Origin of the sequence: Aromatoleum evansii, assembly GCF_012910805.1 — a bacterium.
Taxonomy (GTDB): Bacteria; Pseudomonadota; Gammaproteobacteria; order Burkholderiales; family Rhodocyclaceae; genus Aromatoleum; species Aromatoleum evansii.
This window is the reverse complement of the sequence record NZ_WTVK01000001.1, coordinates 168,307-215,611: the sequence shown is the minus strand read 5'-3', so window position 1 is coordinate 215,611 and position 47,305 is coordinate 168,307. Positions and strand designations below refer to the sequence as shown.

The 47,305-nt window shown below is 63.6% G+C and carries 44 protein-coding genes and 1 tRNA gene (1 of these 45 cut by a window edge); 7 read left to right on the top strand and 38 right to left on the bottom strand.

Translation table 11 applies throughout. From position 1 onward, the window contains the following. The 4 genes from GO615_RS01090 to GO615_RS01075 form a co-directional block, all read left to right on the top strand. A partial coding sequence (locus tag GO615_RS01090; protein WP_169125182.1) for an O-acetylhomoserine aminocarboxypropyltransferase occupies window positions 1-1,268 on the top strand: 1,268 nt, incomplete at its 5' end. A gap of 3 nt (window positions 1,269-1,271) precedes the next feature. Continuing rightward, a complete protein-coding gene (locus tag GO615_RS01085; RefSeq protein ID WP_169125181.1) occupies window positions 1,272-2,081 on the top strand; it encodes an alpha/beta fold hydrolase in 810 nt (269 codons plus the stop codon). Between the two features lie 58 nt (window positions 2,082-2,139). Further along, window positions 2,140-2,952 (top strand): DUF2189 domain-containing protein, encoded by an 813-nt coding sequence (locus tag GO615_RS01080; protein WP_169125180.1) that lies wholly within the window; start codon window positions 2,140-2,142, stop codon window positions 2,950-2,952. A 23-nt stretch (window positions 2,953-2,975) separates the two neighbouring features. Beyond that, window positions 2,976-3,845, top strand: coding sequence for an HDOD domain-containing protein (locus GO615_RS01075; protein ID WP_169125179.1), 870 nt, complete (start codon window positions 2,976-2,978; stop codon window positions 3,843-3,845). Here the strand turns inward: GO615_RS01075 and GO615_RS01070 are convergent. The 5 genes from GO615_RS01070 to GO615_RS01050 are packed head-to-tail and all read right to left on the bottom strand — an operon-like array spanning window position 3,794 to window position 8,831. Further along, window positions 3,794-4,318 (bottom strand): hydrogenase maturation protease, encoded by a 525-nt coding sequence (locus GO615_RS01070; RefSeq protein ID WP_169125178.1) that lies wholly within the window; start codon window positions 4,316-4,318, stop codon window positions 3,794-3,796. The genes GO615_RS01075 and GO615_RS01070 overlap by 52 nt on opposite strands. Then, window positions 4,311-5,771 (bottom strand): Ni/Fe hydrogenase subunit alpha, encoded by a 1,461-nt coding sequence (locus tag GO615_RS01065; protein WP_169125177.1) that lies wholly within the window; start codon window positions 5,769-5,771, stop codon window positions 4,311-4,313. The genes GO615_RS01070 and GO615_RS01065 overlap by 8 nt, the downstream gene beginning before the upstream one ends. An 8-nt stretch (window positions 5,772-5,779) precedes the next feature. Beyond that, on the bottom strand, window positions 5,780-6,334 hold the full coding sequence (locus GO615_RS01060; RefSeq protein ID WP_169125176.1) for an NADH-quinone oxidoreductase subunit B family protein: 555 nt from the start codon (window positions 6,332-6,334) through the stop codon (window positions 5,780-5,782). Continuing rightward, the gene (locus GO615_RS01055; RefSeq protein WP_169125175.1) at window positions 6,331-7,035 is read right to left on the bottom strand and encodes a 2Fe-2S iron-sulfur cluster-binding protein; all 705 of its coding nucleotides are present in this window, start codon (window positions 7,033-7,035) and stop codon (window positions 6,331-6,333) included. The genes GO615_RS01060 and GO615_RS01055 overlap by 4 nt, the downstream gene beginning before the upstream one ends. A 2-nt stretch (window positions 7,036-7,037) precedes the next feature. Then, window positions 7,038-8,831: an NAD(P)H-dependent oxidoreductase subunit E gene (locus GO615_RS01050; RefSeq protein WP_169125174.1), complete on the bottom strand. Its 1,794-nt coding sequence runs from the start codon at window positions 8,829-8,831 to the stop codon at window positions 7,038-7,040. Window positions 8,832-9,175: 344 nt separating this feature from the next. Between GO615_RS01050 and GO615_RS01045 the strand changes: the two genes are divergently transcribed. Beyond that, the gene (locus GO615_RS01045) at window positions 9,176-12,043 is read left to right on the top strand and encodes an adenosylcobalamin-dependent ribonucleoside-diphosphate reductase (RefSeq protein ID WP_169125173.1); all 2,868 of its coding nucleotides are present in this window, start codon (window positions 9,176-9,178) and stop codon (window positions 12,041-12,043) included. Between the two features lie 162 nt (window positions 12,044-12,205). Here the strand turns inward: GO615_RS01045 and GO615_RS01040 are convergent, their stop codons facing one another. The 26 genes from GO615_RS01040 to GO615_RS00915 form a co-directional block, all read right to left on the bottom strand. Then, window positions 12,206-12,790 (bottom strand): NUDIX domain-containing protein, encoded by a 585-nt coding sequence (locus tag GO615_RS01040; RefSeq protein WP_211166888.1) that lies wholly within the window; start codon window positions 12,788-12,790, stop codon window positions 12,206-12,208. Further along, window positions 12,768-14,336, bottom strand: coding sequence for an NADH-quinone oxidoreductase subunit NuoN (nuoN, locus tag GO615_RS01035; RefSeq protein WP_169125172.1), 1,569 nt, complete (start codon window positions 14,334-14,336; stop codon window positions 12,768-12,770). Before nuoN ends, GO615_RS01040 begins: the two co-directional genes overlap by 23 nt. Before the next feature lie 37 nt (window positions 14,337-14,373). After that, on the bottom strand, window positions 14,374-15,855 hold the full coding sequence (locus GO615_RS01030; protein ID WP_169125171.1) for an NADH-quinone oxidoreductase subunit M: 1,482 nt from the start codon (window positions 15,853-15,855) through the stop codon (window positions 14,374-14,376). Window positions 15,856-15,924: 69 nt separating this feature from the next. Further along, entirely contained in the window at window positions 15,925-17,946 is a 2,022-nt protein-coding gene (gene nuoL, locus GO615_RS01025; protein WP_169125170.1) for an NADH-quinone oxidoreductase subunit L, read from the bottom strand. Between the two features lie 12 nt (window positions 17,947-17,958). Continuing rightward, complete coding sequence (gene nuoK, locus GO615_RS01020; protein WP_018992227.1) at window positions 17,959-18,264, bottom strand: NADH-quinone oxidoreductase subunit NuoK; 306 nt, start codon at window positions 18,262-18,264, stop codon at window positions 17,959-17,961. A 46-nt stretch (window positions 18,265-18,310) separates the two neighbouring features. Continuing rightward, window positions 18,311-18,913 carry an NADH-quinone oxidoreductase subunit J gene (locus GO615_RS01015; RefSeq protein ID WP_169125169.1) on the bottom strand — a complete coding sequence of 201 codons (603 nt, stop codon included), beginning with the start codon at window positions 18,911-18,913 and terminating at the stop codon, window positions 18,311-18,313. A 30-nt stretch (window positions 18,914-18,943) separates the two neighbouring features. After that, window positions 18,944-19,429, bottom strand: coding sequence for an NADH-quinone oxidoreductase subunit NuoI (gene nuoI / locus GO615_RS01010; RefSeq protein WP_169125168.1), 486 nt, complete (start codon window positions 19,427-19,429; stop codon window positions 18,944-18,946). Window positions 19,430-19,439: 10 nt separating this feature from the next. Continuing rightward, on the bottom strand, window positions 19,440-20,489 hold the full coding sequence (gene nuoH, locus GO615_RS01005; protein WP_169125167.1) for an NADH-quinone oxidoreductase subunit NuoH: 1,050 nt from the start codon (window positions 20,487-20,489) through the stop codon (window positions 19,440-19,442). Next, window positions 20,489-22,828, bottom strand: coding sequence for an NADH-quinone oxidoreductase subunit NuoG (gene nuoG / locus GO615_RS01000; RefSeq protein ID WP_169125166.1), 2,340 nt, complete (start codon window positions 22,826-22,828; stop codon window positions 20,489-20,491). Before nuoG ends, nuoH begins: the two co-directional genes overlap by 1 nt. Then, window positions 22,828-24,141, bottom strand: a complete 1,314-nt coding sequence (gene nuoF, locus GO615_RS00995) for an NADH-quinone oxidoreductase subunit NuoF (protein WP_211166887.1) — start codon at window positions 24,139-24,141, stop codon at window positions 22,828-22,830. Before nuoF ends, nuoG begins: the two co-directional genes overlap by 1 nt. Then, window positions 24,138-24,617 carry an NADH-quinone oxidoreductase subunit NuoE gene (gene nuoE, locus GO615_RS00990; protein WP_169125165.1) on the bottom strand — a complete coding sequence of 160 codons (480 nt, stop codon included), beginning with the start codon at window positions 24,615-24,617 and terminating at the stop codon, window positions 24,138-24,140. Before nuoE ends, nuoF begins: the two co-directional genes overlap by 4 nt. A gap of 49 nt (window positions 24,618-24,666) precedes the next feature. After that, on the bottom strand, window positions 24,667-25,920 hold the full coding sequence (locus GO615_RS00985) for an NADH-quinone oxidoreductase subunit D (RefSeq protein ID WP_169125164.1): 1,254 nt from the start codon (window positions 25,918-25,920) through the stop codon (window positions 24,667-24,669). After that, a complete protein-coding gene (locus tag GO615_RS00980) occupies window positions 25,913-26,518 on the bottom strand; it encodes an NADH-quinone oxidoreductase subunit C (protein WP_169125163.1) in 606 nt (201 codons plus the stop codon). Before GO615_RS00980 ends, GO615_RS00985 begins: the two co-directional genes overlap by 8 nt. A 14-nt stretch (window positions 26,519-26,532) precedes the next feature. Beyond that, window positions 26,533-27,009, bottom strand: coding sequence for a NuoB/complex I 20 kDa subunit family protein (locus GO615_RS00975; protein ID WP_018992218.1), 477 nt, complete (start codon window positions 27,007-27,009; stop codon window positions 26,533-26,535). A gap of 3 nt (window positions 27,010-27,012) precedes the next feature. Then, on the bottom strand, window positions 27,013-27,387 hold the full coding sequence (ndhC, locus tag GO615_RS00970; protein ID WP_050416614.1) for an NADH-quinone oxidoreductase subunit A: 375 nt from the start codon (window positions 27,385-27,387) through the stop codon (window positions 27,013-27,015). A gap of 89 nt (window positions 27,388-27,476) precedes the next feature. Next, window positions 27,477-27,561, bottom strand: a tRNA-Leu gene (locus GO615_RS00965). A gap of 62 nt (window positions 27,562-27,623) precedes the next feature. Next, the gene (gene secG / locus GO615_RS00960; protein WP_169125162.1) at window positions 27,624-27,983 is read right to left on the bottom strand and encodes a preprotein translocase subunit SecG; all 360 of its coding nucleotides are present in this window, start codon (window positions 27,981-27,983) and stop codon (window positions 27,624-27,626) included. Between the two features lie 21 nt (window positions 27,984-28,004). Beyond that, window positions 28,005-28,763 carry a triose-phosphate isomerase gene (gene tpiA, locus GO615_RS00955; protein ID WP_169125161.1) on the bottom strand — a complete coding sequence of 253 codons (759 nt, stop codon included), beginning with the start codon at window positions 28,761-28,763 and terminating at the stop codon, window positions 28,005-28,007. A 196-nt stretch (window positions 28,764-28,959) separates the two neighbouring features. After that, a complete protein-coding gene (gene pstB, locus GO615_RS00950) occupies window positions 28,960-29,745 on the bottom strand; it encodes a phosphate ABC transporter ATP-binding protein PstB (protein ID WP_169125199.1) in 786 nt (261 codons plus the stop codon). Window positions 29,746-29,843: 98 nt separating this feature from the next. Next, window positions 29,844-30,767 carry a phosphate ABC transporter permease PstA gene (gene pstA / locus GO615_RS00945; RefSeq protein ID WP_169125160.1) on the bottom strand — a complete coding sequence of 308 codons (924 nt, stop codon included), beginning with the start codon at window positions 30,765-30,767 and terminating at the stop codon, window positions 29,844-29,846. A gap of 10 nt (window positions 30,768-30,777) precedes the next feature. Next, window positions 30,778-31,737 (bottom strand): phosphate ABC transporter permease subunit PstC, encoded by a 960-nt coding sequence (gene pstC, locus GO615_RS00940; protein WP_169125159.1) that lies wholly within the window; start codon window positions 31,735-31,737, stop codon window positions 30,778-30,780. A 66-nt stretch (window positions 31,738-31,803) separates the two neighbouring features. Then, window positions 31,804-32,796 (bottom strand): PstS family phosphate ABC transporter substrate-binding protein, encoded by a 993-nt coding sequence (locus tag GO615_RS00935; protein ID WP_169125198.1) that lies wholly within the window; start codon window positions 32,794-32,796, stop codon window positions 31,804-31,806. A 158-nt stretch (window positions 32,797-32,954) separates the two neighbouring features. After that, window positions 32,955-34,316 (bottom strand): phosphoglucosamine mutase, encoded by a 1,362-nt coding sequence (glmM, locus tag GO615_RS00930; protein ID WP_169125158.1) that lies wholly within the window; start codon window positions 34,314-34,316, stop codon window positions 32,955-32,957. Window positions 34,317-34,371: 55 nt separating this feature from the next. Further along, window positions 34,372-35,205, bottom strand: coding sequence for a dihydropteroate synthase (gene folP, locus GO615_RS00925; protein WP_169125157.1), 834 nt, complete (start codon window positions 35,203-35,205; stop codon window positions 34,372-34,374). Between the two features lie 71 nt (window positions 35,206-35,276). Continuing rightward, entirely contained in the window at window positions 35,277-37,172 is a 1,896-nt protein-coding gene (gene ftsH / locus GO615_RS00920) for an ATP-dependent zinc metalloprotease FtsH (protein ID WP_169125156.1), read from the bottom strand. 121 nt (window positions 37,173-37,293) lie between these two features. Then, entirely contained in the window at window positions 37,294-37,917 is a 624-nt protein-coding gene (locus GO615_RS00915) for an RlmE family RNA methyltransferase (RefSeq protein WP_169125155.1), read from the bottom strand. A 39-nt stretch (window positions 37,918-37,956) separates the two neighbouring features. On the opposite strand from GO615_RS00915, the gene GO615_RS00910 reads away from it, so the two are divergent. Further along, the gene (locus tag GO615_RS00910; protein ID WP_169125154.1) at window positions 37,957-38,424 is read left to right on the top strand and encodes a YhbY family RNA-binding protein; all 468 of its coding nucleotides are present in this window, start codon (window positions 37,957-37,959) and stop codon (window positions 38,422-38,424) included. An 81-nt stretch (window positions 38,425-38,505) separates the two neighbouring features. Here the strand turns inward: GO615_RS00910 and greA are convergent, their stop codons facing one another. The 5 genes from greA to GO615_RS00885 all read right to left on the bottom strand — a co-directional run bounded on the left by greA (window position 38,506) and on the right by GO615_RS00885 (window position 44,831). Continuing rightward, a complete protein-coding gene (greA, locus tag GO615_RS00905; protein WP_169125153.1) occupies window positions 38,506-38,982 on the bottom strand; it encodes a transcription elongation factor GreA in 477 nt (158 codons plus the stop codon). Continuing rightward, window positions 38,979-42,206: a carbamoyl-phosphate synthase large subunit gene (gene carB / locus GO615_RS00900; RefSeq protein WP_169125152.1), complete on the bottom strand. Its 3,228-nt coding sequence runs from the start codon at window positions 42,204-42,206 to the stop codon at window positions 38,979-38,981. The genes greA and carB overlap by 4 nt, the downstream gene beginning before the upstream one ends. A 54-nt stretch (window positions 42,207-42,260) precedes the next feature. Beyond that, a complete protein-coding gene (gene carA / locus GO615_RS00895; RefSeq protein WP_169125151.1) occupies window positions 42,261-43,403 on the bottom strand; it encodes a glutamine-hydrolyzing carbamoyl-phosphate synthase small subunit in 1,143 nt (380 codons plus the stop codon). A gap of 169 nt (window positions 43,404-43,572) precedes the next feature. Beyond that, complete coding sequence (dapB, locus tag GO615_RS00890; protein ID WP_169125150.1) at window positions 43,573-44,379, bottom strand: 4-hydroxy-tetrahydrodipicolinate reductase; 807 nt, start codon at window positions 44,377-44,379, stop codon at window positions 43,573-43,575. Window positions 44,380-44,414: 35 nt separating this feature from the next. Then, the gene (locus GO615_RS00885) at window positions 44,415-44,831 is read right to left on the bottom strand and encodes an outer membrane protein assembly factor BamE (protein WP_169125149.1); all 417 of its coding nucleotides are present in this window, start codon (window positions 44,829-44,831) and stop codon (window positions 44,415-44,417) included. 120 nt (window positions 44,832-44,951) lie between these two features. On the opposite strand from GO615_RS00885, the gene fur reads away from it, so the two are divergent. Continuing rightward, a complete protein-coding gene (gene fur, locus GO615_RS00880) occupies window positions 44,952-45,383 on the top strand; it encodes a ferric iron uptake transcriptional regulator (protein WP_169125148.1) in 432 nt (143 codons plus the stop codon). A gap of 31 nt (window positions 45,384-45,414) precedes the next feature. Here the strand turns inward: fur and recN are convergent, their stop codons facing one another. Together recN and GO615_RS00870 are read right to left on the bottom strand one after the other, a co-directional pair. After that, window positions 45,415-47,079, bottom strand: a complete 1,665-nt coding sequence (recN, locus tag GO615_RS00875; RefSeq protein ID WP_169125147.1) for a DNA repair protein RecN — start codon at window positions 47,077-47,079, stop codon at window positions 45,415-45,417. Between the two features lie 36 nt (window positions 47,080-47,115). Further along, window positions 47,116-47,305, bottom strand: the 3' end of a protein-coding gene (locus GO615_RS00870) for an NAD kinase (RefSeq protein WP_169125146.1). The gene runs 695 nt beyond the window's last position; the window shows 190 of its 885 coding nt (coding positions 696-885); its start codon lies beyond the right edge, outside the window — the gene reads right to left on this strand; the stop codon is at window positions 47,116-47,118.

Below are 47,305 nucleotides of genomic sequence, written 5' to 3'. Positions count from 1 at the left end.
GGGAAGACGTAGCTGGTGGTGAAGTAGATGGGGGCGGCGCCCGCGCCGCCCCCATCTACTTCACCACCAGCTACGTCTTCCCGGACACCGACCACGCCGCCGCGCTGTTCAACCTCGAACGCCCCGGCCACGTCTATACGCGCATATCCAACCCGACCAACGCGATGCTGGAAGAACGCATCGCCGCCCTCGAAGGCGGGGTCGGAGCGATCGCCGTCGCGAGCGGACAGGCCGCACTGCATCTGGCGATCACCACCCTGATGGGCGCCGGCGGCCACATCGTGGCCTCGCACGCGCTGTACGGCGGCTCGCACAACCTGCTCGCCTACACCCTGCCGCGCTTCGGCATCACCACCACCTTCGTCGATCCGCACGACCCGGACGCCTGGCGCGCCGCCGTCCGCCCCGAGACGCGCCTGTTCTTCGGCGAATCGCTCGGCAACCCCGGCCTGGACGTGCTCGACATCCCCGCGGTCGCCGACATCGCGCACGCCCATCGCGTCCCCCTGCTGGTCGACGCGACCCTCGTCACCCCCTGCCTGCAGCGCCCGCTGGCGCTCGGCGCCGACCTCGTGCTGCACTCGGCAACCAAATTCCTCGGCGGCCACGGCGTCGCGGTCGGCGGCCTGCTCGTGGATGGCGGGCGCTTCGACTGGGAAGCCTCCGGCCTCTTCCCCACGCTCACCGACCCCTACGACGGCTTCCACGGCATGGATTTCGCAGAGGAATCCCCCGTCGCCGCCTTCCTGCTGCGCGCACGGCGTGAAGGCCTGCGCGACTTCGGCGCCTGCCTGTCGCCGATGAACGCCTTCCAGATCCTGCAAGGCATGGAGACCCTGCCGCTGCGCATGCGTGCCCACGTCGCCAACGCGCGCCGGGTTGCGGAGCACCTCGCAGCCCATACGCTCGTCGCACAGGTCGCCTGGCCCGGCCTTGCCAGCCATCGCGACCACGCGCTTGCCGCCCGCCTGCTACCCGACGGTGCGGGCTCGGTGCTGTCCTTCGAGCTCAAGGGCGGCCGCGCCGCCGGCCGCGCCTTCATCGAAGGCCTGCGAGTGTTCTCGCATCTGGCCAACGTCGGCGACGCCAAGTCCCTGGTCATCCACCCCGCGAGCACCACCCACTTCCGCATGTCCGCGCAGGATCTCGCCGCGGCGGGCATCGGAGAAGGCACCGTGCGCCTGTCGGTCGGGCTCGAGAGCGCCGACGACCTCATCGAAGACCTCGACCGCGGCCTCTACGCCGCCGGCCGCGTCGTGCAGGGCTAAACCATGGAACTCAGCATCAACGACACGCCCGTCTACCTCTACACCGGCGGCCGCCCCTTCGACCGGCAACAGCCCGTCGTCGTCCTCATCCACGGCGCCGGACACGACCACAGCGTGTGGAACTTCCAGGCCCGCCAGCTCGCGCACCACGGCTTTGCCGTGCTTGCACCGGATCTCCCCGCCCACGGCCGCTCGCAGGGCAGCCCGCTGCCCACCATCGAGGCCCTTGCGGACTGGGTCGAGTCCCTGCTCGACGCAGCGGGTGTCGTCCACGCCGCCCTCGCCGGCCACAGCATGGGTTCGCTCGTCGCCCTCCAGGCCGCCGCGCAGGCTCCCGAACGCATCCGGAAGCTCATCCTCATCGGCAGCGTCGCCCCGATGCCCGTCGCCCCCCCGCTCCTCGAAGCCGCTGCGAACGCACGCGCTGTCGCGCACGGGATGATCAACCAGTGGTCCTACACCCCCGCCTCGCAACTCGGCGCGAGCCCCATTCCCGGCGTCTCCCTCACCGGTCTCAACCAGCGCCTCATGGAACGCCAGCGCGAAGGCGTGCTCGCCAACGACCTCGCCGCCTGCAATGCCTACCAGGGCGGCCTTGAGGCCGCATCGCGCATCGCCGTGCCATGCGCGATGCTGTGCGGCGAACGCGACCAGATGACGCCCCGCAAAGCCGTCAAACCCCTGCAGGAAGCGCTCGCCAAGGTTCCCGGCGGCGCGCGTATGATAGTGATCAAAGGCGCCGGTCATGCGATGATGGCCGAAGCGCCCGATGCGGTCGGCGATGCCATGCGAGGCTTCCTCACCAGCGCATAACACAACAACAAGGAAGCCCCGTTCGCCGTCGCACGACAAGCCCCAACAGGAGAGAACCATGTCGCTGCAGAACGATACGGGTACGACAGCTGAAGAACCTGTCTTTCCGACCGTCCGCGAAGTCGATGCGGGCGCCCCCCTGCGCTGGATCGCGCGCGGCGTGAGCGACCTGCGCGCATGTCCGATTCCCAGCCTGTTCTACGGCTTCTGCTTTGCGGCGATGGGCCTGCTCGTCACGATGGTGTTCGAGCACGCCTACCAATACACCGCCGCGATGACCTCCGGATTCCTCCTGCTTGGCCCCTTCCTCGCCATGGGCCTGTACGAGATCAGCCGCCAGCACGAACAAGGGCTGGCCTGCGCCCTGCGGCCGACACTCACCGTCTGGCGGCGCAACGCCGGCAACATCGGCATCTTCGCGGTCGTCCTCGGAGTGGTGTTCCTCGTCTGGGCGCGTGCATCGCTGGTCATCTTCGCCCTCTTCTACACCAACGAGCTGCCCAACCTCAGCGGCTTTCTCAGCCAGCTGCTGGCGCTCGAGAACCTCGAGTTCCTGCTGGTGTATTTCAGCGTCGGCCTGCTCTTCGCCTGCATCGTGTTCGCTGCCAGCGTGATCTCCGTCCCCCTCATGCTCGACCGCAACCAGGACGCCATCTCCTCGATGCTCGCGAGCATCGGCGCCCTCGCCCGCAACCCCGGCGCGATGATCGTATGGGCCTTGCTCATAGTCACAATGACTATAATCGGCTTCCTCAGCTTCCATCTCGGACTGGTCGTATTGATGCCCATCGTCGGTCATGCCAGCTGGCACGCCTACCGCGACCTCGTCGCTCCCACGGGCGACGGCCCGCCACCGGCGGCTGCACATTGAACACGCCTCATCGGAACATCGTCATGCACTCCGCCCAGGAACTCGTCGCCAATGTCACCACGCTCGCCACGCTGCCGAGCGTCTATCTGCGCATCCGCGATGAACTCGATGCCCCAACCGGATCGGCCGCGAGCGTCGCCCACGCCATCAGCGCCGACCCTGCAATCGCCTCCAGCCTGCTGCGCCTTGCGAACAGCGCCTTCTACGGCTACGGAGGAAGGATCGAAACCATCTCCCGCGCCGTCACCGTTCTCGGCATCCAGCAGGTGCACGACCTCGTGCTGGCCATCTCCGTGAGCGGCGCGTTTTCCCTCTTCGCGCCGCGCCACCTCGACATGCCGCGCTTCTGGCGCGGCGGCGTCATGCGCGGACTCGCCGCACGCGAGATCGGCCGCAGCCAGGGCATGATCGGAGTCGAACGCTTGTTCGTCATCGGCCTGCTATCCGATATCGGTCACCTGGTGATGTACCAGACGATCCCCGAGCTCGCGCATGAAGCACGCAGCATCGCAGCCGCCAGCCGTGAACCGCTGCACCTGGCCGAACGCCGCATCGTCGGTTGTGACCACGCCGAGGTCGGCGCTGCACTGATGGCACACTGGCGTCTGCCGACGAGTTTCGTGGACATCATCGGCGCGCAGACCGTGCCGCGCCTCGGCGGGGACTACGTCTATGAAGCTGCGATGGTGCACGTGGCCGCGCGCATTGCCGAGGCGGACCAGGAGAACGAATCGAGCACCGCAGCCGCCGAGCGCATCGACCCCGCGATCTGGGCCCTGCTCGAAATGGAACCCGCCAACCTGCGCCGCATCCGCGAAAGCGCCGAACTCGACCTGGCGGGCTACACCGCGCTCTTCTTCCCGAACCTCGGCAACGAGCGCGCGCGCGCCTGAACCAGCGCACGCCAGTGCTCCGGCCGCGGCAACGCGAACAACGTCCGGGCAAACGCAAGAGCCTCCCCGAGCGCCTCCTCGGCCGGTGCGGACAAACCCTCCCCCAACTCGAAGCGGACGGCGCGCAGCCCCAGGACGAAGGCCGGGGGAGGCGCCGCCGCCTCGATGCGGCGGAACACGTCCAGCACCGCCGCAGGCGACAGCGCATGGGAAAAACTCGACACCGGCGCCCTGCCGTCCGCCTCCGAAAACGCGAAAGGCGCCTCCAGGCCGCAGGCCGCATCGATGAACAGCGCCAGGTTCGCGCCGCACAGCTCCAACGCATGCTCCACCTGGAGCTGAAACTCGCACACGACCCGCACACCAGCCGGCAATTCGCCCTCCAGCCGCCGCAATAACAGCGGCGCGGCCGCATCGTCCCCGCGCGACTCGTTGCCAATGACGAAGATCACCAGCCGGCCGGAATCAGTCACGCACCACCCGATCCACGACCTCGCCGCCAGCATCGGCGAGTTCAAGCACCAGCGGCATCTTGCCCAGTGCGTGCGTCGCACACGACAGGCAGGGATCGTAAGCCCGGATCGCGACCTCGATATGATTGAGCAGTCCCTCGGTCAGCTTACGCCCATCCAGATAGCGACGCGCCACTTCCCGCACCGCGGTGTTCATCGCCTGATTGTTGTGCGTCGTCGACACGATCAGGTTGCACATCGTCACGAGGTCGTCGTCCCCCACCTGATAATGGTGGATCAGCGTGCCGCGCGGCGCCTCGATGATCCCGACCCCCTCGTTGCCGCGCTCCCCGTCCGCCAGCAGAGCCCCTTCCAGGAGGTCGCCATCGCCGAGCAGATCGCGGATCACTTCAGCCGCATGCAGCAGCTCGATCATCCGCGCCCAGTGATAGGCCAGCGTCGCCCTGACCGGCTCCCCCCGCCCGTGATCGATGAACTCGCGGCGCTCGGCCTCGGCCAGCGGCGTCGGGATGAAGTCGCAGTTCTGCACCCGTGCGAGCGGCCCCACCTGGTACCACCCCTCGTCCGGCCCCAGCTGCTGCAGGTAAGGGAACTTCATGTAGCTCCAGGGCTTGACCTGCTCCCGGATGAGGCTGCGATAGGACTGATCCGGCACCTTGTCGACCAGGATCCTGCCGTCCGCATCGCGAAAGCGCAATGCGCCGTGATACAGGTCCATCGCCCCGTCGGCCCGCACCAGGCTCATCACGTTGGCGCGGAAGCGCCCGAACTCGTCGTACAGGGCAGGATCGGCCCGATGCAGCCGTTTCACCAGCTCGACCGCCGCGCGGCTCCACTCGACCATGTGGTCGATTTCCGCGCGCAGCGCGTCCCGGTCCTCCACAGCGAGATGCCGGTTCATCCCGCCGGGCACCGAACCGGTACCGTGGATGCGCTTGCCGGCCGTCGCGCGGATCACCTCCTGCCCGAACTTGCGTAGCAGCACCCCCTGCCGCGCCACCTCCGGGTAAGCCGCGGCAACCCCGACGATGTTGCGCTTGCCGACCTCCGACTCGAAGCCGAACAGCAGGTCCGGCGACGACAGGTGGAAGAAGTGCAGCGCGTGCGATTGCAGGATCTGCCCGTAATGCATCAGGCGCCGGAGCTTCTCCGCCGAGCGCGTGATCGGGATGCCCAGCACCCGGTCCATCGCCTTCGACGCTGCCAGGTGATGACTGACGGGACAGATCCCGCACAAGCGCTGCACCATCACCGGCACCTCCCAGTACGGGCGCCCCTGGATGAACACCTCGAAGCCGCGGAACTCCACGATGTGGAGGCGCGCCTCGCGGACATGGTCGTCCTCGTCGAGCAGCAAGGTCACCTTGCCATGCCCTTCGACCCGCGACACCGGGTCGATCACCACCCGGCGCAATTGCTCCCTGCCGGCAGCCGTTTCAAGCGACGAATCCATGCGATGCCTCAATCGAAACGCAACAAGGGATGCGGCAGGCGCGGCGTGCGACCGCCGATCAGGTCCGTCAGGAACTTCCAGATCGCGTCGCCCGACGGCGGACATCCCGGGATGAAGTAATCGACCCGGACCACCTCATGGATCGGGTGCACGCGGTCGAGGAGCAAGGGCAGCTCGGGATCGTCCGGCACGCCCCCCTCCTCGATGCCGTCGCGTTTCACATACACCTGCTGCAGGCAATCACCGAGATCGAGATGATTGCGCTGCGCCGGCAGACCACCATTGATCGCGCACGCACCGACCGCAACCAGTGTCTTGCAGTTGCGGCGGAACTCGCGCAGCACGTGCACATTCTCCGCGTTGCACACGCCCCCCTCGATCAGGCCGATGTCGCAGGGCCCGCAATGCTTGATGTCGGTGAGCGGCGAACGATCGAATTCCACCACCTTGGCCAGCTCGAGCAGGCGCTCGTCCATGTCCAGGAAGGACATGTGACAGCCGAAACAGCCCGCAAGCGAGGTCGTCGCAACACGCACGCGGGGCAAACTCATGCTGTCGCTCATTCGCCCTTCTCCATCGCAACGCTGCTGATCGAGGCCTCGTCGTACTTGCGCTCGCCGATCGGCACGGCGAAGCCCACCCGCTTGCGCAGGATCACGCCCACCGGGCAGATGTCCGCAGCCCTATCACTCACCGCGAAATCCGTATCGGCCAGCCGCCCCGACTCCGCATTCACCACCAGATGCTTGCGGATGCCGCGACCGGTCAGCGCGAACACGCCCTTGTGATCCACGTCGCGCGACGCCCGCACGCACAGCTCGCAAAAGATGCAGCGATTGAAGTCCAGCAGCACGTCCGGGTGCGACGCATCCACCGGCCGGTCAGGATAAAAGTGCGCGAAGCGCGCGCTGCTCATGTCCAGCTCGTAGGCCAGCGCCTGCAACTGGCAGTTGCCGCTCTTCTCGCACGACGGGCAGAAATGGTTGCCCTCCACGAACAGCATCTGCAGGAGAGCCCGCCGCTCGCCGTTGATCTCCGGCGTATTGCTCTCCACCTCCATCCCGTCCCGCGCCGGCAGCGCGCAGGACGAAACGTGGCGCCCGCCAACTTTCACGACGCACAGCTTGCATGAGCCGTGCGGCGGGAAATCCGGGTGCCAGCAAAGGTGCGGAATATAGTGGCCGGCCGCGCGTGCGGCCTGGAGTATCGTCTGGCCTTCCTCGAACGGCACCGGCCGCCCGTCGAACAGGAACTTCCCGCCCATCGCTACACCTCCTCCCGCCAATCCAGGTGCGCGCCCGGATCGTCGCGACCGGTCATGCGCCGCGCCGTTTCGAGCGCTGCGTCGAGGTCGAACGCCGGCTTGAAGTCGAGCGACACGAGCCGCCGCTCGTAGGCCGGGCGGAACTTGATCAGCGTGTCGATCACCGGATTCGGCGCGCTCGACCCGAGCCCGCAATGGCTCGCGTTCTTCAGCAGGCGGTCCAGCCACTCGATGTCGGCCAGATCCATCTTCGCCCCCTTCCCGCTCGCGAGCTTGTCCATGTAGCCCTTGAGCAGGGCCGTCCCGACACGGCACGGCGTGCAGAACCCGCAACTCTCGTGCGCGAAAAAATGCACGAAATTGCGCGCCATCTCGAACGGGTCGCGGCGGCCGTCGAACACCATGAAGGCCCCGGCCGTCGGCACGTCCTCGAACGCGATGCGCCGGTGGAACTCGTGGCCCGCGATCGTCACCCCCGACGCGCCGCCCACCTGCACGACCTGCGGATCGTGTGCACCGCAATCCTCGAGCACATGCGCTATCGTCACCCCGAAGGGATACTCATACACCCCGGGATAGGCGCAGTCCCCCGAGATCGACAGGAGTTTCGTGCCGGTGGACTGCGGCGTCCCCGTCGCCGCGAAAGCCGCGCCGCCTTGCAGGGCGATCAGCGTGGTCTTCGCCAGCGTCTCGACGTTGTTCACCACCGTCGGTCGTCCCAGATAGCCATGCGTGACCGGGAATGGCGGCCGGATCCGCGGCGTGCCGCGCTTGCCTTCGAGCGACTCGAGGAGCGCCGTCTCCTCGCCGCACACGTAGGCCCCGGCGCCCAGGTGAATGTCGATGTCGAAATCGAACCCCGCTTCGCCGAGGATCCGCGGCCCGAGAAGTCCCGCTGCGCGCCGCAGGGCCAGCACCGCCCGCAAGTGCTTCAGCAGGTAGCGATACTCCCCCCGCAGGTACAGCAGGCCCTGCCGCGCCCCGGTCGCCCAGGCCGCAAGGGTCATCCCTTCGAAGACTCTCTCAGCCTGGCTCGCCAGCAGCACCCTATCCTTGAAGGTGCCCGGCTCGCCTTCGTCCGCGTTGCACACCACCACCTTGTCGGCGCCCGGCGCATCGCGGCAAGCCATCCATTTCACCGCCGTCGTGAAGCCCGCTCCACCACGCCCACGCAGCCCCGACAGGCGCACCTCCTCGAGCCAGCCCGTCCGCCCGCGCACCATCGCCGCCTGCAGCGCCGCCCCGGGAACGAAGTCGTCTCCGAGCAGCGACCCGCGCCGGCGGATGTTGTCATCGACGCGGAAATATTCGGCCGGCCACTCGGCCAGCGGTGTGCCGGCACGCACCAGCGATGCGATGCGCTCCACCCGCGCCTCGTCGAGCCGCGTCACGGCAAGGCCGTTGACCAGCACCGCCGGCCCCTGATCGCCCATTCCCGTGCATGAGGTTACATCGACGCTCACCTCTCCGCCGGGCGAGACCTGCCCCGGCGAGACCTCCAACCGTCGACAGAGGCTTTCCATCAACCCCCGGGTGCCCAGCATCCGATCGATGATGTTGTCGGAAAAAAGGATGCGGTAACGGCCGACCGGCTCGGTGTAGAGAAAACTGTAGAACCCGGCGACGCCTTCGACGCGCGCCCGCGGCAACTCGAGCAGATCGGCAATGCGGGTCAGCGCCGCCGCAGGCAGATAGCCGATGCCGTCCTGGGTCTCGACAAGGATCTGGAGCAGTTGCGACGGTTCCCGTCGATGGCGCTCGACCGCCTGTGCTGCTATCCGCTCGGCATCTTGCATGGGCAAACTCCGGAGCTGCGCTATGCAAGGATTCTAGCAGCAAGCGATGCTGCGTTGCATCGTAGGCAGCGCCGCAAATATTTTCGTCGCGCCCGTGTGACGAACACCGCCGACCGCACAGCGATGGCCCCGCCGAAACCCTTGGCGGACGCGACTTTCAGCGTCACGGATCACCCAAAAGCACTACTAGATCTAGTGAGCACTGAAAGCTTGACATACCGCCAAAACACTTAACATATTGTTTTTCATTGATTTTATTTTTTTGCAAAATCAACTTTCGCGAGCTATTCTTCACGCCGAAATACACACCATCGAACGGACTCACACACGGACTCAAAAAGACCATGAGCACGACGATCAATTCGCAGGCCAAAGGCAAGGCAGACGCCTCCACCCTCGCCCCGCAGGAAATCGCGGGCGAAGTTCTCCTCGAAAAATATGCCAAGGACGACGAACAGACCGTCGCCGAAGTCCGCACGCGCGTGGCGCGTGCCCTCGCAGCCGTGGAAGCCGAGGAAAAGCGCGCCCACTGGGAAGCGAAGTTCCTCGAAGCCCAGGAGAAAGGCTTCGTCCCCGCAGGCCGCATCAACAGCGCTGCCGGCACCAAGCTGCAGGCAACCCTGATCAACTGCTTTGTCCAGCCGGTCGGCGATTCCGTGTCGGAAGCCGTCGACGGCCGCCCCGGCATCTATACCGCGCTCGCCCAGGCCGCCGAGACCATGCGCCGCGGCGGTGGTGTCGGCTACGATTTCTCCAGCATCCGTCCGAAGGGCGCCCTGGTGAAGGGCACCCTCTCGAACGCCTCCGGCCCCGTGTCCTACATGCGCGTCTTCGACCGCTCGTGCGAGACCGTCGAGTCCGCCGGTGCGCGCCGCGGAGCCCAGATGGGCGTGCTGCGCTGCGACCACCCCGACATCGAGGAGTTCATCCACGCCAAGGACCATGGCGACCTGACGAACTTCAACATCTCGGTGGGCGTCACCGACGCCTTCATGAAGGCCGTCGACACCGACACCGATGTCGAACTCTTCCACAAGGCCGAACCGATCGACGAGCTCAAGGCCACCGGTGCATATCAGCGCGACGACGGCCTGTGGGTGTATCGCAAGCTGCGTGCACGCGAGCTGTGGGACCAGATCATGCGCTCGACGTACGACCACGCCGAGCCGGGCATCCTCTTCCTCGACCGCATGAACCAGGACAACAACCTGTACTACTGCGAAACGATCGAGGCGACCAACCCCTGCGCCGAACAGCCCCTGCCCCCCTACGGCTGCTGCGACCTCGGCTCGATCAACCTCACGCCCTTCGTGAAGAACCCCTTCACCGACAAGGCCGACTTCGACTACGCGGCCTTCGGCAAGATCGTCGACATCGCGATCCGCATGCTCGACAACGTGCTCGACGTAACGCACTGGCCGCTCGAGCAGCAGGAGAACGAGGCACAGTCCAAGCGTCGTGTCGGCCTCGGCTTTACCGGCCTCGGCGACGCCCTGATCATGCTCGGCAAACGCTATGACAGCCCCGAGGCCCGCAGCGTCGCCGCGAAGATCTCCGAATACATGCGCGACCGCGCCTACCTCGCCTCGGTCGAACTGGCCAAGGAACGCGGCGCCTTCCCGCTGTTCAATGCCGATCTCTACCTCTCCGGCGGCAACTTCGCCTCGCGCCTGCCTGCCGAGGTCAAGGACAAGATCCGCAAGCACGGCCTGCGCAACTCGCACCTGCTGTCGATCGCTCCGACCGGCACGATCTCGCTCGCCTTCGCGGACAACGCCTCGAACGGCATCGAACCCCCCTTCTCCTACACCTACACGCGCCGCAAGCGCATGGCCGACGGCACCTACAAGGAATACGCCGTCGAAGACTACGCATGGCGCCTGTACAAGCACATCGGCGGCAACGTCGCGAGCCTGCCGTCCTACTTCGTCACCGCGCTCGAGATCTCCGCGCAGGCGCACAAGGACATGGTGGCCGCAGTCGCTCCGTTCATCGACACCTCGATCTCCAAGACCGTAAACGTCCCCGAGGACTACCCCTACACGGAGTTCGAGGATCTCTATCTCTCCGCCTGGAAGGCCGGCCTCAAGGGGCTCGCAACCTATCGCCCCAACTCCGTGCTGGGCTCGGTGCTCTCCGTCACCCCGTCGTCGGAGCAGAAGCAGCCGCAGGACGTCGAGCTTTCCGGCCCGAACAAGCGCCTGTCGATCAACAGCCTGCCTGCCCCCGTCCTCTCCAGCCTGCGCTGGCCCGGCCGCCCCGAGCTGCCCGACGGCAACATGGCGTGGACCTACATGCTCGGCACCCCGACCGGCGACTTCGCCCTCTTCGTCGGCCAGGTCGGCAATAACGGCGGCTCCTTCCCGTTCGAAGTGTGGGTCAACGGCGCGGACCAGCCGCGCGGCCTCGGCGCCGTCGCCAAGACTTTGTCGATGGACATGCGCGCGAACGACCGCGGCTGGCTCAAGCTCAAGCTCGAGACCCTGGCGCGCACGATCGGCGAGAAGTCCTTCGAGATGCCCTTCCCGCCGCACGGCGAGAAGACCATGTTCCCGGGCGTGGTCTCCGCTTTCGCCCAGGTGGTCCGCTATCGCTGCGAGAAGCTCGGTGCCCTTGAGGTGAACGACACGCCGACACCGGTGCTGGACACCCTCTTCAGCCTGCAGGAGCCCAAGACCGGCACCGACGGCACGCTGTCCTGGACCGTAGATATCTCCAACCCGGCAACCGGCGAAGACTTCGTCCTCGGCCTGAAGGAAATCACGCTGCCCGACGGCGTGACCCGCCCCTACTCGGTATGGCTGTCGGGCAACTATCCGCGCGCCCTCGACGGACTCACCCGCATCCTGTCGCTCGACATGCGCGTCATGGATCCGGCCTGGGTCGGCATGAAGCTGCGCAAGCTGCTCAACTACCCCGAGCCGCTCGGCGACTTCATGGCCTTCGTCCCCGGCACCCGTCGTCAGCAGAACTACCCGAGCACCGTAGCCTACATGGCGCAACTCATCATCCACCGCTACGCGATGCTCGGTGTGCTCGACGAGCAAGGCTATCCGGTGCGCGAGATGGGCATTCTCGAGGCTCCGCGCGAGACCAGCGATCCGAAGGTCATGCAGGGCGGACTCTGCTCCGAGTGCGGCAACCACTCCGTGATCCGCAAGGACGGCTGCGACTTCTGCACCGCCTGCGGCGCGGTCGGCACCTGCGGCTGATCTGCTCCGGGGGCGTCCGCAAGGACGCCCCAAAACAAAACAAAAAGCGAACCATAAGGTTCGCTTTTTTTTGCCTTCGACCAGCCCGCCACGGACTCTCCCCCGGCGCAAGGCCTTCCGGGGGCCGACGTTCGCATCGTCCCGCGATGCGTCACTGCACCGCTATCGTGCAGCAGGTGAAATCGCCGTTCCCAGCAGGGGCAAGGCACGGAACAGGGCGGTGATCGTCTTCGCGTCGGTGATCACGCCCTCCATCACCGCACGAACCGCCTCATCGACCGTAAACGTCAGGATTTCGAGAAACTCCCCATCATCGAGCGCATCGCCAACGTGGGTCAGATCACGAGCCAGGAACATCTCGATGCGCTCATCCGAGTAGCCAATACAGGGATGCATGACTCCGAGGTACTGCCACGCAGCGGCCTCGTAGCCCGTCTCCTCGCGCAACTCGCGCCGTGCGCAAGCAAGCAGTTCCTCGCCAGCGTCGATCTTGCCGGCGGGCAACTCCAGAAATGCGCGTCGCAGGGGATAGCGGAACTGCCGTTCAAACACGAGGCGCCCGTCGGGCAGGACCGCGACGACGACGACAGCACCCGGGTGGGTGATGTACTCACGAACCGATTCGCTCCCGTCCGGGAGCGAAACCCGGTCCCGACGGACCTTCAGCAGGACGCCGTCGTAGACCGGGGAGGATTCGAGCTCAGACTCTTCGAGCGGATCCCGCTCAGAGGGATGCAAGGAGCGCATAGGCGCAGAGCGACATCAGCCCCTGCGGAAGCAGGCCGAGCACGGCGATGGCGAGGCCGTTCGCCGACAACAGGAAGCGCACTTCACCCTGAGCGCGGATCGGGGCGGAATCGACCGGGTCGTCGAAGTACATGACCTTCACGACGCGCAGATAGTAGTAAGCACCGATCACCGACATCAGCACCGCCACCACGGCCAGCCAGACGTAGCCCGCCGCGACGACGGCCTGCAGGACCGAAAGCTTCGCGAAGAATCCGATGAAGAACGGGATGCCCGCCATCGAGAACATCACGATCATCATCAGCGCAGCAAACCACGAATTCCGCTTGTTCAGGCCCTTGAAGTCCTCGATGGTTTCAGCCTCGAAGCCGGCACGCGACAGCAGGATCACCATACCGAACGACGCGAGGCTCATGATCACGTAGGACACGGCATAGAACATCGCCGAGCTGTATGCATTGAGGGCGAAGTTGCGATCCCCGTCCACCACTCCGGCGAGCAGGCCGAGCAGCACGAAACCCATGTGCGAAATGCCGGAGTACGCCAGCATGCGCTTGATGTTCGACTGCGCAATCGCGGCCAGGTTACCCAGGACGATCGACAGCACCGACAGAAACATCAGCATCGTCTGCCACTGATCGGCGAGCTCGAACAGGCCGTAGACCAGCAGCCGCATGGTCATCGCGAAGGCGGCCAGCTTGGGAGCTGCCGAGATCATCAAGGTGACGGCCGTCGGAGCGCCCTGATACACATCGGGCACCCACATGTGGAACGGGACCACGCCCAGCTTGAACGCCAGACCGGCAACGATGAACACCAAGCCGAAGACCAGGACCGTCTTGTTCGCGGCCTGATGATAGATCGACTGCGCGATGCCCGACAGTTCGAGGCTGCCCGTCGCACCATAGAGCATCGACATGCCGTACAGCAGGAGACCCGAAGCGAGCGCACCGAGCACGAAGTACTTCATCGCGGCTTCGGTCGCGCGCGGCGAGTCGCGGTCGAAGGCGACCATACCGTACAGCGACAGCGACATCATCTCGAGGCCCATGTACAGCGACAGCAAGTGGTTCGCGCTGATCATCACCATCATGCCGAGGCTCATCAGGAGCGACAGCAGATAGTATTCCGGACGATCGATCTTGCGGTCGGCAAGGTAACCGCGGCCGTACAACAGCGCGACCGAAACCGCCAGCAGGGAGAACACCTTGAGCAGACCGCCCAGCATGTCGCCGATGAACATCCCGCTGAAGGTCGCGACCACCTCGTTCGCGGCGTAGCCCTCGGCCAGGCTCATCAGCAGCTCGGCAAGGCGAACGCCAAACAACGGCAGCTCGGAAACGACCGCCGCAACGGCCGCGAGGAGGTTGGGACTCACGAGCACGCTCACCAGCGCGGCAAACACGAGCGTGAGCTGCGTCAGGCCGTATGCGAGGTCGCTGGCCACGCGGCGTGCGAACGTGGAAGCCAACATGATCACCAGCGCCATCACGGCGACCAGGATCTCTGCCGCGGCGGGGTAGAAGTCGGGAATGACGAAATTCATCTTCTGACCAATCCGAAAAAGTGTCTCGCCCGCTCGCTCAGAGCTTGCTCACGGCAACATGCCGCAGGAGTTCATTAACCGACGCATGCATCACTTCCGTAAACGGGAAGGGATACAGGCCCATGGCCAGCACGCACAGCGCAAGAATGCCGAGGAAAGCGAACTCGCGCGCACCGATGTCCTCCAGTTCGGCAACATGGCTGTTGCCGACCACGCCGAACACCACGCGCTTGTACATCCACAGCGTGTAGGCGGCCCCCAGGATCAACGTCGTCGCAGCGGCGAACGCTACCCAGAAGTTGAACTGCACCGCACCCAGCACGACCATGAACTCGCCGATGAAACCGCTCGTACCCGGGAGACCTGCGTTGGCCATCGCGAACAGCATGAAGAAGGCCGCGAACTTGGGCATGGTCTTCACCACACCGCCGTAGTCGGCGATGTTGCGGGTATGCATGCGGTCGTACAGCACCCCGATGCAAAGGAACATCGCACCCGAAACGAAGCCGTGCGAAATCATCTGCACCAGCGCCCCTTCGAGGCCGATCGCATTGAACATGAAGAAGCCGAGGGTCACGAAACCCATGTGCGAAATCGACGAGTACGCCACCAGCTTCTTCATGTCGGTCTGGACCAGTGCGACGAAGCCGATATAGATCACCGCGACGAGGGAGAGCGCGATCATCATCGGCGCCATGGCCTGCGACGCATCAGGCACGATCGGGAGCGAGAACCGCAGGAAACCGTACGCGCCCAGCTTCAGCGCAATCGCGGCCAGGACCACCGACCCGCCCGTAGGCGCCTCGACGTGGGCGTCCGGCAGCCAGGTGTGCACCGGCCACATCGGCACCTTCACCGCAAACGCGATCAGGAAGGCCCAGAAAATCAGCGTCTGTGCCGGCATCGCGAGCGGCAGCTTGTGCCAGTCGAGGATGGAGAAGCTGCCGCCTGCCTGCATGAACAGGTACAGGAGCGCGATCAGCATCAGCAGCGAACCGAGCAGCGTGTAGAGAAAGAACTTGATCGCGGCGTAAACCCGATTCGCTCCGCCCCAGATACCGATGACGAGGTAAAGCGGAATCAGCGACGCCTCGAAGAACACATAGAACAGGATGCCGTCGAGCGCGGAAAAGATTCCGTTCATCAGGCCCGACATGATCAGGAACGCCGCCATGTATTGCGCGACCTTTTCCTGGATCACCTGCCAGCCCGCCATCACAACCATGATCGTGATGAACGCGTTGAGCAGCACGAACAGCACCGAGATGCCGTCCACGCCGAGGTGGTAGTTGATGTTGAAGCGCGGAATCCACGGAAGGAATTCGGAGAACTGCATCGCACTGCTGCTTGCATCGAACTGAGTGAACAGCGGGATCGTCACCGCGAATCCGACCAGTGCAACCAGCATGGAAAGGGACCGCGCAAGCGGGGCGTTGCGGTCCGAACCGGTTGCTAGCACGAGCAACCCACCCAGGATCGGTATCCAGATCGCGAGGCTGAGGAATGGCATACCCGTCATCGTTACTTTCCGTTCAGTGCGCCGAAAACTGACGCGTGTTTATCGTTATTCACAGACCGACCTGTTGGCTCAAATCAGGTTGAACCAGAAGGTGAGGAGAATGAAGACCCCGATGATCATTGCGAAGGCGTACTGGTACAGATGCCCCGTCTGGAACAGACGGCTGATCTGTGCAACCCAACCCACCAGTTTCGCCGTGCCGTTAACCGCGATGCCATCGATGATGGCCTGATCGCCAGCCTTCCACAGTCCCTTGCCGATCAGTCGCGAACCACCCGCAAACACGATCTCGTTGAAACGATCGAAGAAGTACTTGTTCTCGAGCAAGGCGTGCACCGGGCGGAACGTACGCTGGATCGCGGCCGGGATATCCGGACGAACCATGTAGAAGAACCACGCCAGCACCACACCGCCCATCGCCAGCCAGAACGGCGCCGTCTGCACGCCATGCAGTGCCATCGCGACCGGGCCGTGGAAATTGGCTGCGAGCTCGGAAAGACCGACGTGATTGCTGCCGACGTGAATCACGCCCTTGAACCAGTCGCCGAAGAGCATCGGTTCGATCGTGAAGAAACCGATGACGACGGACGGAATCGCCAGGAGCACCAGCGGCAGTGTCACCACCCACGGCGACTCATGCGGCTTCTGGCCCGGGGCGAGACCGTGATGGTGATCCGCCGACACCTCTTCGTCGTCATGGTCACCCTCGTGGTCGTGATGACCATGGTTGTTGCCGAAGCGCTCCTTGCCGTGGAAGACGAGGAAGTACATGCGGAACGAATAGAAGGCCGTCACGAACACGCCCGCCAGCACGCAGAAAAGCGCATAGCCGGCACCCGGGATGCTCGAGGCATGTACCGCTTCGATGATCGAGTCCTTGGAGTAGAAGCCCGCGAAGAACGGGAAACCGATCAGCGCCAGCGATCCAAGCAGCGAGGTGATCCAGGTGATCGGCATGTACTTCCACAGCCCGCCCATGTTGCGCATGTCCTGATCATGGTGCATGCCGATGATCACGGAACCCGCGCCGAGGAACAGCAGCGCCTTGAAAAACGCATGCGTCATCAGGTGGAACACCGCAGCCGAGTATGCCGACACGCCGAGCGCAACGGTCATGTAACCGAGCTGGGAAAGCGTCGAATAGGCGACCACGCGCTTGACGTCGTTCTGCACGATGCCGAGGAAGCCCATGAAGAGCGCCGTCGTCGCACCGATGACCAGAACGAAGGACAGGGCCACGTCGGACAGTTCGAACAGCGGCGACATGCGCGCCACCATGAAGATACCGGCCGTGACCATGGTCGCGGCATGGATCAGCGCCGAGATCGGCGTCGGACCTTCCATCGAATCCGGCAGCCAGACGTGCAGCGGAACCTGCGCCGACTTGCCCATGGCACCGATGAACAGGCAGATGCAGATCGCGGTGATCAGCGGCCAGCCCGTCACGGCCATGTCCTGCGCCGCGAGCTCGCTGCCCTTCGCAAACACTTCGGCATAGTTGAGGCTGCCGGCGTATGCGGCGATCAGACCGATACCCAGGAGGAACCCGAAGTCACCGACACGGTTCACCAGGAAGGCCTTGAGGTTGGCGTAGATCGCCGTCGGCCGCTCGTACCAGAAACCGATCAGCAGATACGACACCAGACCCACCGCTTCCCAGCCGAAGAACAACTGGAGGAAGTTGTTCGACATGACCAGCATCAGCATCGAGAAGGTGAACAGCGAGATGTAGCTGAAGAAACGCTGGTAACCGGGATCCTCGTGCATGTAGCCGATGGTATAGATATGGACCATCAGGGACACGAAGGTCACCACGAGCATCATCATGACCGTGAGCGAGTCGATGAGGAATCCGACCTCGAAGGTCAGGTTCCCGCTCTTCATCCACGTGTAGACGGTGCCGTTGAAAGTATTGCCGGCCTGAACGTCCTGGAAGATCACCACCGAGGCGACCAAAGCAACCGCGACCCCGAGGATCGTCACGATATGAGCGCCGGCACGGCCGATGGCCTTGCCGAACAGTCCCGCAAGAATCGCCCCCGCCAGCGGCGCAAGCGGTACCAGGAGATAGAGCTTTTGCATGTCCGTCATCGAGCCGCTTCCTTAACCCTTGAGGCTATCCAGATCATCAACGTGGATCGTCCGCAGGTTGCGGAACAGCACGACCAGAATTGCGAGACCGATCGCCGACTCGGCCGCCGCCACGGTGAGGATGAAGAAAACAAAAATCTGTCCGGCCAGATCGCCAAGATAGTGCGAGAAGGCGACGAAGTTCAGATTGACCGCGAGCAGCATCAGCTCGATCGCCATCAGCAGCACGATCAGGTTCTTCCGGTTGAGGAAGATCCCGACCACGCTGATCGCGAACAGGATCGCGCCCAGAATCAGATAGTGGGAAAGCGAAAGCATCTATAACCCCTTGGTTGCACCAGTTCCCGCGAAACTGCCGCAGTTCTTATTCTTTCTCGGCGGGCATCGAAACGAGTTCGACGCGGTCGCCACGCTTGACGGTCACCTGATCCGACGGATTCACCTGACGCAACCCCTTGCGCTTGCGCAGGGTCAGCGACACGGCCACGACCATCGCCACCAGCAGCAGCAGCGAGGCAAGCTCGAACGGATAGACGTAATCGGTGTAGAGGAGGCGCCCCAGTTCGCGCGTATTGCTGTAACCGGCCTGCGCCGCTGGTGGTTCGGGCATTGCTTCCAGACCGAAGTAGCGGCCGCCGAGCACCAGCGCCATTTCGACGACCAGCAGGATCCCGATCAGTGCGCCCACCGGCAGGTAGCTCCAGAACCCCTCCCGCAAGCGGTCGAGATTGATGTCCAGCATCATCACGACGAAGAGGAAGAGCACCATGACCGCCCCCACGTAGACCATTACGAGGACGATCGCGAGGAACTCGGCAGCGAGCAGCAGCCAGATGCCACCCGCCGTGACGAAGGAGAGCACCAGGAACAGTGCGGCATGCACCGGGTTCCGTGACGTTATCACCCGAAGCGCGGCGAACACCATGATCGCCGACAGGATGTAGAAAACGAGAGTCTTGAAATCCATGTCCTTTGCGGCGCCCGCAGGCGCCCTCCCTTAGCGGTACTTCGAGTCGGCTTCCCGGTCTGCAGCGATCTGCGCTTCGTTCCGGTCACCGACCGCGAGCAGCATCTGCTTCGTGTAATACAGGTCGCCGCGTTGCTCGCCGTGGTACTCGAGCACGCGCGTCTCGACGATCGCATCCACCGGACAGGCCTCCTCGCAGAAGCCGCAGAAGATGCACTTCGTCAGATCGATGTCATAACGCGTCGTCCGACGCGAACCGTCGTCGCGCTGATCGGACTCGATCGTGATCGCCATCGCCGGACAGATGGCCTCGCACAACTTGCACGCAATGCAGCGCTCCTCCCCGTTGGGATAGCGACGCAGCGCATGGAGGCCGCGAAAACGCGGGCTCTGCGGAGTCTTCTCCTCCGGAAACTGCACCGTGATCTTGCGCGCGAACAGGTGGCGCCCGGTAAGCGCCATGCCCTTGAACAGTTCCGTGAGGAACAGGCTCCCGATGTAATCCTTGGCACCCATCTTCAGCCTCTCACTTCCAGATAGACAGCGGCGACATCATCCACACCGCCACCACAATCACCCACACCAGGGTAATCGGAATAAACACCTTCCAGCCCAACCGCATGATGTGGTCGTAGCGGAAGCGCGGAAATGTCGCACGCACCCAGAGGAACACGAACAGGAAGAATGCCGTCTTCAGCGCCAGCCAGTGGAAACCGTCGGGAATCGCGCCGATCGGCGACAGCCAGCCGCCCATGAAGAGCACCGCCGTCATCACCGACACGAGGAACATGTTCGCGTATTCGGCGAGGAAGAACAGCGCGAAGGCCATGCCGGAATACTCGACCATGTGGCCCGCAACCACCTCCGACTCGCCCTCGACCACGTCGAACGGCGCGCGGTTGGTTTCGGCGATGCCCGAGATCAGGAACACGATGAACATCGGCAGGAGCGGCAGCCAGTTCCATGACAGGAACGACAGGCCCATTTCATGGAACCTGCCCTGCCCCTGGGAATGCACGATGTCGCTCAGGTTGAGGCTCGACGAGATCAGCAGCACGCAGATGAGCGCGAAGCCCATCGCCACCTCGTACGACACCATCTGGGCCGCAGCGCGCATGGATCCGAGGAAGGGATATTTCGAGTTCGAGGCCCAGCCCGCGATGATGACGCCGTAGACTTCCATCGACGTGATCGCCAGCAGCAGCAGCAGGCCGGCATTCACGTTTGCGAGCACCAGGCCGTCATCGAACGGCACCACCGACCACGCCGCAAGGGAGGGGGCGATCGCGAGGATCGGCCCCAGGATGAAGAGCCCCTTGCTCGCGCCGGACGGAACGATGATCTCCTTGAACAGGAGCTTCATGCCGTCGGCGATCGGCTGCAACAGTCCTTTCGGGCCGACGCGGTTCGGGCCGATACGCACCTGCATGTAGCCGATGACCTTGCGCTCGGCAAGCGTCAGGTAGGCCACGCCGATCATGAGCGGGGCGATGATCGCGACGATCTTCGCCAGCGTCCACACGGCAGGCCACGCGGGCCCGAAAAATTGGGACACGGGTTCCAGCAACGCTTCCATCAGACACGCTCCACGCTGATCTCGCCGCACATTGCGCCGAGGACGGAGGTTGCCGCGGTGGCCGCAGCAACACGCACGCAGTTCGCCGCGACCGACTCGTCGGCGACGATCGGCACCTCGACCGAAGCCTGCCCCTGCTTCAGGCGCACACGCCCACCCGACTCGACACCGATCGCCGCGAGGGTCGCGGCACTCGCGCTGGCCACAGGTCCCTTGGCGTCACGCGTCTTCTGCAGCGACTTGGCGCGCCGCACCAGCGGGTCGGCGGCGTAGATCGGCACATCGCTGACACGCTCGAGTCCGGCGACCGTTTGTGCGGCGAAATTGAACTCGAGACCGAACAGGCGATTGCCCAGATCCGGGCGACTACCTGCCGCAAGCGCTTCTGCGGCGACGGCTTCGGAATCGTTGTGCTCGAAACCCTCAAACTCCAGGAGGTTGCCGAGAACCCGCAGCACCTTCCAGCCGGGGCGGGTATCGCCGAGCGGACGAGCCACCGCGTTGAAATTCTGCGCACGCCCTTCGCAGTTGACGAAGGTGCCCGACGTCTCGGTGAAGGGAGCGATCGGCAGCAACACGTCAGCGGCCGCGAGCAGAGACTCGGACTTGAATGCCGACAAGGCGACGACGAGGGGGGCCGCTCCGAGCACCGACTGCGCGAGTGCCGGGTTGGCGAAATCCAGAGCCGGCTCGGCATTCAGCAGCAGATAGGCCTTGCGCGGCTGCTCCAGCATCTGCTTCGCATTGAGCCCGCCGACCAGCGGCACCGCCTTCGCGAGATAACCGCCGACACTGTTCGCCGCCTCGCCGATGACGCCGAATGCACCTTCGGTCAGGCGGGCGATCTCCTCGGCAAGCTGCTGAATCTCGGTCGCGTACTCGCACTGCACCGCCAGGTTGCCGAGCCAGACGGCGACCTTGCGACCGGAAGCGAGGCTCTGGGCGATCGCACGGGCGTCGTCGGAAACCGAGGCGGGCATGGCCGCGGCGAGGTGCTCTGCGACCGCCACACCCTTCTCGGCTGCGAGGGCCGCAACCACCTGCAGGAGTGCGGGAACGATTGCGGACGGGGCTACCAGCACGCGGTTCTTCACCGGCAGGAGCCACTCCTCGGCGCTCGCACCAATCGCGCTGACATGCAGACCACGCTTGGCAGCCTGTCGCACGCGCTGCGCGAGAAGCGGGCTGTCCTTGCGCAGGAAGCTGCCGATCACGAGCAGGCGGTTGAGACCCGCCACCTCGTTGATGGGGATGCCAAGCCACGGCGCGCCTTCACGGAAACCGTCAGCGCGGAAATCGCTTTGACGCAGGCGAAAATCGACGCTGTCAGAGCCGATGGCGCGGGTGAGCTTCTGCAGAAGATACAGCTCTTCGATCGTCGAATGCGGCGAAGCGAGGGCGCCAATCGAATCCGGACCGTTCTGCTTGGCGGTCTTGCGCAGGCCGTTGCCGGCGAACTCGAGTGCCGTCTGCCAGTCCGTTTCCTTCCACACGCCGTCCTGCTTGAGCATGGGGACGGTGAGGCGGTCTTCGCTGTTGAGACCTTCATACGAGAAGCGGTCCTTGTCGGACAGCCAGCACTCGTTGATATCCTCGTTCTCGAACGGAAGCACCCGCTTGACCACATCGTGCTTCACCTGCACGATCAGGTTGGAGCCGAGCGAGTCGTGCGGGCTGACCGAACGGCGGCGCGCGAGCTCCCACGTGCGGGCGGAGAAACGGAACGGCTTCGACGTCAGGGCGCCGACGGGGCACAGGTCGATGATGTTGCCGGACAGTTCCGAGTCCACCGTCTTCTCGACGAAGGGCATGATCTCGGCATGCTCGCCACGGAACGCCTGGCCCAACTCCATCTGGCCGGCGATCTCGGTCGTGAAGCGGACGCAGCGCGTGCAGTTGATGCAGCGCGTCATGTCGGTCGAGACGAGCGGTCCGAGATTCTTGTTCAGAACGACGCGCTTCTCTTCCTCATACCGCGACTGGCTGCCACCGTAACCCACGGCCAGATCCTGCAGCTGACATTCGCCGCCCTGGTCGCAGATCGGACAATCCAGCGGGTGGTTGATCAGCAGGAACTCCATGACGCCCTTCTGGGCCTTCACCGCCTGCTCCGAACGGGTCCACACCTTCATCCCGTTGGTCACGGGCGTGGCGCACGCGGGAAGCGGCTTGGGGGCCTTCTCGACCTGCACCAGGCACATGCGGCAGCTCGCCGCGATGGAGAGCTTCTTGTGGTAACAGAAGTGCGGAACGAATGCACCGATCTTGGTGGCAGCATCCATGATGGTGCTGCCATCCTCGACCGTCACCTGCTTGCCGTCGATTTCGATCTCTAGCATTACGGTCTCACGTAGATTTGGCTGCCTTCATACTGAACTTCAGGCGGCACTAGACATTTCTTGTTTTCGATGTGGTACTCGAACTCTGACCCGAAGTGCTTGACGAAGCTCTGCACGGGCATCGATGCGGCATCGCCGAGCGCGCAGATCGTGCGGCCCATGATGTTTCCGGTCACCGAATTGAGAAGATCGAGGTCGTCCTTCCGGCCGAGGCCGTTTTCGATGCGATGGACCACGCGGTACAGCCAGCCGGTGCCTTCGCGGCAGGGCGTGCACTGACCACAGGACTCTTCGAAATAGAAGTACGACAGACGCTCGAGCGCCTTGACCATGCAAGTCGTTTCGTCCATCACGATGACCGCGCCGGACCCGAGCATCGACCCCGCCTTGGAGATCGAATCGTAGTCCATCGTGCAGTCCATCATCACGCTGCCGGGAAGGACAGGCGCAGACGAGCCGCCCGGAATCACGGCCTTGAGCTTGCGCCCGCCGCGCATCCCGCCCGCCATCTCCAGCAGTTCGGAAAACGGCGTACCCATTGCGACTTCGTAATTGCCGGGACGATTCACGTGACCGGAAACCGAGAACAGCTTCGTCCCGCCGTTGTTCGGCTTGCCGAGATTGAGGAAGCCTTCCCCGCCCATGTTGATGATGAACGGCACGGAAGCAAAGGTTTCCGTGTTGTTGATCGTCGTCGGTTTCCCGTACAGGCCGTAGCTGGCGGGGAATGGCGGCTTGAAGCGCGGCTGGCCCTTCTTGCCTTCGATCGACTCAAGGAGCGCAGTTTCCTCGCCGCAGATGTACGCGCCGTACCCGTGATGGGCGAACAATTCGAACGAAAAATCCGATCCAAGGATGTTCTGACCGAGCAGCCCCGCCTCGCGGGCCTCGGCGAGGGCGGCCTCGAAGCGCTCATACACGTCGAAGATCTCGCCGTGAATGTAGTTGTAGCCACGCTCGCAACCCATCGCATACGCGGCGATTGTCATCCCTTCGATGACGGTGTGCGGGTTGTAGCGCAGGATGTCGCGATCCTTGAAGGTGCCCGGCTCGCCCTCATCCGAGTTGCACGCAAGATACTTTGCCCCCGGAAAGGAACGGGGCATGAAGCTCCATTTCAAACCGGTCGGGAATCCGGCGCCGCCGCGGCCCCGCAGGGAAGACGCCTTCAGCTCCGCAATGATCGTCTCGGGCGGGATCTTTTCGCTGATGACCTTCCGCAGCGCGGAGTAGCCTCCACGCGCAACGTAGTCCTGCAGCCCCCAGGTGCGATCGCCGTCAACCCCGGCGAGAATCAGTCCGCTTGCGCTCATTTGTCTGCCAGCTCCGCGAGGATCTGATCGATCTTTTCCTTCGTCATCCAGCTGCACATGTGATGATTATTCACCAGCAGCACGGGGGCATCCCCGCAGGCGCCCATGCACTCGCCTTCCTTCAGCGTGAACTTCCCGTCCGGGGTAGTCTCGTTGAAATCGATACCAAGCTTTTCCTTGAGGTAGTCGGCCGCATGCACGCCCCCCGACAGCGCACAGGGGAGGTTCGTGCACACGGTGATCTTGTGGCGCCCGACCGGCTCGAGGTCATACATGTTGTAGAAGCTCGCCACCTCATAGGCCGCAATCGCGGGCATCTGGAGGTAGCTGGCGACGAACTCGATCAACTCCTTCGGCAGCCAGCCCTTCTCGACCTGCGCGATGCGCAGCGCAGCCATCACGGCGGACTGCTTCTGATCGGGTGGATATTTCGCGATCTCGCGATCGATCTGTTGTAGCGATTCCTGACTCAGCATTTCGTACTCGTCTTCCCGGGTTGCCTGCCGACGTTTCAAGCTCAGGCGTTCAGCGGTCGATTTCGCCGAACACGATGTCCATGGTTCCGATGATCGCCACGACGTCCGCGATCATGTGGCCGCGCGCAATGTCGTCCATCGCCGCGAGGTGGGCGAAGCCCGGTGCGCGCATCTTCAGCCGGTAAGGCTTGTTTGCGCCGTCAGACACCGCATACACACCGAACTCGCCCTTCGGGTGCTCGACCGCCGCGTAGACTTCCCCCGCGGGGACGTGCATGCCTTCGGTGAAGAGCTTGAAGTGATGAATCAGCTCCTCCATGTTCGCCTTCATCCGCTCGCGCGGCGGCGGGGCAACCTTGTGGTTGTCGGCGATCACGGGGCCGGGGTTCTTGCGCAACCATTCGATGCACTGCTTGATGATGCGGTTGGACTGGCGCATCTCCTCCATACGGACGAGGTAACGGTCGTAGCAGTCACCCGTCTTGCCGACCGGCACGTCGAATTCGACCTGGTCGTAAACCTCGTACGGCTGCTTCTTGCGCAAATCCCAAGGCACGCCCGAGCCGCGCAGCATGACGCCGGTGAAGCCCCAGGCCTTCGCCTGCTCGGGCGTCACGACGCCGATGCCGACAGTACGCTGCTTCCAGATCCGATTGTCGGTCAGCAGCGTCTCGTAGTCGTCGCAGTAGCCGTTGAAACGGTTGGTGAAGTCCTCGAGGAAGTCGAGCATCGACCCCTGACGGCTCTCGTTCAGCTGACGAACCGTGTTGGCGTTCTTGAACTTGTTGACCTCGTACTGGGGCATGCGATCAGGCAGATCGCGGTATACGCCACCGGGACGATAGTACGCAGCATGCATCCGCGCACCGGACACCGCCTCGTACACATCCATGAGATCTTCGCGCTCGCGGAAGGTGTACAGCACCATCGTCATCGCACCGATGTCGAGCGCGTGCGTGCCAATCCCCAGAAGGTGATTCAGGATCCGCGTAATCTCGTCGAACATCACGCGGATGTACTGCGCACGAATCGGCACCTCGATTCCGAGCAGCCGCTCGATCGCCATGCAGTACGCATGTTCGTTGCACATCATGGACACGTAGTCGAGACGGTCCATGTAGGGCACCGACTGTATCCACGTGCGGGTCTCGGCAAGCTTCTCGGTTCCCCGGTGCAGCAGTCCGATGTGCGGGTCGGCGCGCTCGACGACCTCGCCATCGAGTTCAAGAACCAGGCGCAGCACGCCGTGCGCAGACGGGTGCTGAGGGCCGAAGTTGATCGTGTAATTGCGAATCTCAGCCATGGCCGACATCCCCGTAATTCTCTTCGCGCACGATGCGCGGCGTGTTTTCGCGCGGCTCGATCGTCACGGGCTGATACACAACCCGCCCCTGCTCCGCGTCATAGCGCATCTCGACGTACCCGGTGACCGGAAAATCCTTGCGGAACGGATGCCCCACAAAGCCGTAGTCGGTCAGAATCCGCCGCAGATCGGGGTGACCCGAGAACATGATCCCGTAGAGATCGAAGGTCTCGCGCTCGTACCAGTTCGCGCTCGGCCAGATCCCCACTACCGACTCAAGAACCGGGAAATCATCGTTGTCGGCGAAGACCTTCAGACGCAGACGCCAGTTCTTCGCAACCGAAAGGAGATGCACAGCAATCGCGAAGCGCTTTCCGCTCCAGGCACCATTCCCGTAGGTCGAATAATCGAGACCCGACACATCGACCAGTTCTTCGAAGCACAGGTCTGCGTGATCACGCAGGCACTGGGCCACGCCGAGATAATTTTCCGGCGCAACGTCGATGGTCACCTCACCACGATCGACAACAATCGACCGCAACTTGTCACCCAGGACCTCTTGCAGGACCTGGCTCAGACGCTCAAGTTTGGGACTCATAGATGAACCATCCGTCAGCGCGCGATGGTATTCGTGCGCTTGATCTTGTTTTGGAGCTGAATGATGCCGTAGAGCAGCGCTTCAGCGGTCGGCGGACAACCCGGAACATACACATCCACCGGCACGATGCGATCACAACCGCGCACGACCGAGTAGGAATAGTGGTAGTAGCCACCGCCATTGGCACAGGACCCCATGGAAATGACCCAGCGCGGCTCCGCCATCTGCTCGTACACCTTGCGCAGCGCGGGCGCCATCTTGTTGCAGAGCGTACCCGCAACGATCATCAGGTCAGACTGGCGCGGACTCGGCCGAAACACCACACCAAAGCGGTCCAGGTCGTAACGAGAACAACCGGCATGAATCATCTCGACTGCACAGCAAGCCAGACCGAAAGTCATCGGCCAGAGCGACCCCGTGCGAGTCCAGTTGATTACCGCATCAAGCGAAGTGGTTACAAACCCTTCGCGAAAGACGCCCTCAATACTCATGCATCACTCCCAGTCGAGCGCACCGTTTTTCCACTCGACGACATAACCGATGACCAGCACGGCAATGAAGACCATAACCGAACCGAATACGAACCACGCGACCTGACCTGCCGCAATGAATTCCTGGAACACCGTCGCCCACGGAAAGAGGAAGGCGATTTCGAGATCGAAAAGAATGAAAAGGATCGCAATGAGGTAGTAGCGCACGTCGAACTTCATGCGCGCATCTTCGAAGGCTTCGAAGCCACACTCATAGGGAGACAGCTTTTCGCTGCCGGGACGATAGGGCGCAACGAGTCGCCCCAGAATGACAGGAACAAGGCCGAAACCAAGCCCCACGAGGATGAACATCAGAACAGGAAAGTAGTTTTCCAGCATTGCGTGACACCCCGTATTGAATACAGATTGTTTTAGTTTTTTTTACCCACTGCATGAAAACGCCCGCTTTCGCGGGCGATTCAATATTCTGGTGCCGACGGTGAGACTCGAACTCACACGGCTTTCGCCACCACCCCCTCAAGATGGCGTGTCTACCAATTTCACCACGTCGGCACGTTTGTTACAGCTCGAAATTATACGACCTTTCCCGTATCCCGCAAAGCCCCAAGGGGAACTTATTTGGGGATCGACTGTGCCTTCGAATCATCCGCCGCGCCTGCAGGAGCTGCCTCGCCAGCAGGTGCGGGAGCCGTCACTGCAGCGTCCTGCATGATGCTGGCAGGCTTGGCGGTCGTGCCACTACTGAGGTAGCTGAGCCCGAGGCTGGTGAGGAAGAATACGGCGGCAAGCATGCCAGTCGTGCGACTGAGGAAATTCGCCGAACCGGAGGCGCCAAACACACTTCCCGATGCACCACTTCCGAACGCCGCACCTGCGTCCGCCCCCTTGCCATGCTGCATGAGAACCAGAGCAATGATGCCAAGCCCCACCAGCACATGAACGGTCAAGACAATGGAAAATAAGTAATTGCTCATAATATGACCTTGTTTTGAATCTCAACTGCCCTGCACGACCGTTGCCGCTCGACAGATTTCAACAAAGGACTGCGCATCGAGCGAAGCCCCACCGATCAAGCCTCCATCCGCATCCGGCAAGCCGAACAAGCCCCCCGCCGTCTCGGGCTTCACGCTGCCACCATACAGGATGCGACTGCGCTCAGGCGCGGATACATGCCCCCCCAGCCACCGCCTGACAAACCCCAGCACCGCCTGCACCTGCTCGACCGTGGCTGCACGCCCGCTACCGATCGCCCACACAGGCTCGTAGGCGAGCACGATTCGCTGCAGCGCCTCGGGCGACAGTGTGGCCGCCAGCGCATCGAGTTGCCGCAGGAGCACCTGCTCCGTCACGCCGGACTCGCGTTCAGCCAGCGTCTCGCCAATGCAGACGATGGGTATGACGCCGCCTTCGAGCGCCACACCCGCCTTGCGGGCCACCAACACATCCGACTCTCCGTGCAGCGCCCTTCGTTCAGAATGACCAACGATGACAAACCGCACGCCGAAGTCGCCGAGCATCGTGATGCTGACATCGCCCGTATAGGCGCCATCAGGGAATTCGCTCACATCCTGGGCGCCAAGCGCGACATCGCTGCCGCGGAGGATTTCGCCAACCTGGGAGAGATACGGAAACGGCGGACAGACCGCACAGTCTACGCCCGCAGGCACGGCACCCAGCAACTGGTCCAGCAGAGCACTGTTGCGCGCACGGTCGCCGTTCATCTTCCAGTTGCCGACGACTAGCTTTCGTTTCATGCACTGCGCCCCAGCCAAATTTTCGGATTGTATCTGCAGGCCTTCGCGAGGTAAAGAAAGGCTGCTTGACAAAGACAGAGAGGGACACTGAAACAGCGCCCCTCCCTTATGCAGCAAACTCCCGGCGAATCTCAGCGCGCCGCGCTCGGCCGCCGACAGGACGGGACGACAGCGTGCCGACCCGACTTCATCCGGCTCAGCCGAAACGTCCGGTGATGTAATCTTCGGTTTCCTTGCGCCTCGGATTGACGAAGATCTGGTTCGTTTCGCCGAACTCCATCAGTTCGCCGAGATACATGTACGCGGTGTAATCGGAGACGCGGGCGGCCTGCTGCATGTTGTGAGTGACGATGAGGATGGTGACCTTGTCGCGCAGTTCGTGGATCAGCTCCTCGATGCTGGCCGTGGCGATCGGATCGAGCGCAGAGGTCGGCTCGTCGAAAAGCAGGACTTCAGGCTGAGTGGCGAGACAGCGCGCAATGCACAGCCGCTGCTGCTGGCCGCCGGACAAGGCGGTGGCGGGATCGTGCAAGCGGTGCTCGACCTCCGACCACAGGGCCGCGCCCCGCAGCGCCTCACGGACGCTATCGTCAATCACGGAACGATTGCGCTCGCCCCGAATGCGCAGCCCGTAGGCGACGTTCTCGTAGATCGACTTTGGGAAAGGGTTGGGCTTCTGGAACACCATGCCGATGCGCATGCGCACTTCGATGGGGTCGACGGCGGGATCGAGCAGGTTGGTATTGTCCGGGTGCAGGCGGATCGTCCCCTCGTAGCGATTCCCCGGATACAGGTCATGCATGCGGTTGAACGTCCGCAAGAGCGTGGACTTTCCGCAACCGGACGGACCAATCAATGCCGTCACGCGCTTCTCGTGCACCGGCATGGAGATCGACTTGAGCGCCTTGAAGTCACCGTAATAGAAACTGAAGTTTTCCACGGACGCCTTCACGGGAACCCCGCCGGCATTGCGCGCAGCCATGTCGGAGGAATTCGGATTGCGTGCCTCACCCGAGGCAGCGCCGGCCTGCGCCGCGGTGTCCGCAGCGGCTTGTTCGCTCATTCGCATCGTAGCAACGCTTACCATTTGATGTCCTTGCGCACGTGGTAACGAATCCAGATAGAGACGGCGTTCATTGCCAAAGTCATCAGGACGAGGATAAAACCGGCTGCCGCAGCGTTTTGCTGGAAAGCCTCTTCCGGACGCGAGGTCCAGTTGAACATCTGGATCGGCATCACCGTGAAGCCCGACTTCAGCCACTCGAAGTTCACCCAGGGAAACTCGGGACCGATGGGCGACTCGGGGAGGAACGCGATGAAGGTGAGCGCGCCGATGGTGATGATGGGGGCCGTCTCGCCAATCGCTCGCGACATGCCGATGATGACGCCGGTCATGATGCCGGGCAGCGAGTAGGGAACGATGTGGTCGCGGGTCACCTGCCAGCGCGTTGCCCCCAGTCCGTATGCCGCCTCGCGGATGTGCAAGGGAATGGAGCGGATCGATTCGCGCGTTGCGACGATGACCACCGGCAGGATGAGCAGCCCGAGCGTCAGGCCGGCCGAGAGGATGCTCTGCCCGAAGCCGAAGGTGTATACGAACACGCCGAGCGCCAGCAGACCATACACGATCGACGGCACGCCGGCGAGGTTGGTCACATTGATCTCGATGATGTCGGTGAACAAGTTCTTCGGCGCATATTCTTCGAGGTAGATCCCCGCCGCTACGCCCAAGGGAACGGCCGAGACCGCCGTGACCAGCATCACAAGCAGCGACCCGACCCACGCCGACAGGATGCCCGCCTGTCCGGCACGGCGCGACGGGAAGTTGGTGAAGAAATCCGGGGAGATGCGCTCCCAGCCGGCAACGGCCATCTGGGCAAACAGCGCCACGAAGGTCAGCACGCCCACCAGCAATGCAAGGAAGCCTGCGACCGCGAACAGCACCTCGAGGCGCTTGTTGCGTCGGATGATCTTCCTGATCAGGGGAATGTCTTCTGCTTTCATGCCGTTCTTCTTAATATGCTTCGCGGAATCGACGGCGCACGACGTGCCCGACGAGATTCAGTGCGAGCGTCATGAGCATCAGGCTCAGGCCGGCCGCAAAAATCGACTGGTAGCCTATCGAGCCGTGCGGGAGATCCCCAAGGGCGACCTGGACGATGTAGGCGGAAATCGTCTGGGCGGGCTCGAGCGGATTGACGGTGAAGTTGGGCTGCATCCCCGCAGCGACGGCCACGATCATGGTCTCGCCCACAGCGCGCGAAATCCCCAGGATGTAGGCCGACAGGATGCCCGACAAGGCCGCCGGGAAGACCACCCGAAATGCGGTCTGCAAGCGGGTCGCCCCCATCGCGTAAGAGCCTTCGCGCATGCTCATCGGCACCGCGCGCATGGCATCCTCGGCCAGCGAGCTGACGTACGGAATGATGGCAATGCCCATGACGATGCCGGCGCCGAGCATGTTGAATCCCGACAGCTCCGGCATGATCAGCTGAAGCAGCGGAATCACGACCATGAGGGCGAAGTAGCCGTACACGATGGTGGGAATGCCGCCGAGCAGCTCAAGGAAGGGCTTCACGACCTCACGCACCGTCGGGCGAGCGAACTCCGAAAGGTAGATCGCAATCGTCGTTCCCAGCGGAATCGCAACGAGAAGCGCGACGACAGAAGTCGTCAGCGTGCCCGCGAGCAAAGGCAGAATCCCGTAGCGGGGCTCGGCGAACAGCGGGGTCCACATGGTATCGGTGAGGAAGGACCAGATCGACACGGTGCCGAAGAAATTCACCGACTCACTGACGAGCACCCAGATGATGCCGACGGTGGTCAGCACGGAGACGCACGCAGCCCCCAGGAGCAGGAGCTCGATGACGCGCTCCTTGAAGTTGCGCAGCGCCTTCTTCGCGAGCCGGTCGCTGACGGACAGCGGCCCATAGGGTGCAACGGTCACGGCACCACCGGAATTGGTTTCTTGCATTGGAGGCCTAGAACAACAAAGTGGCGCCCGGGCTGGACACCCGGGCACCGCATGCTTCAGACACGATCAGAGCTTGGCTTCGCGAGCCAGGAGTGCCTCGATCGTCACACCGACTTCAGCCTCGCCACCGAAAACGGTACCGAGTTTCTTCTTGTTGACGTGATCCAGGGCAATTTCGTATGCCTTGGCGGGAAGCGGAACGTACTTCACCTCGGTCGCAAGTTTGCTCGCATTCTTCAGATAGTAGGTGACGAAATCACGAACCTCCGCCTTTTCGAGGGACTTTTCCGCTACGTAGATGAAGATCGGACGGGACAGCGGATTGTACGAACCATCGAGCACGGTCGCAGCACCCGGCTCGACCGGCTTGCCTTCCTTGTTGACGATCGGCACGGCCTTCAGCTTGCCCTGGTTCTCGGCGTAATAGGCATAACCGAAGTAACCGATCGCATTGACGTCGCGGGAGACGCCCTGCACCAGCACGTTATCGTCCTCCGACGCTGTGTAGTCACCGCGCGAGGCCTTCGCCTTGCCGACGATCGCCTCCGTGAAGTAGTCAAAGGTGCCCGAATCGGACCCGGCACCAAACAGCTTGAGCGGCGCATCCGGGAAGGAGGGATCGACCTGCTTCCAGCTCTTGATGGTGCCCTGCGCGCCCGGCTCCCAGATCTTCTTCAGCTGCTCGACGGACAGCTGCTTGATGAATGCGTTCTTGGGATTGGCCACGACGGTCAGCGCATCAAAGGCAACCGGAAGCTCGATGTACTTGATCCCGGCCTGCGAGCAGGCCTCCATTTCCTTCTTCAGGATGGGGCGCGAGGCGTCGGCGATGTCGATCTCCCCGCGGCAGAACTTCTTGAAACCACCACCGGTCCCGGAGATGCCAACCGTGACCTTCACTGCACCTTTCTTTGAGGACTGGAAGTCCTCGGCGACCGCCTCGGTGACCGGGAACACGGTGCTCGAACCGTCGATCTTGACCAGCGACTGCGCATGCGCGGCCTGCGCTCCCAGTACGAGGACGGCGGCTGCGAACGCAGTCTGCTTGAAACCCGACATAGTGAATCTCCAGTGAATGAACCGAGTCATTGCCCGAACCGGATGCACCTGGCCAAGTCGGCATGGCATGCCGATAGCTCGGCCGGCCCGGTGCATTCCGAAGTGCGCCCACTTTAGTTGCGACACATTTCAGGAATGTGACAGTTCATATACCGGGATTAATATTGCGCGACGGTGGCCTTCGCGACGCAGTCTGCGATCTCGCGTGCAAGCCCCTCGACCTCGCCCCCATCCTGCCCTTCCACCATGACCCGCAGCAGCGGCTCGGTCCCGGACGGACGAAGGAGCACACGACCGCGGCTTCCCAGCCGCGCTTCTGCGTCCCTGGCCGCCGCGGCGATACCGGCATGCGCCTGCCAGTTGAATCCGGCCGGAAGCTTCACGTTGATCAATTTTTGCGGATAGAAGACGAGGTCGGAACATGCCTCCGCAAGGCTCTTGCCCGTGAGCTGCAGGGCCGCGAGGACCTGAAGCGCGGAGATGATGCCGTCTCCGGTGGTGTGGCGATCGAGACAGATGATGTGCCCCGAGTTCTCCCCGCCGAGCTTCCAGCCCTTCTCCTGGAGCATTTCGAGGACGTAGCGGTCGCCGACCTTCGCCCGGGCAAAGGGAACACCCAGCCTGCCGACGGCATGCTCGAACCCGAGGTTGCTCATGAGGGTGCCCACGACTCCATCCAGACGCCCCTGCGCCCGTTGCGCCGATGCGATCACGTACAGCAGCTTGTCGCCGTCGTAGAGTTCACCGCTGGCATCGACCATCATGAGACGGTCGCCGTCGCCGTCGAGCGCAATACCGAGATCCGCCTTGTTGGCCAGAACTGCGGCGCGCAGGTGTTCCGGCGAGGTAGCGCCACAGCGCTCGTTGATGTTGAGTCCGTTGGGCTCAACTCCCACCGAAACGACTTCGGCACCGAGCTCATGAAAGACGCTGGGCGCGATCTGGTAAGCCGCACCATTGGCACAGTCGAGCACGATCCTCAGTTCGCGCAGATCGAGCTCGTTCGGGAAGGTGCTCTTGCAGAATTCCACGTACCGACCCGCGGCATCGCCAATGCGCCTCGCCTTGCCGAGCCTGGCGGACTCCGCACAGCCCATGGGCTGCTCGACGCGCGCCTCGATCTCCATCTCCACGGCGTCGGCCAGCTTGCTTCCGTCAGCCGAGAAAAACTTGATCCCGTTGTCGTAATAGGGGTTGTGTGATGCAGAAATCACCACTCCGGCCTGCAGGCGCAGGGCGCGCGTGAGGTAGGCCACGGCGGGGGTCGGAACAGGGCCTGCGAGCAACACGTCGACACCGGCGGCAGCAAAGCCCGCCTCCAGCGCGGCTTCGAGCATGTAGCCCGAAATGCGGGTGTCCTTGCCGATCAGCACGGCCGGACGATCGCCTCGCGGGAGTTGCTCCCGCCCGACAAGCGTCACGCCCGCGGCGTAACCGAGTCGCATCACGAAATCAGGGGTTATCGCGGATTCACCGACCTTGCCACGGACTCCGTCAGTCCCGAAATATTTGCGCGCCATGACTGCTTCCGATCACAAAAAAGGGAATTATCGCATCCCAGGCGGCCCCCGCCGCTCAGGATGCGCCGAAGCGCACCGCCTCCCACACCGCGACAGCGTCGCGCGTCGCCGCAACGTCGTGAACGCGCACGATGCGCGCGCCGCGCTCGATGGCGACCAGGGCGGCAGCGACACTGGCGGTAGTGCGCTCGTCAACGCCGCGCCCGGTGATCGCGCCCAGCATCGACTTGCGCGAAACGCCGATGAGCAGCGGATAGCCGGTCGCGAGAAAGCGATCGAGTGCCCGCATCAAGGCGAGATTGTGCTCGAGCGTCTTGCCGAAGCCGAAACCGGGGTCGAGCAGGATGCGCGCCCTGGCGACGCCCTGTACCTCAAGCGCATGCACTTGGTGGAGCAGGAAATCGATCACCTCCCCGACGACGTCGTCGTAGCGAGGGGCCGCCTGCATGCTGCGCGGCTCGCCCTGCATGTGCATGACGCACAAGGCTGCATCGGAATCACGCACCGCCTCGACTGCCCCGGGCGTGCGGAACCCGTTGATATCGTTGATCAGGCTTGCGCCCGCGGCAAGTGAAGCACGCATGACGGCGGGCTTCACGGTGTCGATCGAGACCGGAACGGGCCAGTCGGCCAAGCGCTCGACCAGCGGGATGACCCGGTCGAGCTCCTCCTGTTCGGAGACCGATTCGGAACCGGGTCGGGTCGACTCTCCGCCGATGTCCAGAATATGCGCACCGGCCGCGACGGCGTTCTCGCAGCGTCTCAGGGCGGCATCGAGATCGTGTCCCAATCCGTCGCCGCTGAACGAATCCGGCGTCGTGTTGATGATGGCCATGATGCGCGGGCGCTCGAGATCGAGATCGAACCGCCCGCACTTGAGAACCGCCATTTTCTTCTCCTGAAAAAGAATCGGGCCGACTCGTGTCGGCCCGATTCGGTTCGTTTCAATAGTCGATCGGATCAGGCTGCGGGCGCTGCCGCCGTCGGTGCGGCACCGGGCGCATCATCGTCGCGCGAACGCCGGATCGACTGTGAAGTGGGCTTGGGCGCGCGGGGAGCCTGCCCTTCCATGATGTCGTTGATCTGGTCGGCATCCAGCGTTTCCCATTCGAGAAGCGCCTTGGTCATCGCCTCGATCTTGTCGCTGTTATCCTCGATCAGGCGGCGCGCCAGTGCGTACTGCTGGTCGATGATGCGACGAATCTCGGCGTCCACCTTCTGCATCGTGGCTTCCGAGACGTTGCGGTGAGTCGTCACCTGCCGCCCCAGGAAGATCTCCCCCTCTTCCTCGCCATACACCATGGGGCCGAGGTTGTCGGACATGCCCCACTGGGTCACCATCCGCCGCGCAAGATCGGTGGCGCGCTGGAAGTCGTTGGAAGCCCCGGTGGTCATCTGCTTCATGAAGATCTCTTCGCAGATGCGGCCGCCGAACAGCACGGCAATCGTCTGCAGCAGCCGTTCGCGATCCTGGCTGTAGCGGTCGGACTCGGGCAGCTGCATGGTCACACCCAGTGCGCGGCCGCGCGGAATGATCGTGACCTTGTGCACCGGATCGGTCTTGTCGAGCAGCTTGGCGACGACCGCATGACCCGACTCGTGGTAGGCGGTGTTGCGACGCTCTTCCTCAGGCATGACCATGGAGCGGCGCTCGGAGCCCATCATGATCTTGTCCTTGGCGCGCTCGAAATCCTCCATGTCCACCAGGCGCTTGTTACCGCGGGCGGCGAACAGAGCCGCCTCATTGACCAGGTTCGCGAGATCGGCACCGGAGAAACCGGGGGTGCCGCGGGCGAGCACGACCGGCTCGACATCCGGCGCGATCGGAACCTTGCGCATGTGCACCTTGAGTATCTGTTCGCGACCACGGATGTCAGGCAGCGGAACGACGACCTGGCGGTCGAAGCGCCCCGGACGAAGTAGCGCCGGATCGAGCACGTCGGGGCGGTTGGTGGCCGCAATCACGATCACTCCGGTCTGCCCCTCGAAACCGTCCATCTCGACCAGCAGCTGGTTGAGCGTCTGCTCGCGCTCGTCGTTGCCGCCGCCCATGCCGGCACCACGCTGGCGACCGACGGCATCGATCTCGTCGATGAAGATGATGCACGGGGCGTGCTTCTTGGCCTGCTCGAACATGTCGCGGACACGCGCGGCACCGACACCGACGAACATCTCGACGAAGTCCGAACCGGAAATCGAGAAGAAGGGAACCTTCGCCTCACCGGCGATGGCCTTCGCAAGCAGGGTCTTGCCGGTACCAGGCGAGCCTACCATCAGGACGCCCTTCGGAATGTGGCCCCCCAGCTTCTGGAACTTGGACGGATCGCGCAGGAAATCGACGAGCTCGGACACTTCTTCCTTGGCCTCGTCGCAACCGGCGACATCGGCGAAGCTCAGCGAGTTCGCCGACTCGTCGAGCATGCGCGCCTTGGACTTGCCGAACGAGAAGGCACCACCGCGCCCGCCACCCTGCATCTGGCGCATGAAGAACACCCAGACGCCGATGAGCAGGAGCATCGGGAACCAGGACACGAAGATGCTCATCAGGAAGGACTGTTCCTCCTCGGGCTTCGTCGCATTGACGGCCACGCCCGCGCGGATCAGGTCGGACACCATCCAGATGTCCTGCACGCCGGGAGTGTAGACCGTTATCTGGCGGCCTTCCTGCGTGGTCGCGCGCACGAGCCGACCATCGACCGTCGCCTTCGCGATGCGACCGGCCTTCGCCTCCTCGAGGAACTGGGAGTATTCCATCGTGTTGGTCGAGACCTGGCGCGAATTGAACTGGTTGAACACCGTCATCAGCACTACGCCGATGACCATCCAGATCGCGAGATTCTTGAAGAGATTATTCAACTTCTTTCCTTATGTGCCCGTAGGGGGGGCAGCGAAACATTGACCCATTCTAGTGGCGAACGTTCCGCTGCGTAAACCAATGGCCACGATCAACACAGCCAATCGGCACCGCAGGCCCGACTCAGTCCGCCTTGCGCTTCAGCCCGAGGAGATAAACCTCGGCGCTGCGGTCGCGCGAGGCCTTCGGCTTGCGTACCTGGAGCGTGGCAAAATGGCGCTGGATCTCGCTGCGGAACTCCATGAACCCGGCGCCCTGGAACACCTTGATGAGGAAATTGCCGCCAGGCTTCAGGTGCCGCGCCGCAAAATCGAGCGCCAGTTCGCCGAGGTGGATCGAACGCGCCTGATCCACGGTGTCGATACCCGACATATTGGGGGCCATGTCGGAAAGTACAAGGTCGACGGGCTCACCCGCGAGTCGGCTTTCGAGGTCGGCCAGCACGACATCTTCCTGAAAGTCGCCCTGGATGAACTCCATGCCCGGCAGGGGCTCGACAGGAAGAAGGTCGAGCGCGAACACGCGCCCGGCCCTGCCTACACGCTGCAAGGCGACCTGCGTCCACGACCCCGGGGCCGCACCGAGATCGACAACGACCATGCCGGGACGCAGCAGGTGATCCTTGTCGTCGATCTCCATCAGCTTGTATGCGGCACGCGAACGGTAGCCTTCGCTCTTGGCACGCTGCACGTAGGCGTCGTTCACATGCTCGTGCATCCATGCCTTGCTGGTCTTGGTCCTAGTCATGGGAGTAGAATCCATGCCCCTGAAAGATTTGAGAAAACGATGATCGACCTATCCCCTGCCCGTCGCCGCGAATTGCGGGCGGCGGCCCATCATCTGAACCCGGTCGTCAGCGTCGCCGGCAACGGGCTGACGGCCACCGTCCTGGGCGAGATCGACCGTTCCCTGCAAGCGCACGAGCTTATCAAGATCAAGGTTCACGGCACCGAGCGCTCCGACCGCGACGCACTGATGCAGGCGATCTGCACGGAACTCGGCGCAGCGCCCGTCCAGCACATCGGGACGATCCTCATCGTGTGGAGGGAACGTCGCGAAGAACAAGCGACCGCCGCGCCGAAGCTTGCCTCGGCGGGCAACGTGCCGGGAGCAGCGAAAGCGAAGTCCGCCCGTGCTTTTGCCGCGGCCGCGCGGCGCACTGCGCTGATCAAGGCCGCCGCCGACAAGAAGCGGCTGGCAGAAAAACGCACCCGAAAGATCGTTCGCAAGACGGGACCTCTCGGCGGCAGGTAATCCAGGATTGCTGCGGGACGGATGCAGCCCCGCGTCGGATCGCGAAACGGGCCGGGAACCGCACTCCCGGCCCGTTTGCGTTCAGATGTAGAGCACTTCGATGATTTCGTACTCACGCACGCCGCCCGGCGCCTGCACCTCGGCGATATCGCCGGCGTACTTGCCGATCAGCGCGCGGGCAATCGGAGAACTGATGGAAATCTTGTTCTCCTTGACGTCGGCCTCATCGTCCCCGACGATCTGATAGGTGACCGTCTGCCCGGACTCCATGTCCTCGAGGTTGACGGTGGCACCGAACACACACCGCCCATCGGCATCGAGAAGGCGCGGATCGATGATCTGCGCGTTCGCAATCTTTCCCTCGACTTCCTTGATCCGCCCCTCGATGAAGCCCTGACGCTCCTTCGCGGCATCGTACTCCGCGTTTTCGGAGAGATCGCCATGCGAGCGCGCTTCCGCGATGGCGGCGATCACGTTCGGACGATCGACGGTCTTGAGGCGATGCAATTCGGTGCGGAGCTTCTCCGCACCGTTCACAGTAAGAGGAGTCTTGTTCATGATTGCTTGTTCAGTTCCGCGTGCAGGGACTGCAGGCCATAGACCTCGAGTCCTTCGAGATGGCGCATGCCCATGCAGGCTGCACGCGCCCCCTCGATGGTCGTGAACACCGTGAGCTTGGCAGCCAGCGCGCTCGTGCGGATGGAGCGCGAGTCGACGATCGCCTGGCGCTTCTCCTCAACGGTGTTGATGACCATGCTGATTTCGTTGTTCTTGATCATGTCCACGATGTGCGGACGGCCTTCGGTGACCTTATTGACGACATTCACGGGGATGCCCGCCGCCTCGATCGCCGAAGCCGTTCCGCGCGTGGCGACGACACGGAAACCGAGTTCCTGCAGTTCGCGCGCGACCTCGACCGCGGCACCACGATCGGTCGGCTTCACGCTGATGAAGGCCGTGCCCGACTGCGGCAGGCGAACGCCGGCGGCAAGCTGGGACTTCACGAATGCTTCGGCGAAACTGCGGCCGACCCCCATGACTTCACCCGTCGACTTCATCTCGGGCCCGAGGATGGTGTCGACGCCCGGGAACTTGACGAACGGGAACACCGCTTCCTTCACGGAGTAGTACGGCGGAACGATTTCACCCGTGACACCCTGGCTGGCGAGGCTCTGACCAGCCATGCAGCGCGCGGCGATCTTCGCGAGCTGCAGGCCGCAGGCCTTGGAGACGAAGGGCACGGTGCGCGAGGCACGCGGATTGACTTCGAGGACGTAGACGGTCGCCTCGTCGCCTTCGCCCTGAATGGCGAACTGCACGTTCATGAGACCGCAGACGTTGAGCGCACGCGCCATCGCTTCGGTCTGCCGGCGGAGCTCGTCCTGCAGCCGGGCCGACAGCGTGTACGGGGGCAGCGAGCACGCCGAGTCGCCGGAGTGGACGCCGGCCTGCTCGATGTGTTCCATGATGCCCCCGATGATGACCTGCTGTCCGTCGGAGAGCGCATCGACGTCAACTTCGGTGGCATCGTTGAGGAAGCGATCGAGCAGCACCGGCGACTCGTTCGAGACCTTCACGGCCTCGCGCATGTAGCGCTCGAGGTCCTTCTGCTCATGGACGATTTCCATCGCGCGACCGCCGAGCACATAGCTGGGGCGGACGACGAGCGGATAGCCGATCTCCGCGGCGAGCCGAACGGCCGCCTCGGGCGTGCGGGCGGTGCGGTTGGGCGGCTGCTTGAGACCTAGGTCGTTTAGCAGCTTCTGGAAGCGCTCGCGGTCTTCCGCCGCATCGATCATGTCCGGGCTCGTGCCGATGATGGGCACACCGTTCTCCTCCAGCGCCCGCGCACGCTTGAGCGGGGTCTGGCCGCCGAACTGGACGATGACGCCGACGGGCTTCTCGATATGCACGATCTCGAGAATGTCCTCAAGCGTGATCGGCTCGAAATACAGGCGATCCGAGGTATCGTAGTCGGTCGACACGGTCTCGGGGTTGCAGTTGACCATGATGGTCTCGTAGCCGTCTTCGCGCAGGGCAAGAGCAGCGTGGACGCAGCAATAGTCGAACTCGATGCCCTGGCCGATGCGGTTCGGGCCGCCGCCGAGCACCATGATCTTCTTCTTGTCGGTCGGGCGCGCCTCGCACTCTTCCTCGTAGGACGAGTACATGTAGGCGGTGGAGGTGGCAAACTCGGCCGCGCAAGTGTCGACACGCTTGAACACCGGCCTCACGCCGCTGGCGTGGCGGTGCAGGCGGACGGCCGTTTCATCGACGCCGAGCAATTTGGCGATGCGCCGATCGGAGAAGCCCTTGCGCTTGAGTTCGCGCAGCTCGGGTGCCTGGATCGCCTTCAGCGAGCGGCCGGTGATGGCCTTCTCGGTGAGGACGATGTCCTCGATCTGGGCGAGGAACCAGGGATCGATCTTGGTCAGGTTGAACACCTGCTCCTGGGTGTAGCCTTCGCGGAAGGCCTGCCCCACGTACCAGATGCGCTGGGCGCCGGGGTTGGCGAGTTCGTGCTCGAGATCGGCACGATCGGTCTCGACCTCGTCGAGACCGTAGACGCCGACTTCCAGGCCGCGCAGGGCCTTCTGGAAGGACTCCTGGAAGGTACGGCCCATCGCCATGACTTCGCCCACCGACTTCATCTGGGTGGTGAGGCGGTCGTTCGCTTGCGGGAACTTCTCGAAGGCGAAACGCGGGATCTTGGTGACGACGTAGTCGATCGAGGGCTCGAACGAGGCTGGCGTGGCGCCGCCGGTGATGTCGTTCTTGAGCTCGTCGAGCGTGTACCCTACGGCAAGCTTGGCCGCGACCTTGGCGATCGGGAAGCCGGTGGCCTTCGACGCGAGCGCCGACGAACGCGACACGCGCGGGTTCATCTCGATGACGATCATGCGACCGTCCTTGGGGTTGATCGCGAACTGCACGTTGGAACCGCCGGTATCGACGCCGATCTCGCGCAGCACCGCGATCGAGGCGTTGCGCAGGATCTGGTATTCCTTGTCGGTCAGCGTCTGCGAGGGCGCAACGGTGATCGAGTCGCCAGTGTGCACGCCCATCGGATCGAGGTTTTCGATCGAGCAGACGATGATGCAGTTGTCCGCGCGGTCGCGGACGACTTCCATCTCGTACTCTTTCCAGCCGAGCAGCGACTCTTCGATCAGCAACTCGTTGGTCGGGCTCGCCTCGAGGCCGCGCTTGCAGATCTCCTGGAACTCTTCCATGTTGTAGGCGATGCCACCACCGGTGCCGCCCAGCGTGAAGCTCGGACGGATGATCGCGGGGAAGCCGATACCGCCCTGCACCTGCAGCGCCTCTTCCATGCTATGGGCGATGCCGGAGCGCGCCGAACCGAGACCGATCTTGGTCATGGCGTCCTTGAATTTCAGGCGGTCCTCGGCCTTGTCGATCGCCTCACGCGAGGCGCCGATCAGTTCGACGCCATATTTCTCCAGCACACCATGCTTGGCGAGATCGAGCGCGCAGTTGAGCGCGGTCTGGCCGCCCATGGTCGGCAGCAGCGCGTCCGGGCGCTCCTTCTCGATGATGCGCTCGACGACCTGCCAGGTGATCGGTTCGATGTAGGTGACATCGGCCGTACCCGGATCGGTCATGATCGTTGCCGGGTTCGAGTTGACGAGGATGACCTTGTAGCCTTCCTCGCGCAGCGCCTTGCAGGCCTGGGCGCCGGAATAGTCGAATTCGCACGCCTGGCCGATGATGATCGGGCCGGCGCCGATGATGAGAATGCTGTGTATGTCTGTGCGCTTAGGCATTGCCTAACCTCGGTCTTGCGTTGGGGAGCGGCAGCGCGGGCTGCCGCTTGCGAATCATTTACGCGCTTCGAGCAGCTTGATGAAGCGGTCGAACAGGTAGGCGACGTCGTGCGGACCGGGGCTCGCCTCCGGATGCCCCTGGAAGCAGAACGCCGGCACGTCGGTGCGTTCCATACCCTGCAGACTGCCGTCGAACAGCGACACATGGGTCGGACGCAGGTTCGCCGGCAGCGTGTCGGCATCGACCGCGAAGCCATGGTTCTGGCTGGTGATGAGCACCTGTCCGGTGTCGAGATCCTTGACCGGGTGGTTCGCGCCGTGATGGCCGAACTTCATCTTCACGGTCTTCGCCCCCGACGCGAGCGCCATCAGTTGATGACCGAGGCAGATGCCGAAGGTCGGGATGCCACGGGCGAGGAACTCGCGGATCGCGGCGATCGCATAGTCGCAGGGCTCAGGGTCGCCGGGACCGTTCGACAGGAAGATCCCGTCCGGATTGAGCGCGAGCACGTCCGCTGCGGGAGTCTGCGCGGGCACGACGGTGAGCCGGCAGCCGCGACTCGCCAGCATGCGCAGGATGTTGCGCTTGACCCCGAAGTCATAGGCGACGACGTGGAAGCGGGCCTTCGGGTCGGCCTGGTAGCCGGCGCCGAGGATCCATTCGCCTTCGCTCCATTCGACGGCACGGTCTGCACTCACGACCTTTGCGAGGTCCATGCCGGCAAGACCCGGGAAGGCACGCGCCTGGGCGATCGCGGCTTCCGCATTGAGCGGCGCTCCGTCGGCCGCGGTGACGATGCAGCCGGCCTGGGCGCCCTTCTCGCGCAGCACGCGCGTCAGCTTGCGGGTATCGATACCGGCGATGGCGACCACGTTCTCGGCCTTGAGATAGGCATCGAGGGTCTGGTCCATGCGAAAGTTGGACGGAAGGATGGGAAGATCGCGGATGACGAGGCCGGCCGCGTGCACACGTCCGGACTCCACGTCCTCGCGGTTCACGCCGGTATTCCCGATGTGCGGATAAGTCAGCGTTACGATCTGGCGGCAGTAGCTCGGGTCGGTGAGGATTTCCTGGTAACCGGACATCGAGGTGTTGAACACCACCTCACCAACCGTGCTGCCGGCCGCACCGATTCCCTTGCCGAAAAATACCGTCCCATCGGCGAGTGCTAGTAGGGCGGGCGGGGAAGCAGTCACGACAAACTCCTGAGTTCAGCCGAAAAGACAGGGGCAAGCGCAGCAGGCCTGCCCGAACGTGAAAAAAACGGGACGAGCCGCTGGTCGGCCAATCCCGCTTGTCTAAACCGCTGAATTGTATCGTTTGGCGCCGCCCGAGGCAACGACGGCGACGATCCGCCGCAACGGCTCAGCGCAGGCCGAGGACGTCCTGCATGTCGAACAAGCCGCTCTTCCGCCCCGCCAGGAAACGCGCCGCACGAACAGAACCCAGCGCGTAGGGCATGCGGCTGCCGGACTTGTGCGTAATCTCGATGCGCTCGCCGATGCCCGCGAACAGGACGGTATGGTCACCCACCACGTCGCCCCCGCGAATCGTCGAGAAGCCGATCGTCTCGGGCTTGCGCTCGCCGGTGACACCTTCGCGTCCGTAGATCGCGCAGTCTTCGAGATTCCGCCCGAGCTCGCGCGCGACCACCTCGCCCATGCGCAGCGCGGTGCCGGACGGCGCATCGACCTTGAAGCGGTGATGCGCCTCGATGACTTCCACGTCGTAACCCTCGTCGAGGATGCGCGCGGCGACCTCGAGGAGCTTGAACACGGCATTCACGCCGACAGCCATGTTCGGCGCGAACACCACGGGAATATCCTTCGCCGCAGCAGCGATGACTTCCTTCTCCGCCGCAGAAAAGCCTGTCGTGCCGATCACCATCGCCTTGCCAAGCTCGCGCGCGATGCCGAGATGGACAAGGGTTCCCTCCGGGCGGGTGAAGTCGATCACGCAATCGGTGGCTGCGATCGCCGCGCGCACGTCGTCGGTGACCATGACACCGCAGGCGCTGCCGACCAGTTCGCCCGCATCACGACCGACAAAAGGCGCTCCGGCGCGATCGAACGCCGCCGCAAGGACAACCTCGCCGTCGTTCAGCACGGCCTCGATCAGCATCCGCCCCATACGGCCGGATGCGCCTGCAATTGCAATACGCAAGGGATTCATTCAGTCAGATCCTGTGGGCGATGCGAATAACGACATCACTGCTTGGTTGCGGGCGCGATCTCGATCACGCGCGATCGCTCGGTCTGCGCCGCAGCCGCAGCGCCGGACGCATCGCCCGACTGCACATCGCCGGAAACCCGCTCGAGCTTGTCACCCACGAAGAAGACACTGAGGACCCGCTGCTGAGGTTCGCCACGCCCGGGGCGGAAGATATAAACGTAATCCCAGCGATCGGCATGAAAGACGTCGGTCACGAGCGGGGTACCGAGAGCGAAGCGCACCTGCTCTCGCGTCATGCCCTTCTTGAGGCGCGCGACCATTTCCTGATCGACGTAATTGCCCTGGCGCACGTCGACGCGATGGGGATTCAACCGATCGGCCAGGGAGGTAAAGGAACAACCGGCCACGAGGCCCGCGACGGCGACGACCGCCGGAAGAATCAATGCGCGCATGAATGGAGATCTTGGTCGTTGGCGCCGAACGGCGTATCTTTTTCAGACAAAGGCGAAAAAATATATCATACGTAGCCAGCAGCCACGCTGCCGCGCGAACTGCAAGCCAACAGAGCGACTATGTCAGAGAACTCGCAAAACCTAAAAAATATAGGCCTCAAGGCCACCTACCCGCGCCTGAAGATCCTCGATCTGTTCCAGACGTCGGACCTGCGGCATCTCACCGCCGAGGACGTGTATCGTCTGCTGATGGCGGAAGGGATGGACATCGGACTTGCCACCGTTTACCGCGTCCTGACGCAGTTCGAGCAGGCCGGCTTGCTCGAACGGCACTATTTCGAGTCGGGCAAGGCCGTCTTCGAACTGAAGGAAAGCGGCCATCACGACCACCTCGTCTGCGTACAGTGCGGAAAGGTGGAGGAATTCTTCGACGCGGAGATCGAGCGCCGGCAGAATCAGATCGCACAGGAGCGCGGTTTCGCGGTCCGCGAGCACGCGCTGTACCTGTACGTCGACTGCCTCAGGAAAGACTGCCCGAATCGCAAGCTGTGAGGCCGCGACCTTCCGGACGAGTCATCGGCGACTATAGCGCCGGGCTTACCCCGAGCATTTCTGCGGCATGGCGGCGGGTGGTGTCGGTGATATTGACCCCCCCGAGCATGCGCGCGATCTCCTCGATCCGACCATCGGCCTCGAGCGGCGTGACGGCACTGACGACCTCGTCGCCGCGGTTCGACTTGGCGATGTTCCACTGCCAATCGGCGCATGCGGCAACCTGGGGAAGATGGGTGACGCACAGGACCTGTCGCTCCCGACCGAGCCGGTGCAGGAGCTTCCCTACAATTTCCGCGACACCGCCACCGATGCCGACATCGACCTCATCGAAGATCAGCGTCGGCGTCGCGGAATCGCGGCTCGTCATGACCTGGATCGCCAGGCCGATGCGCGACAGCTCGCCCCCCGAAGCGACCTTGGCCAGGGGGCGCAAGGGCTGGCTCGGATTGGCGACGACGCGGAACTCGACGGTTTCGACGCCATGCGCGGAGGGCGCACACGGTTCGAGCGCCACCGCAAACTGGCCACCCGCCATCGCCAGCGTCTGCATCGCCTCGCTGATCTCGCTCGACAGGCGCTCGGCAGCCGGGCGACGCGCCGCCGAGAGGCGTGACGCCGCCTGATCGTATGCTGCCCTTGCCTGAGCTTCCTGCTCGGCGAGATGGACGGGATCCGCCTGCGCGACCAGTTCATCGAGCTTCCGCACCCACTCGTCGAGCAAGTCGGGCAGCCCCTCGGGATCAACCCGATACTTGCGCGCGAGGTCGGTCACGGCGCCGATGCGGCGCTCGATCTCGGCGAGCCGCAGCGGATCGAGGTCCAGCCGGTCGCGATAGCGCCGCAGCGCATGCAAGGCCTCGTCCGCCTGGATGGCAGCCCCGGAGAGCAGTTCCCGCAGGTCCCCGAGCCCCGGGTCGATGTCGGCCATGGCGTCGACACGCACACATATGTGACGCAACAGGGAGGTGACGGCACCCTCCCCTTCGCCCAGCGTCGCAAGGGCCTCGTCCGCCCCCTCCATGAGACCCGCGGCATGCGCCAGGCGTGCGTGCTCCTGATTGATCTCGGCCCACTCGCCGGCGTCGAACGCAAGGTTACGCAGTTCATCTATCTGCCACGCAAGCAGGTCCCGTTCGCGCTCGGAAGCGGCCGAGTCCTGCTCGGCCGCCCGGCGCAGCTCGACCAGCCGCTGCCAGTCGCGAAAGCGGTCGGCAACCTCCTTGGCGAGGGGCTCTGCAGCGGCGTGCGCATCGATCAGCGCACGCTGTGCATCGCCTCTGAGCAGGGCATGATGCGCATGCTGCCCATGAATGTCGGCGAGCCGGTCCCCAGCCTCGCGCAACTGTGCCTGCGTGACCGGCACGCCGTTGATCCAGGCCCGCGACCGCCCCCCCGCCTCCACAACGCGCCGCAGGATCGCCATGCCCTCGTCGGCCGGCAAGTCCTGCGCGGCCAACCAGTCGGTGAGGCTGCCGTCAGCGGGAAGATCAAATTCGGCCGCGATATCGGCCTTGTCGCGGCCGACACGCACCGCGCCGGCGTCGGCACGCCCCCCCAGAGCAAGCCCCAGCGCGTCGAGCAGGATGGACTTGCCCGCCCCCGTCTCGCCCGTAAGCGCGCCGAAACCCGCCAGAAAATCGAGTTCGAGGCGATCGACAATCACGAAATCACGGATGGTCAGGCGGCGGAGCATAGGCGTCGCAGAAGGAGGCTGAAGTGAGAAAGGAGATCAGGGCAGTCGCGGCGTGGCGCTCCAGTGGAGCTTGCCGCGCAGCATGGCGAAGTAACTGTACCCTTCGGGGTGCAGGAAACGCACCACCTTGGGCGAACGCGTAATCCTGACGACGTCGCCGGCATGTGCATCGAAACGCGTCTGGCCGTCGAAATGGATGCGGGCGTCGTGCGGGGAGAGCAGCTCG

Excerpts from the sequence above, each read along its gene's own strand:
- greA (WP_169125153.1), bottom strand. The coding sequence starts at position 38,982 with ATGAACAAGACTCCTCTTACTGTGAACGGTGCGGAGAAGCTCCGCACC.
- GO615_RS01015 (WP_169125169.1), bottom strand. The coding sequence starts at position 18,913 with ATGGATTTCAAGACTCTCGTTTTCTACATCCTGTCGGCGATCATGGTG.
- GO615_RS01080 (WP_169125180.1), top strand. The coding sequence starts at position 2,140 with ATGTCGCTGCAGAACGATACGGGTACGACAGCTGAAGAACCTGTCTTT.
- GO615_RS00885 (WP_169125149.1), bottom strand. The coding sequence starts at position 44,831 with ATGCGCGCATTGATTCTTCCGGCGGTCGTCGCCGTCGCGGGCCTCGTG.
- carB (WP_169125152.1), bottom strand. The coding sequence starts at position 42,206 with ATGCCTAAGCGCACAGACATACACAGCATTCTCATCATCGGCGCCGGC.
- fur (WP_169125148.1), top strand. The coding sequence starts at position 44,952 with ATGTCAGAGAACTCGCAAAACCTAAAAAATATAGGCCTCAAGGCCACC.
- GO615_RS01055 (WP_169125175.1), bottom strand. The coding sequence starts at position 7,035 with ATGGGCGGGAAGTTCCTGTTCGACGGGCGGCCGGTGCCGTTCGAGGAA.
- nuoN (WP_169125172.1), bottom strand. The coding sequence starts at position 14,336 with ATGAATTTCGTCATTCCCGACTTCTACCCCGCCGCGGCAGAGATCCTG.
- GO615_RS01065 (WP_169125177.1), bottom strand. The coding sequence starts at position 5,771 with ATGGATTCGTCGCTTGAAACGGCTGCCGGCAGGGAGCAATTGCGCCGG.
- GO615_RS00980 (WP_169125163.1), bottom strand. The coding sequence starts at position 26,518 with ATGAGTCCCAAACTTGAGCGTCTGAGCCAGGTCCTGCAAGAGGTCCTG.
- tpiA (WP_169125161.1), bottom strand. The coding sequence starts at position 28,763 with ATGAAACGAAAGCTAGTCGTCGGCAACTGGAAGATGAACGGCGACCGT.
- GO615_RS01045 (WP_169125173.1), top strand. The coding sequence starts at position 9,176 with ATGAGCACGACGATCAATTCGCAGGCCAAAGGCAAGGCAGACGCCTCC.
- nuoG (WP_169125166.1), bottom strand. The coding sequence starts at position 22,828 with ATGCTAGAGATCGAAATCGACGGCAAGCAGGTGACGGTCGAGGATGGC.
- GO615_RS00910 (WP_169125154.1), top strand. The coding sequence starts at position 37,957 with ATGATCGACCTATCCCCTGCCCGTCGCCGCGAATTGCGGGCGGCGGCC.
- dapB (WP_169125150.1), bottom strand. The coding sequence starts at position 44,379 with ATGAATCCCTTGCGTATTGCAATTGCAGGCGCATCCGGCCGTATGGGG.
- pstA (WP_169125160.1), bottom strand. The coding sequence starts at position 30,767 with ATGAAAGCAGAAGACATTCCCCTGATCAGGAAGATCATCCGACGCAAC.
- GO615_RS00935 (WP_169125198.1), bottom strand. The coding sequence starts at position 32,796 with ATGTCGGGTTTCAAGCAGACTGCGTTCGCAGCCGCCGTCCTCGTACTG.
- GO615_RS01075 (WP_169125179.1), top strand. The coding sequence starts at position 2,976 with ATGCACTCCGCCCAGGAACTCGTCGCCAATGTCACCACGCTCGCCACG.
- nuoK (WP_018992227.1), bottom strand. The coding sequence starts at position 18,264 with ATGCTTTCGCTTTCCCACTATCTGATTCTGGGCGCGATCCTGTTCGCG.
- GO615_RS00915 (WP_169125155.1), bottom strand. The coding sequence starts at position 37,917 with ATGACTAGGACCAAGACCAGCAAGGCATGGATGCACGAGCATGTGAAC.
- nuoL (WP_169125170.1), bottom strand. The coding sequence starts at position 17,946 with ATGACGGACATGCAAAAGCTCTATCTCCTGGTACCGCTTGCGCCGCTG.
- GO615_RS01085 (WP_169125181.1), top strand. The coding sequence starts at position 1,272 with ATGGAACTCAGCATCAACGACACGCCCGTCTACCTCTACACCGGCGGC.
- GO615_RS01060 (WP_169125176.1), bottom strand. The coding sequence starts at position 6,334 with ATGAGCGACAGCATGAGTTTGCCCCGCGTGCGTGTTGCGACGACCTCG.
- GO615_RS01040 (WP_211166888.1), bottom strand. The coding sequence starts at position 12,790 with ATGCGCTCCTTGCATCCCTCTGAGCGGGATCCGCTCGAAGAGTCTGAG.
- GO615_RS00975 (WP_018992218.1), bottom strand. The coding sequence starts at position 27,009 with ATGAGTATTGAGGGCGTCTTTCGCGAAGGGTTTGTAACCACTTCGCTT.
- nuoF (WP_211166887.1), bottom strand. The coding sequence starts at position 24,141 with ATGAGCGCAAGCGGACTGATTCTCGCCGGGGTTGACGGCGATCGCACC.
- glmM (WP_169125158.1), bottom strand. The coding sequence starts at position 34,316 with ATGGCGCGCAAATATTTCGGGACTGACGGAGTCCGTGGCAAGGTCGGT.
- pstC (WP_169125159.1), bottom strand. The coding sequence starts at position 31,737 with ATGCAAGAAACCAATTCCGGTGGTGCCGTGACCGTTGCACCCTATGGG.
- GO615_RS00985 (WP_169125164.1), bottom strand. The coding sequence starts at position 25,920 with ATGGCTGAGATTCGCAATTACACGATCAACTTCGGCCCTCAGCACCCG.
- nuoE (WP_169125165.1), bottom strand. The coding sequence starts at position 24,617 with ATGCTGAGTCAGGAATCGCTACAACAGATCGATCGCGAGATCGCGAAA.
- pstB (WP_169125199.1), bottom strand. The coding sequence starts at position 29,745 with ATGGCTGCGCGCAATGCCGGCGGGGTTCCCGTGAAGGCGTCCGTGGAA.
- secG (WP_169125162.1), bottom strand. The coding sequence starts at position 27,983 with ATGAGCAATTACTTATTTTCCATTGTCTTGACCGTTCATGTGCTGGTG.
- GO615_RS01050 (WP_169125174.1), bottom strand. The coding sequence starts at position 8,831 with ATGCAAGATGCCGAGCGGATAGCAGCACAGGCGGTCGAGCGCCATCGA.
- nuoI (WP_169125168.1), bottom strand. The coding sequence starts at position 19,429 with ATGGGTGCCAAGGATTACATCGGGAGCCTGTTCCTCACGGAACTGTTC.
- GO615_RS01030 (WP_169125171.1), bottom strand. The coding sequence starts at position 15,855 with ATGACGGGTATGCCATTCCTCAGCCTCGCGATCTGGATACCGATCCTG.
- nuoH (WP_169125167.1), bottom strand. The coding sequence starts at position 20,489 with ATGGAAGCGTTGCTGGAACCCGTGTCCCAATTTTTCGGGCCCGCGTGG.
- ndhC (WP_050416614.1), bottom strand. The coding sequence starts at position 27,387 with ATGCTGGAAAACTACTTTCCTGTTCTGATGTTCATCCTCGTGGGGCTT.
- recN (WP_169125147.1), bottom strand. The coding sequence starts at position 47,079 with ATGCTCCGCCGCCTGACCATCCGTGATTTCGTGATTGTCGATCGCCTC.
- folP (WP_169125157.1), bottom strand. The coding sequence starts at position 35,205 with ATGGCGGTTCTCAAGTGCGGGCGGTTCGATCTCGATCTCGAGCGCCCG.